43 protein-coding genes and 4 tRNA genes (1 of these 47 running past the window's edge) are annotated in these 57,671 nt (G+C 43.3%); 22 read left to right on the plus strand and 25 right to left on the minus strand.

The genetic code is table 11. The features are described 5' to 3' along the window. Window positions 1–129 precede the first annotated feature (129 nt). From AAEY72_RS10000 to hflX, 4 genes are all read right to left on the minus strand, one after another. On the minus strand, window positions 130–951 hold the full coding sequence (locus AAEY72_RS10000; protein ID WP_352310403.1) for a lytic transglycosylase domain-containing protein: 822 nt from the start codon (window positions 949–951) through the stop codon (window positions 130–132). A 407-nt stretch (window positions 952–1,358) separates the two neighbouring features. Beyond that, window positions 1,359–2,048 (minus strand): LrgB family protein, encoded by a 690-nt coding sequence (locus tag AAEY72_RS10005; RefSeq protein WP_352310404.1) that lies wholly within the window; start codon window positions 2,046–2,048, stop codon window positions 1,359–1,361. A gap of 22 nt (window positions 2,049–2,070) precedes the next feature. Beyond that, window positions 2,071–2,499, minus strand: coding sequence for a CidA/LrgA family protein (locus AAEY72_RS10010; RefSeq protein WP_189582666.1), 429 nt, complete (start codon window positions 2,497–2,499; stop codon window positions 2,071–2,073). 427 nt (window positions 2,500–2,926) lie between these two features. Continuing rightward, the gene (hflX, locus tag AAEY72_RS10015) at window positions 2,927–4,387 is read right to left on the minus strand and encodes a ribosome rescue GTPase HflX (RefSeq protein ID WP_352310405.1); all 1,461 of its coding nucleotides are present in this window, start codon (window positions 4,385–4,387) and stop codon (window positions 2,927–2,929) included. A 323-nt stretch (window positions 4,388–4,710) separates the two neighbouring features. Between hflX and AAEY72_RS10020 the strand changes: the two genes are divergently transcribed. Beyond that, a complete protein-coding gene (locus tag AAEY72_RS10020) occupies window positions 4,711–5,511 on the plus strand; it encodes a lysophospholipid acyltransferase family protein (RefSeq protein ID WP_352310406.1) in 801 nt (266 codons plus the stop codon). Between the two features lie 135 nt (window positions 5,512–5,646). Here the strand turns inward: AAEY72_RS10020 and AAEY72_RS10025 are convergent, their stop codons facing one another. Together AAEY72_RS10025 and AAEY72_RS10030 are read right to left on the minus strand one after the other, a co-directional pair. Then, the gene (locus AAEY72_RS10025; RefSeq protein ID WP_352310407.1) at window positions 5,647–6,687 is read right to left on the minus strand and encodes an aldo/keto reductase; all 1,041 of its coding nucleotides are present in this window, start codon (window positions 6,685–6,687) and stop codon (window positions 5,647–5,649) included. Between the two features lie 48 nt (window positions 6,688–6,735). Further along, window positions 6,736–7,233 (minus strand): FKBP-type peptidyl-prolyl cis-trans isomerase, encoded by a 498-nt coding sequence (locus AAEY72_RS10030; RefSeq protein WP_352310408.1) that lies wholly within the window; start codon window positions 7,231–7,233, stop codon window positions 6,736–6,738. Window positions 7,234–7,383: 150 nt separating this feature from the next. On the opposite strand from AAEY72_RS10030, the gene AAEY72_RS10035 reads away from it, so the two are divergent. After that, complete coding sequence (locus AAEY72_RS10035; protein WP_352310409.1) at window positions 7,384–8,055, plus strand: DUF1294 domain-containing protein; 672 nt, start codon at window positions 7,384–7,386, stop codon at window positions 8,053–8,055. 160 nt (window positions 8,056–8,215) lie between these two features. On the opposite strand, the gene AAEY72_RS10040 is transcribed toward AAEY72_RS10035, so the two are convergent. From AAEY72_RS10040 to AAEY72_RS10060, 5 genes are all read right to left on the minus strand, one after another. Beyond that, a complete protein-coding gene (locus AAEY72_RS10040; protein WP_352310410.1) occupies window positions 8,216–8,827 on the minus strand; it encodes a hypothetical protein in 612 nt (203 codons plus the stop codon). 396 nt (window positions 8,828–9,223) lie between these two features. Further along, window positions 9,224–9,874 (minus strand): signal peptidase II, encoded by a 651-nt coding sequence (gene lspA, locus AAEY72_RS10045; protein ID WP_352310411.1) that lies wholly within the window; start codon window positions 9,872–9,874, stop codon window positions 9,224–9,226. Further along, window positions 9,867–12,728 (minus strand): isoleucine--tRNA ligase, encoded by a 2,862-nt coding sequence (gene ileS / locus AAEY72_RS10050; protein ID WP_352310412.1) that lies wholly within the window; start codon window positions 12,726–12,728, stop codon window positions 9,867–9,869. The genes lspA and ileS overlap by 8 nt, the downstream gene beginning before the upstream one ends. 698 nt (window positions 12,729–13,426) lie before the next feature. Beyond that, the gene (locus AAEY72_RS10055) at window positions 13,427–13,978 is read right to left on the minus strand and encodes a protein disulfide oxidoreductase (protein ID WP_352310413.1); all 552 of its coding nucleotides are present in this window, start codon (window positions 13,976–13,978) and stop codon (window positions 13,427–13,429) included. A 120-nt stretch (window positions 13,979–14,098) separates the two neighbouring features. Further along, on the minus strand, window positions 14,099–15,736 hold the full coding sequence (locus AAEY72_RS10060) for a carbon-nitrogen hydrolase family protein (RefSeq protein ID WP_189582640.1): 1,638 nt from the start codon (window positions 15,734–15,736) through the stop codon (window positions 14,099–14,101). 468 nt (window positions 15,737–16,204) lie between these two features. Here AAEY72_RS10060 and AAEY72_RS10065 point away from each other — a divergent pair, with 468 nt between their 5' ends. Further along, window positions 16,205–16,834, plus strand: coding sequence for a BLUF domain-containing protein (locus AAEY72_RS10065; RefSeq protein ID WP_352310414.1), 630 nt, complete (start codon window positions 16,205–16,207; stop codon window positions 16,832–16,834). A gap of 147 nt (window positions 16,835–16,981) precedes the next feature. On the opposite strand, the gene AAEY72_RS10070 is transcribed toward AAEY72_RS10065, so the two are convergent. Then, window positions 16,982–18,424, minus strand: coding sequence for a D-2-hydroxyglutarate dehydrogenase (locus tag AAEY72_RS10070; protein WP_352310415.1), 1,443 nt, complete (start codon window positions 18,422–18,424; stop codon window positions 16,982–16,984). A 336-nt stretch (window positions 18,425–18,760) separates the two neighbouring features. Here AAEY72_RS10070 and serA point away from each other — a divergent pair, with 336 nt between their 5' ends. Beyond that, entirely contained in the window at window positions 18,761–19,987 is a 1,227-nt protein-coding gene (gene serA, locus AAEY72_RS10075) for a phosphoglycerate dehydrogenase (RefSeq protein ID WP_194621246.1), read from the plus strand. Window positions 19,988–20,197: 210 nt separating this feature from the next. On the opposite strand, the gene trhO is transcribed toward serA, so the two are convergent. Continuing rightward, window positions 20,198–21,283 carry an oxygen-dependent tRNA uridine(34) hydroxylase TrhO gene (gene trhO, locus AAEY72_RS10080; protein WP_352310416.1) on the minus strand — a complete coding sequence of 362 codons (1,086 nt, stop codon included), beginning with the start codon at window positions 21,281–21,283 and terminating at the stop codon, window positions 20,198–20,200. 399 nt (window positions 21,284–21,682) lie between these two features. Here trhO and AAEY72_RS10085 point away from each other — a divergent pair, with 399 nt between their 5' ends. After that, window positions 21,683–24,901 carry an Eco57I restriction-modification methylase domain-containing protein gene (locus tag AAEY72_RS10085; RefSeq protein WP_352310417.1) on the plus strand — a complete coding sequence of 1,073 codons (3,219 nt, stop codon included), beginning with the start codon at window positions 21,683–21,685 and terminating at the stop codon, window positions 24,899–24,901. 82 nt (window positions 24,902–24,983) lie between these two features. On the opposite strand, the gene AAEY72_RS10090 is transcribed toward AAEY72_RS10085, so the two are convergent. The 3 genes from AAEY72_RS10090 to metX form a co-directional block, all read right to left on the minus strand. Further along, on the minus strand, window positions 24,984–25,565 hold the full coding sequence (locus AAEY72_RS10090) for a tetratricopeptide repeat protein (RefSeq protein ID WP_010201739.1): 582 nt from the start codon (window positions 25,563–25,565) through the stop codon (window positions 24,984–24,986). 402 nt (window positions 25,566–25,967) lie between these two features. Further along, window positions 25,968–26,585 (minus strand): methionine biosynthesis protein MetW, encoded by a 618-nt coding sequence (metW, locus tag AAEY72_RS10095; protein WP_010201738.1) that lies wholly within the window; start codon window positions 26,583–26,585, stop codon window positions 25,968–25,970. After that, window positions 26,582–28,120 (minus strand): homoserine O-acetyltransferase MetX, encoded by a 1,539-nt coding sequence (gene metX / locus AAEY72_RS10100; RefSeq protein ID WP_352310466.1) that lies wholly within the window; start codon window positions 28,118–28,120, stop codon window positions 26,582–26,584. The genes metW and metX overlap by 4 nt, the downstream gene beginning before the upstream one ends. A gap of 300 nt (window positions 28,121–28,420) precedes the next feature. Between metX and hemH the strand changes: the two genes are divergently transcribed. From hemH to AAEY72_RS10115, 3 genes are all read left to right on the plus strand, one after another. Beyond that, on the plus strand, window positions 28,421–29,440 hold the full coding sequence (hemH, locus tag AAEY72_RS10105; RefSeq protein ID WP_352310418.1) for a ferrochelatase: 1,020 nt from the start codon (window positions 28,421–28,423) through the stop codon (window positions 29,438–29,440). A gap of 191 nt (window positions 29,441–29,631) precedes the next feature. Further along, the gene (locus AAEY72_RS10110) at window positions 29,632–30,261 is read left to right on the plus strand and encodes a hypothetical protein (protein ID WP_352310419.1); all 630 of its coding nucleotides are present in this window, start codon (window positions 29,632–29,634) and stop codon (window positions 30,259–30,261) included. Next, window positions 30,221–30,478, plus strand: coding sequence for a hypothetical protein (locus tag AAEY72_RS10115; protein WP_352310420.1), 258 nt, complete (start codon window positions 30,221–30,223; stop codon window positions 30,476–30,478). The genes AAEY72_RS10110 and AAEY72_RS10115 overlap by 41 nt, the downstream gene beginning before the upstream one ends. 101 nt (window positions 30,479–30,579) lie before the next feature. Here the strand turns inward: AAEY72_RS10115 and AAEY72_RS10120 are convergent, their stop codons facing one another. Continuing rightward, window positions 30,580–30,912 carry a hypothetical protein gene (locus AAEY72_RS10120; RefSeq protein ID WP_352310421.1) on the minus strand — a complete coding sequence of 111 codons (333 nt, stop codon included), beginning with the start codon at window positions 30,910–30,912 and terminating at the stop codon, window positions 30,580–30,582. A 178-nt stretch (window positions 30,913–31,090) separates the two neighbouring features. Here AAEY72_RS10120 and AAEY72_RS10125 point away from each other — a divergent pair, with 178 nt between their 5' ends. Beyond that, on the plus strand, window positions 31,091–32,395 hold the full coding sequence (locus AAEY72_RS10125; protein WP_352310422.1) for a right-handed parallel beta-helix repeat-containing protein: 1,305 nt from the start codon (window positions 31,091–31,093) through the stop codon (window positions 32,393–32,395). 51 nt (window positions 32,396–32,446) lie between these two features. Here the strand turns inward: AAEY72_RS10125 and AAEY72_RS10130 are convergent, their stop codons facing one another. The 3 genes from AAEY72_RS10130 to AAEY72_RS10140 all read right to left on the minus strand — a co-directional run bounded on the left by AAEY72_RS10130 (window position 32,447) and on the right by AAEY72_RS10140 (window position 37,141). Beyond that, a complete protein-coding gene (locus tag AAEY72_RS10130) occupies window positions 32,447–32,869 on the minus strand; it encodes a hypothetical protein (RefSeq protein WP_502945364.1) in 423 nt (140 codons plus the stop codon). Between the two features lie 562 nt (window positions 32,870–33,431). Continuing rightward, window positions 33,432–36,410: a DNA polymerase I gene (polA, locus tag AAEY72_RS10135; protein WP_502945365.1), complete on the minus strand. Its 2,979-nt coding sequence runs from the start codon at window positions 36,408–36,410 to the stop codon at window positions 33,432–33,434. A 317-nt stretch (window positions 36,411–36,727) separates the two neighbouring features. Continuing rightward, window positions 36,728–37,141, minus strand: coding sequence for an Ohr family peroxiredoxin (locus tag AAEY72_RS10140; protein ID WP_352310423.1), 414 nt, complete (start codon window positions 37,139–37,141; stop codon window positions 36,728–36,730). Window positions 37,142–37,450: 309 nt separating this feature from the next. Here AAEY72_RS10140 and AAEY72_RS10145 point away from each other — a divergent pair, with 309 nt between their 5' ends. The 11 genes from AAEY72_RS10145 (at window position 37,451) to rimI (ending at window position 47,919) form a co-directional block, all read left to right on the plus strand. Continuing rightward, a complete protein-coding gene (locus AAEY72_RS10145) occupies window positions 37,451–38,356 on the plus strand; it encodes a hypothetical protein (protein WP_352310424.1) in 906 nt (301 codons plus the stop codon). Window positions 38,357–38,546: 190 nt separating this feature from the next. After that, on the plus strand, window positions 38,547–40,142 hold the full coding sequence (locus tag AAEY72_RS10150) for a peptide chain release factor 3 (RefSeq protein WP_352310425.1): 1,596 nt from the start codon (window positions 38,547–38,549) through the stop codon (window positions 40,140–40,142). Between the two features lie 764 nt (window positions 40,143–40,906). Then, window positions 40,907–41,761, plus strand: coding sequence for an RsiV family protein (locus AAEY72_RS10155; protein WP_352310426.1), 855 nt, complete (start codon window positions 40,907–40,909; stop codon window positions 41,759–41,761). Window positions 41,762–41,840: 79 nt separating this feature from the next. Further along, window positions 41,841–43,163 (plus strand): FHA domain-containing protein, encoded by a 1,323-nt coding sequence (locus AAEY72_RS10160; protein WP_352310427.1) that lies wholly within the window; start codon window positions 41,841–41,843, stop codon window positions 43,161–43,163. 195 nt (window positions 43,164–43,358) lie between these two features. Continuing rightward, a complete protein-coding gene (locus AAEY72_RS10165; protein WP_352310428.1) occupies window positions 43,359–44,855 on the plus strand; it encodes an anthranilate synthase component I family protein in 1,497 nt (498 codons plus the stop codon). A gap of 193 nt (window positions 44,856–45,048) precedes the next feature. Further along, window positions 45,049–45,124, plus strand: a tRNA-Thr gene (locus AAEY72_RS10170). A gap of 67 nt (window positions 45,125–45,191) precedes the next feature. Further along, window positions 45,192–45,275, plus strand: a tRNA-Tyr gene (locus AAEY72_RS10175). An 82-nt stretch (window positions 45,276–45,357) separates the two neighbouring features. Then, window positions 45,358–45,431, plus strand: a tRNA-Gly gene (locus AAEY72_RS10180). Between the two features lie 119 nt (window positions 45,432–45,550). After that, a tRNA-Thr gene (locus tag AAEY72_RS10185) sits at window positions 45,551–45,625 on the plus strand. Between the two features lie 436 nt (window positions 45,626–46,061). Then, window positions 46,062–47,252, plus strand: a complete 1,191-nt coding sequence (gene tuf / locus AAEY72_RS10190) for an elongation factor Tu (RefSeq protein ID WP_352310429.1) — start codon at window positions 46,062–46,064, stop codon at window positions 47,250–47,252. Between the two features lie 175 nt (window positions 47,253–47,427). Further along, complete coding sequence (rimI, locus tag AAEY72_RS10195; RefSeq protein WP_352310430.1) at window positions 47,428–47,919, plus strand: ribosomal protein S18-alanine N-acetyltransferase; 492 nt, start codon at window positions 47,428–47,430, stop codon at window positions 47,917–47,919. Between the two features lie 53 nt (window positions 47,920–47,972). Here the strand turns inward: rimI and AAEY72_RS10200 are convergent, their stop codons facing one another. The 3 genes from AAEY72_RS10200 to trxB are packed head-to-tail and all read right to left on the minus strand — an operon-like array spanning window position 47,973 to window position 50,279. Further along, a complete protein-coding gene (locus AAEY72_RS10200; protein ID WP_352310431.1) occupies window positions 47,973–48,404 on the minus strand; it encodes a MerR family transcriptional regulator in 432 nt (143 codons plus the stop codon). A 33-nt stretch (window positions 48,405–48,437) separates the two neighbouring features. Further along, window positions 48,438–49,256 (minus strand): leucyl/phenylalanyl-tRNA--protein transferase, encoded by an 819-nt coding sequence (gene aat, locus AAEY72_RS10205; protein ID WP_352310432.1) that lies wholly within the window; start codon window positions 49,254–49,256, stop codon window positions 48,438–48,440. Then, complete coding sequence (trxB, locus tag AAEY72_RS10210; protein WP_010197136.1) at window positions 49,257–50,279, minus strand: thioredoxin-disulfide reductase; 1,023 nt, start codon at window positions 50,277–50,279, stop codon at window positions 49,257–49,259. It lies immediately after the preceding gene. A gap of 549 nt (window positions 50,280–50,828) precedes the next feature. On the opposite strand from trxB, the gene AAEY72_RS10215 reads away from it, so the two are divergent. Next, window positions 50,829–54,194, plus strand: a complete 3,366-nt coding sequence (locus AAEY72_RS10215; protein ID WP_352310433.1) for a DNA translocase FtsK 4TM domain-containing protein — start codon at window positions 50,829–50,831, stop codon at window positions 54,192–54,194. A gap of 876 nt (window positions 54,195–55,070) precedes the next feature. Here AAEY72_RS10215 and AAEY72_RS10220 read toward each other — a convergent pair. Together AAEY72_RS10220 and AAEY72_RS10225 are read right to left on the minus strand one after the other, a co-directional pair. After that, the gene (locus tag AAEY72_RS10220) at window positions 55,071–55,613 is read right to left on the minus strand and encodes an IS630 family transposase (protein WP_352310434.1); all 543 of its coding nucleotides are present in this window, start codon (window positions 55,611–55,613) and stop codon (window positions 55,071–55,073) included. Then, window positions 55,564–55,917 carry an IS630 transposase-related protein gene (locus tag AAEY72_RS10225; RefSeq protein WP_352310435.1) on the minus strand — a complete coding sequence of 118 codons (354 nt, stop codon included), beginning with the start codon at window positions 55,915–55,917 and terminating at the stop codon, window positions 55,564–55,566. The genes AAEY72_RS10220 and AAEY72_RS10225 overlap by 50 nt, the downstream gene beginning before the upstream one ends. 309 nt (window positions 55,918–56,226) lie before the next feature. On the opposite strand from AAEY72_RS10225, the gene AAEY72_RS10230 reads away from it, so the two are divergent. Beyond that, on the plus strand, window positions 56,227–57,671 hold the 5' portion of the coding sequence (locus AAEY72_RS10230; RefSeq protein WP_352310436.1) for an amidase. 49 nt of this gene lie beyond the right edge of the window; only the first 1,445 of its 1,494 coding nucleotides appear in the window; its start codon is at window positions 56,227–56,229; the stop codon falls past the right edge of the window.

Genomic DNA, 57,671 nt, shown 5'->3' on the forward strand with positions numbered 1-57,671 from the left:
AGGACTGAGCCCTGTACAATACAGAGCTCAGTCCTATCTTTAATTAAACCGTCCAAGTTTCGGGGGTCAGTTCATTTATTAACGGGCTTTTTTGTGTCTGCTGATTTAGTTATATCATTAACAGTTATATTAACGTAATGCCGCATACGCTGAATTGGCATAACTGGCGCTATTGGTATTGCTGCTAGTGCCATAACTGACTTTTTGTAGGCCATTACTAGCAGTGGTATTGCTGTTGCTGGCGCTCATGCTACTACCAGACAGACCTGAGTCATTTTTATATAAGCTGTGATAGCGGCTCATGACATTTTTGACATAGTTACGGGTTTCTTTAAAAGGCGGGATGCCGTTATATTTATCAACGTTACCTTCACCCGCATTATAGCCAGCAACCGCAAATTCTACGTTGTTATTAAAACGCTTCATCAGCCATGCAATATATTTAGCAGAGCCTTCGATATTATCTGCAGGGTTCCAAGGATTGCTGACTTTAAAGCGTCGCGCAGTCGCTGGCATTAGCTGCATGAGACCTTGGGCCCCAACAGGTGAGCGCGCGTTGGGATTGAATGCGGATTCGCTATGCATCATTGCTTTTATGAGCGCAGGATCTACGCCATGCCGCTGAGCTGAGGCGCGAATATAACTGTCATAAGCGTTGCGGCTGCCGCTACTACTTGCTGTGCTGCTACCATAATCACTACCGCTGCTATTACTGCCATCATACATCTTAGAGTCTTTGTAGTAAGTCACCTTTACTTTTTTGGTGAATTTATCAAAGTTGCCGCTAGGATTGACGTTGGTGAGCAGTACTTGCCCACCTTTGTCTTTATAGATATACATATTGCCTGCGTGAGCAGTCATCGAAAGCGTGGAGAGGGCAAGTGTACTAGCAATGGTGCTGAGTAAAAGCGGAGACAAACAGCGAGTAATCAAAGGGGAGATACTTATCATATAGATATCACTTTTTATCGAATAATAGCAAATTGTTTTGCCTATAGGCGCGTCATGTTGCGCGTTAAAGCGGTTACCGTGTTTGCTGGATTTTACAGCTACATTGAAGATAGCTACCTAGCAATGGCCACGCTTAACAAGAAACCACTTGCGATAGATACAAAAAATAATAGTTGCTTACTATAACATATAATAACTTTTTAGCGCATAGGATTAGTAGAACAAAGCACAAAAGCCGCCTTTAATTTGTAAAAAAATCAACAGGCTAAGGCTTTTAAGCGCATCGATTGCATGTCTACTTCAGTGTTTTTCAGCTGATACAAACGCCTCAATATGCTCACTGCGATGGTAAGTTATCAATAAAGACAAAAAGTTATTCAAGATAATGATAGATTCTTTAAACGCTATTAAATGGAAAACGCACTGATAAAAATAGGCACCCACACGGCAGTGACCAAACCATTGACCGCCAGACCAAAGGCAGCATAACGACCAGCAGTGTGACTGATTTGCCAAGCTTCTACTGTGCCGAAAGCATGGGCTGCCAAGCCAAGTGCCAAACCTTTAGCACGATCATCATCGATACCGCGAAACAAAAATCGCGCTAAAGTGCCACCGATTATACCTGAGACAATAATAATCAAGTTGGCCATGGCCAGTGGCGCTTTAATCAAATCGGCGATGCTCAAGCCAATGGGTGTGGTCACTGAACGGGTGGCAAAGGCGAGTATCGTGTCGTGACTTAAGGAAAATAGATAAGCCAATGACATAGGTAGTAATGCACCAATGACGCTGGCCATGGCTACGATCAAAGTCAGCTTTTTAACTGGCAAACCCTTGAAGTTCATTGCCGCGAGTGGCACGGCTAAAAGGACAGTGACATAGCCTAATAGATGGTCAAATACGGGTTTGGCAACGCTATAATAATTATTGTAATCCCATTGCAGTATAAACAAGAACAAAAGAACAAGGATCAACGCGGTAATCACCATTGGTAACCACGATAGCTTACGAGCCAAGATGCGGGCAATGACATGTGCTGTCAAGGTTAATAATATCGCTGCGAGGGTCGCCATCAATACGCTGTCAAAAGTCATTACATTTCCTTGGTCATACAGCTCAAGGCTGCTGTTTTTGCTTATGAGTAGTATTGGTATTTGCGCTATCGCTTAGCCAGTGGTTAGCAAGAATAGCCAGTCCCCATAATGGTATGAGCGTACTGATTAGCATGGTCAGCATCACGCCCCACAGCTCATCACCTAAGGCGAATAATAGCAAGCCTGCACCGGCTGACACGGGCAAAAAAGCAAAGCCACTATCGACCAATAAGACATTACTGGCTTGGGTAAGCCAACTGGGCAGGCCTTTAAGTAAACGCCATGCCATCAAGATAAAGAACATCGCGATTAAACCGACGATATTAGCGGCTTTTTCGATACCCGCCCACTGACAGATAATAACGGCAGATTCACGGACAAAAATGATCATGACCAACGTTAGGATGACGGCCATCCATAGGGGCATACGCGAGGAATGAGTGGAGTTCATAAGCAGTGCTGGCCAAGTCAGAGATAGAGAGTATGTTCATAAAATCGGGTAGGCAGTAGCGCCAAGAGCATAGCAAAGAGGGATGCTTTTGCTCGGTTATGTTTCAATGTAATCGACAACGTCTAAATGGGTTAAATATATAAAAGTTGATTATATAGAGAGCAAACCAACTAATAAAGCCTCTAAAACGCTAGGGCTGGTTATTGATCTTCTAAGTTTTTAGTCGAAAAATCTAGTCACATATAATGGTGAAAAAATGACGGTCAAAAAAATAGACGATATCGTTGATACCGTCCATTTATCATTTAACACTCTATGTTAAGAAACCACTGATGAAAAGGCCTATTAATTAAGAAGCCAAGCGTTTTGGGAAGACGCTATTTGAATCTGTAAATCCAAATCAAATCTATACACCCAAATTTTACGCTTATTTTTCTTCTGATGTTTCTGAGTGCAATGTCTCAGAGCTCAACGTCTCAGAGTTAAGGGCATCAAATTTATCAAAAGCTTGTTCTTCTGCTTTCGTCATAAGTTGGTTTTCGTCTTCATCTTCATCAGGCTGCTCGAACTCTTCAAGGACTGGCATCAGTAGCGTGGCTTGTGCTAATGGCAATACATCTAGAGGGTTCAAGTCGGCTTGACCAAGGAGCTGTCTGAGTCTGTCACTTGGCAAACGAATGGTCAAACATTCATGACCTGTATCATCGTAGCTTTCTTCTAAAATGACGCCCAGCTCATACAAGGTGCTTTTGAATTGACCTGCATTATAAGGAAGGGTTAAATCAAATGTTGTTAAAGCACCAGTTAGCAGCTGTTGCACAGCAAGTGACAACCCTTCCATGCCTAGGTTCTCTCTAGAGGAAACATAGACACGGTTAGGTTGACCTTCACTAGCATAACCAATATGAGCGGGCTCATCCGTCAAATCAATCTTATTGTAGACATTGAGTACCGGCACATCATTGTCAATCTCTGCCAGTACATCTTTGACTGCTTGAATTTGCTCGTGCATATCTTCACTAGAAGAGTCGATGACGTGTAGCAATAAATCGGCCTCTAATGTCTCTTCTAATGTTGCATGAAAAGACTCGACTAGCTCATGCGGTAGGTGACGGACGAAACCAACCGTGTCGACCAAGACCACGCGCCCAACACCCTGCCAGTCTAAACGGCGCAAAGTCGGATCGAGCGTGGCAAATAATTTGTCCGCTGCATAGATATTTTCATCGACTAAGCGGTTAAACAATGTGGATTTACCCGCATTGGTATAACCGACGAGTGAAATAGTCGGCACGTCTGATTTTTGCCGACGTGCTCGACCTTGAGCGCGTGTTTGGCGCACTTTTTCCAGTTTGCTTTTTAGCTGATTCACACGGGTCTGTAATAAACGACGATCGGTCTCAAGTTGGGTTTCACCGGGTCCGCGCAGACCGATACCGCCTTTTTGACGTTCCAAATGCGTCCAACCACGTACCAAACGTGTCGATAAATGGTTCAGCTGCGCCAGTTCTACTTGTAGCTTACCTTCATAGGTACGCGCACGCTGTGCGAAAATGTCCAAAATCAGACCAGTACGATCCAGTACGCGACATTGCACCAAGGCTTCGATATTACGCTCTTGTGATGGCGATAAGCTGTGGTTAAAAAGGACGATATCAGCGTCATGCTCGCGCACCAATTCTGCTATTTCTGCTGCTTTGCCGCTACCGACGAAGTATTTGGCATCGGGTCTTTGGCGTGAGCCTGTGACCAACGCCAAACGATCAGCCCCTGCTGAGTCTGCTAATAGCTCAAATTCACCTAGATCGTCAGGATCTTGAATTTGGCGGATGTCTAAATGTACTATAATGGCGCGTTCGCCACCTTCATGTCTTTCAAAATAATCCAAAGAGTATCACCTATTAATAAAGTAAATAAATCGCTATTATCAATTTAGTAAGCTTTGATTCAGTAAGCTTTGATATAACGTTCAGATGGTTGTCTATATGTGGTCTTATCACTTGATATTAAAGCGTATTGGCATAATTAGCGATGATTTTATGTTACAGCATTTATGGTGGCTGATTTTCTATAAATCTGCTTCATTACCCATTTGTATAAAAGTAAACACTCACTGAGTGAACAAGCTATCACTGAGTGACAGAACTTTGTTATACTTAGCTCGTTTTTTTAACTATCTAAAAACCAAACATTCAATCATGAGGGACGAAGATGAGCCAAGCTAAGTCAGGCTTTTCACTCAAACAACAATGGGGTCGCGGTAAACAAATCGCGGGAATGACCACGACGATCGCTGGTGGTCTTAGGGCTGCTCAGCGTATTGGCGCATTTAAGCAGCCACCACGCGAAAAACTGCCACGCTACATTCAAGCGTTTTGTCGTAAGATGGCAGGCTCCTTTGGGGTCAAGGTCGTTGAAGTTGAGCCAGTGCAACAGCATCATGGTCTATGGGTATCCAATCATGTGTCATGGATGGATATTCCGGTCGTGGGCACGGTGAGTCCTGCCTTTTTCTTATCCAAAGCAGAAATCGGTGAGTGGCCAGTATTTGGCAAGTTGGCTCATGCGGCAGGCACGGTATTTATTGAGCGTGGTTCCGGTGATGCAGGCTCGGTGGCAGCGCAGATTGCTAGCTTTTTAGCGAAAGGATTTTCGGTGATATTCTTCCCAGAAGCAACGACTACCGATGGTAAAAAAATCAAACGCATTCATGGAACACTGCTACAAGCAGCGATAGAGGCAGACGTTCCAGTTCGCCCCATCGTTATCGCTTATGTCAATAAAGACGGCACATTAAGCGAAGCACTGCCATATTATGGCAAGCTGACGATGAAGGACAGTATGAAAAAAGTGCTTGATAGCAAAGACGTAACCGCTTATGTATTGCCATTAGCGCCGATAGATCCAGCAGGCTTTAGCAAAAGCGAGCTGACCAATGTATTGCAGTCACGTATGCAAGAGGGGTTGGCTGAACTACATTCAAGAGTACTTAACGTACCAGCTAAAGACTAAATATTTGCAATTGAAGTAATAGTCAAAAAAAGGGCGCAAATCGCAGTGATAATGCTAGCGATTTGCGCCCTTTTTGGTGGAACTCTTCAATAAAGCGTACTTAATTTAATCCACTACGCTCTGATAGATGGCGGATTATGGTGATGGATTAGGCTGTTGTGTATGTACGGCTTCTATCGCCTCTAATACGTCTGCTGTCAGCTCTACATTAACACTATCAATGTTGGATTTGAGCTGCTCGGTGGTCGTTGCCCCAATGATATTGCTGGTGACAAAGTGACGAGAGTTGACGAAAGCCAATGACATCTGTGCCATGTCCAGACCTGCATCAGCGGCTATCTTGGCATATTGCTCAGTGGCTGATTTGGCTTGTTCGTTTACGTAGCGCCCAAAACGGTCGTACATGGTCAGACGTGCGCCAGTCGGACGTTTGCCATCGAGATATTTACCAGATAACACACCAAAGCCAAGCGGCGAATAAGCAAGTAGACCTACATTTTCACGATGTGCAATCTCTGCCATATTGACTTCATACAAGCGGTTCAGCAGGCTATAGGGATTTTGCACAGTGATGGGGGCAATCAAGCCGTTTTTATCTGCTTCCCATAGGTAGCGCATCAGACCCCACGCAGTATCATTCGATAGCCCATAAGCACGAATACGGCCTTTTTTGATCTCATCATTTAACGCTTGAATGGTCTCTAAAAAAGGCGTTAAATCGTCTAGTGACTGCTCTGACATCGCTTCAGTATAACCGCGCTGACCGAAGAAATTCGCTTGGCGTTCAGGCCAGTGCAGTTGATAAATATCAATATAGTCGGTTTGCAAACGCTCAAGATTGCCATCAATGGTGCTGCTGATTTGCTCAGCATTAAAGCGCGTTTGCCCGTCGCGTAAAAAATCCATCGGTGACATTTTGCTGGCAAGAATCACTTTGTCACGCTGTTTGGTTTTGTTAAACCATGTGCCCATAAAGCGTTCGGTATCACCTTGTTTGTCTTTGTCCGGCGGCGATGGGTACATCTCTGCCGTGTCCCAAAAATTGACCCCTTCGCTTAGCGCCATGTCCATCTGCTCATGCGCTTGGGTCTCATCATTCTGTTGTCCCCACGTCATCGTACCTAGACAGATTTTGGAAACGTCTTCATTAATTTGTGGCAGTTTTTGATATTGCATTTTTTATCCTTATCGTTCATTCAACAGAGTATTTTTAAATGAATTGTTTTACATGAGCTTTATGCCCGTTACACCGGGCGGTGTTACTTTAAAGATTTTTACTTTAAACAATACGGCTTGCCCAGCGAGTGGATGATTGAAGTCTACTTCGACTTGGTCATTATCGATGGCACTGATGGTACCGGGTAGGGTGTTTTTGCCTTTATCTTCAAATTCTACCATCATACCAATTTCAGGGTTATCGGCGACCAGTGCGAATTGAGGGCGGCTAAAATGCTGAATATTGTCAGGATTCCAATCACCAAATGCTTGCTCTGGATCAAGGTGGGCTGAGCGCGTATCACCCGCACGCAGGTTCATTAACACTTGCTCAAAACCCGGTAGTAAGCTCTCGTCACCAATGGTCAGCGTCACAGGCGCATCGCGGCTAAAGGTAGAGTCAATCATCGTGCCGTTCTCTAATGATACTTCAAAATGCAGTTTTACAAGACTGCCAAAAGTGATGCGTGTGTCTTCATTGGGATTGATAAATTGTGAGTCGGTCATAGTCAAAAGCCATCTGTTGCGGGATTAGAAGTTCAGGTCAAAAAATTAATATAAGAAATGATAAGCCATCTGTGAAAGGTTGTAAGCGTAAATAGTGTAACGCAAATAGTGTACTATATTTGGCAAGTCTAAATGAGGTTTGGAGGAACCATGGCAAATAAGCAACAAGGCCACATTAAGAAGTGGCAAGATGATAAAGGCTTTGGCTTTATCGACACTGAGCAGGGTGCCTCAGTATTTTTTCATATCAATGAATTTAAAGCACGCCGTCGCCCTGAAGTGGGTGAGCAAGTCGTCTTTACGCTGGGGCAAGATAGCCAAGGGCGAATGCAGGCAAAAGATGTGCAAGAGCTGAGCTTTGTGCAACAGAAAATGGCGCAAAAAAACAGCCAAATCCGTCATCGTAATGCCAAACGTGGTCATCAAGCGGAGTTTGAAGCAGGACAGAAAAAACGCTTGTTCCTTGGTGTGGGATTTTATGGTGTCTTAATCTTATTAGCAGTGACAGATAAGCTAAGCTGGCTGGTCTTCGGTTGGTATGTAGCTTTGGGTTTGATTACTTATATGATGTATGCCAAAGACAAAACCGCTGCGCAAAGTGGTGATTGGCGCACGCCTGAGTCAACGTTGCATCTACTCAGTGCGTTGGGTGGTTGGGTAGGAGCAATGGTCGCACAGACTTACTTACGCCACAAGTCACAAAAGCCTGAGTTTCGAGCGGCGTATTATTTGACCGTGGTGATTAACATGGCGGGGTTGTTGTTTATATTGGCAGGTGGCGGTTTAGAAAATTTGAAAGAATTGCTTGATTATTTGGTATAAAAGAGTTTTTTAATTCATGCATAGTCAGTGGTACAGTTTTAATTTTTGACTTTCAGGCCTAAACTAACAAAAATAATAATGTCCCAAATCAATATTTTTGAAAGGTATGTCGTTGTTTTCTGGATATCGCAAGCGCCAGCCAGCCTAGGATATAAGATTTTTATGGACGATTTTTAACGGCTTTGTTAGCTGATTTTTCTATTGCAGAAGGTAACTCTAAATAAGTAGCAGTGATTGGGTTAAGTCGAAGTAGACTAGAAAGTACAATAGTCTTTTGTGCACCAACAGACTGATTTAGTTCATCTGAGGATAAAATATAAAATAGCCATTGGTTTACATTAAGTGGATCGATGGTGTCTTGTTCTTTGTGTGTTAATAAACAAAATACATAAACGTCAGCTTGTCGTACTATTTTAGTTGAACGGCTATTTGTTTGAGCACCCCAGCTTATAGTAGGACGAATACTAAATTGAATAGAAGACAAACTCTTTTGGTGCCATGTTTGAATAAAAGCACTAGATTTTACTTCAATTTTTATTCCTTCTTTAGTTTCAATATCATAGGCATCCCACTCTGATCTATGACTATAGTTTTCACCGAGAGCAGAAGCGACAATGTATTCCGCCAAAATACCTCTCATAGCGTTACTGATAAGATCAGAGCTAGACCACTGCCAAAACGATAACAAGTTCTGATCAAGAGGTTTTCCTTCAATATGGAAAACCTCTTTCCCTGATTTACGTTTAACTTCCAGTGCTGGGTATTTAGTCATAACTCTTTCACAGTTTTTGTAGAGTGCGCCCAGCGCACCGATAAGGACCAATGATGTAAATATAGCTGAGCTGCAGCTTACAAACAATCTTTGTAATGACAAATGTGCAAAACTTAACCACGACGTTTATCCGCAAGCATACAGTCTCACCGCTAGCCCTGATAGTAGCGGTTATCCTTATTTAAGACAGGCTAATGAGACTCAGCTGTTGGAAGTATCGCTGGTCAGTAATCCCAGTAGCATTTTAGTCGAATAGCCTGTCTTAGGTAAGATAATAGCGTATAGCAGGATCAGCTCCAACATGTTAACTCATTAAACATAACAAACAACAAAAAAGGTGGGTTACTTATTCGTAACCCACCTTTTAAACCTAAAAACTATGTACGATTATAAGCGCTAAACCTCACGCTTCTTTTCTAAAAATAGCATATCGATGACAATCATCGCGACACCGATACTGATGCCCATATCCGCGATGTTAAAGATCGGATAATGCCAAACGTCAGCATTGTGGACATGAATGAAATCGATCACGTGACCATGTAGCAGACGATCTATTAAGTTACCAACTGCACCGCCAAGCACTAAAGCCAGTCCGAGCGATAATAGCGTGGCTTTACGAGGTGCTTTAATCAGATAAATGATTAAAAACAGCGACATAATTAGAGCAAGTCCCGAGAAAAACCACTTCTGCCAACCGCCCGCATCCGCCAAAAAGCTAAAGGCCGCGCCGTAGTTATAAGCCAACGTCCAATTAAGGAAGGGCTCAATCACTGGCACTGGCTCATGGAAAGTCAGATTGGTTTCAGCCAGCCACTTCGTCCACTGATCGATGATAAGTACAACTAGTGACACCAGATACCACATAAAAGCACGACTGCCATTAGCAATCATCTTTGGCGCTTTAGTCAAGCGACTTCTCGGTGTCGTTGAACTGCCCGTTGTTGCATGGGCAGGGGTTGGCGAGTGGTCGACCTTAGACTGCGGCTGCTTGTCTTCAGGTGACTCTGTTGGGTTGGGCGCTGAGTTAGGTGTCGTGTTAGGCATAGTGGCGCACCTCGCCGTTACCCGTGACATTAGTGACGCAGCGAGCACATAGTTCAGGGTGTGCGCTATCGGTACCGATGTCATTACGGATATGCCAGCAGCGCACGCATTTGGTACCCGTCGCGGCACTAACATTGACTACTAAGTCTGATACTTCCTTAGTGTTGCTTTCAGCTTGCTCTGTGGCGCCATTCTTAGCAGCAGGAGGAGCATTACTCATCGGCTTTAAGGTTGCGCTACTGGTAATCAGCACAAAACGCAGCTCTTCGCCAAGCTTGGCTAAGCTTTCATGCATCGCACCGTCAGCATACAAGTCAACGTCAGCAGATAAGTTAGCATTGATGATTTTTTCACCGCGTGCGGTTTCGATATGCTTATTCACCATATCTTTGGCTAGCATGATACGTTGCCAATCATCAGTACTGATCGCACTTAGCTCAAACTCTGGGAAGGTATACCATTCTTCGGTAAACACATAGCCTGCTTCATTGCCGTTTTTACCTTCTAACACTTCCCACGCTTCTTGGGCGGTGAACGACAAAATCGGCGTAATCCAGCGAATTAATGCTTGGGCGATATGATAAATAGCCGTCTGTGCAGAGCGACGCGGCTGTCCATCAGTCTGGGTGGTGTACTGACGGTCTTTAATAATATCTAAGTAGAAGCTGCCCAAGTCTTGCGAGCAAAACGCGGCAATAAGTTGCGTGACTTGGTGGAAGTCCATCGCATCATAGGCATCGATGATTTGTGCTTGCACGGTTTGCGTACGCTCAATGATGAATTTATCAAGGCTGACCAGCTCATTGATATCAATGCTATTGGTCGCTGGATCGAAATCATCAGTATTGGCAAGCAAGAAGCGCAGAGTATTACGGATACGGCGATACATATCAATCGCACCTTTAAATACTGTTTTGCCCGCGCTCATCTCATAACGATAATCGCTCGACGCAATCCACAAACGCAGCATATCCGCGCCTGTTTTATTAATCTCTTCTTGCGGTGTGATGATATTGCCAAGCGACTTACTCATCTTGCGACCGTTTTCATCGACCACAAAACCATGGGTCAATACTTGCTTAAACGGTGGACGCTCATACATGGCCTCTGAAGTCAGCAGTGACGTCTGGAACCAACCACGATGTTGGTCAGAGCCTTCTAAGTACAGATCAGCAGGATTGGTCAAGTCATCGCGTTGCTCAAGGACAGCAAAATGCGTCGTGCCCGAATCAAACCAAACGTCTAAGGTGTCGGTGGATTTATCATAATCAGCCGCTTCTGCGCCTAAGTAATCTTCACAGCTGGCATCAAACCAAGCTTCAACGCCACCAGCATCGATGTTTTTCGCGGCGACTTCCATCAGCGCGGGCGTGTTTGGATGCAGCTCACCCGTTTCTTTATGAGTGAAAAAGGCAATCGGCACGCCCCAAGTACGCTGGCGTGAGATACACCAATCTGGGCGACCGGTCATCATCGATTCAATACGGTTTTGACCCCATGCTGGCGTCCAATTAACCGCTGGGATATCCGCAAGCGCACGTTCACGCAGATCTTTGGTTTCCATATTGATAAACCACTGCGGCGTGGCACGGAAGATAATCGGCGACTTATGACGCCAGCAATGCGGATAGCTGTGCTCAATCTTGGTATGGCTAACGAGATGACCATTGTCATGTAGGGCAGCGATAATTTTTGGATTGGCTTTGTAGATATGCTCGCCCGCAAATACCGCTGCGCTGTCTAAATAGACACCCGTACCACTCACCGGGTTTTCAACGGGTAAGTCATATTTGAGACCAACGATATAATCGTCGAGACCGTGACCCGGTGCGGTATGGACGAGGCCCGTACCACTATCGGTGGTCACATGATCGCCCAAGATAAGCGGCACTTGGCGCGCCTCAATCAATGGATGTTGGGCGCGTAAACCTTCAAGCTCGCGTCCGGATACGGTCGCCAATACACCTTCATTGCTAAGTTTAAACTCAGTCAATGCGCTTTCAACCAAATCAGTCGCTAATAAGAAGTTGCCTTTTTCAGTCGCCACCACACTATAGTCATGCTCAGGATGTACGGCGATGGCTTGGTTGGCAGGTAGCGTCCAAGGCGTCGTGGTCCAAATAACGGCTGCAATATTACCGTCGATCGCGCTCAATGCAGCAATCTTTTGGGTATCCAAAACATCAAAACTAACGTAGATAGCATCTGAGACTTTGTCTTGATATTCAACTTCAGCCTCAGCCAGCGCAGAGCTACAGTCTAAGCACCAATTGACCGGTTTCATACCGCGAGTCACATGACCGTTGTCATAAATCTTGGCAAGCGCCCGCACGATGTTGGCTTCTTGATGGAAGTTCATCGTCAGATAAGGATTGTCCCAATCACCGAATACACCTAGACGCTTAAAGTCTGCCTTTTGCAGCTCAATCTGCGTACTTGCATACTCACGGCATAGACCACGGAATTCAGTCGCAGAGACTTTTTGACCGACTTTGCCGACCTTGGCTTCGACCTTTTGCTCGATAGGCAGACCATGACAGTCCCAACCGGGCACATAAGGCGCATCAAATCCTGATAGGGTTTTTGACTTCACGATAATGTCTTTGAGCACTTTATTGACCGCGTGACCTAAGTGAATCTGACCGTTGGCGTATGGAGGGCCGTCGTGCAAAATGTATTTGGTCGCACCTGTACGCGCCTTGCGAATTTTGCCGTACACGTCATCCGCTTCCCATGCAGCAAGCCAATCCGGCTCACGTTTGGCAAGGTTTGCACGCATTGCAAAAGGCGTATCGGCAAGGTTTAGCGTGTCTTTATAATCTTGGCTCGGTGTATCAGTGCTTTTATCAGTCATAGAAGGCGTCTTTTTAAAAAGTAGGTTAAAAGATAGGTTGAAAAGTGACTAAAAAATTGATGTAAAGTCAGGTGTGAAATTTAAGCTTAACGTTAAATATAATATGGGGTCAAATATTTGATAATCGATACTCGTTTTTTGTCTTAGACAACGTTGCTTACAATAGGTTGCTTGTGAATAGTTACGTCCATAATAAATACTAACGGGACGATTGCAACAAAAAATGCATTTATCAGAATAATTAGGGTCTGTTGAACATTCAAATGTGGAACTGGCAGTGGCTATTTTTTAGACAATACGCCGTGAAATTTTTGACGCCTAGTCGTTCTAGGTTAGACAATTTCGCCATGTATTGGCAAAAAATAGCCCTGCCCTGAAAGGCTGATGCTAAAATCACCCCAAACGTTGTTGTAAACCTAGCTAAGGTCTCGACATTATCATCGGTTTACGCCTAGTTTGATGCGATTTTAGCAATCAGCAGTCCTAATATTTGAATGTTCAACAGACCCTAGTCTAGCACCGATGATAACGGCAGCTATTATATGACAAAACGGGAAGGGTAAAAAGAGCTGGTCAGTATCGTCCTGTTTTTAGCCAAAACCAAATTTACGTCAGCATAAATACTTTGCTCATTCAATCATAGGTCTGGCAAGCTTGATTGGTCAACAGACCCTAGATGATACCTAATTGGCGTAGGTCTAAAAAACGGAGGATAACCACAAGCGCAATTTAAGCGACCAGAGTGGTTGAATACCTGTCAGCCCTTGCGTCATCTCGCCATCTTTTAAGATGACATAAGAAGGCGTGACTTGCCCTTGCCAATCAGCAAAGATATGACCCTCTTGGTCGTTTACCGTCGTAAAGCGATAACTGTTTTCATTAAGGTAGCGGTGTAGCTCTTGATCAGTGCCTGATTTAATGGCAACTGTAACGACTGGATAATCATTTGCAGCGGCAAGTTTGTTTATGGTTGGCGAGGTGAAACTACAGACTGAACACCACGTACCCCAAAAATATACCAGTGTCGGCTTCTCCTGACTCAGTGCTGCTAAATCAACTGTTTGTTCTTGGTAGTCTATTAATTGCAATTGTGGGTTGGCTGGCATGACGGGTTGTCGCCACCAATTGATGGCAGTATAAATAACGGCAAACATCAAACCATATATCAGCAGGGTTTTAACTATAGAAAGCACTTTTTGCTTTGGTGTCTTCTTGAGAGTATCTTTTTTATTTGTGAGATCAATCGTCATAATGGCTGCATTTTTACTCTAAATGTGTTTGATAGATAAAAATAAACGGCTGAAATGTCAGCCGTATTACTCATCAATTTTATGTAACTGTTTTTAGTGGTTACTTTTTAAGATAACCGATTAAGGCTTTTGTGCACGATTTTGCAATGGATCACCAATGAGCACACTGCCTGAGTTTTCACGGCGCTCTTCGTCGGTTAATTTGCTCGCTGGAATTTTTGCTTTTCGTTTCCATTTTAAGCTAAACAAATCATCACGGCGGTCAATCAGGTTATGTACCGAGCCTTCGTTACGGACGTGAGTCAGCTTATCTAAGTTCACATCTGAGAAAAAGATCATCTCAGTGTTTGCTGTGGTTTCGGCCATAATCGCATCATGCGGAAAAGCAAAGTCTGACGGTGAAAAAATCGACGACTGCGCGTATTGAATATCTAGGCTTTCAACTTGCGGTAAGTTGCCTACTGAACCACAAATCATGACATAGCATTCGTTTTCAATGGCTCGCGCTTGGGCACAGTGGCGCACGCGTAGATAGCCGTTTTTGGTATCTGTCCAGAAAGGCACAAACAAAATATCCATATCGTCAAGCGCCAGTAAGCGGGCAAGCTCAGGAAACTCAACATCATAACAGACCAAGATACCAATACGACCGGCATCCGTGTCAAATACTTTGACTTCGTCACCACCTTCGATGACCCAAGCGCTACGCTCATGCGGCGTAATATGGATTTTGCGCTGCTCTTCCACCGTACCATCGCGGCGACACAAATAACTGACATTGTATAATGTATCGTTTTCGTCTATTAATGGCATGGAGCCGACAATAACGTTGACGTTATAACTGACTGCCAGATGCGAGACTTCGTTTTTGAACCACTCGGTATAACCGGCCAAAAAGCGAATGGCGATGTTTTGATCGGTGGATTCACACAGACCCATTAATGGCGCGTTAAAGAACTCTGGTAAGCAAGCAAAATCTGAGTTGTAATCGGCCATGACATCGACAAAGAATTCTACTTGTTGCAAGAGCTCCTCAGGCGATTCAACTTCACGCATTTGCCACTGGATACCACCGATACGCACTTCTGACTTACGGGTATTCGGCTTATAATCTTGCGGCTCATAATAAATATTGGCCCACTCAAGTAGAGTAGCGAAGCCTTTAGACTGAGCGTCATCTGGCAGATAAGCGGTCAAAATACGCTTAACGATAAAACCGTTGGATAGCTGAAAGGAAAGGGCAGAGTCATGGATTTCACGCGATTCGACCGCATCGATGTACTCACCAGGGGTCAAATCTTTGTGATTGTAGTAATTAGGAATGCGACCTCCAGCCAAGATAGCTCGGAAGTTCAGCTGGCGGCACAGCTCTTTACGCGCATCATAAAGACGACGACCCAAACGGTAGCCACGATATTCAGGGTCAATCAGCGCATCCAAGCCATAAATAGCATCACCTTCTGGATTGTCTCTAATGATTTCTTTGTGCCCAATCAAATCATCATAGGTATGCGGATTCGAGAACTTGGCATAGTCCACGCGCATAGAGAGAACGATACCGATCAGCTGGTCATGATCAAACATTGCAATCTGCCCTTCAGGAAAGGCATCAATCAAGGTATGAATAGTGGTCTTTGACCATGCACCGCCCAAATTCACATAAACACGGTCCATCAAGGCTTTTAACTGCGGATAATCTTTTTTCTTGATCTCAGCAATCGTGAGGTGAAAGTCGTCTATTTTTTCGATTTTACTCATAGTCTTCCTGCTTCTCGTGTTGGTCTTGTCCGTGACACGGACGTTAATTCTTAAAATTTCTACTGGTTTTATGGGGACTTATTTATACAACAGTAAGGGCTTTAAATATTTGTGTAACAAAAGTCATAAAGATATACCAATAAAAGTCTATTGTAGTTACAATAAATTATCTTGTTATTTACAATAAGTTATAAACACAGCACTAGATTTTAAGGTGGCTTCTTAAGTTGCCTATTAATTAGCTACGTTAAAACTGGCTTGAATATTGCGCAGAATTTTAAGTGTTGCATGAGCTGTTAGCGATCCTCACTGCGCCCGCTATGATAACAAGCTAAAAGGGTAATGACAGTTTAACGTGGTAAATATTTGCTACGATTTTTTGAGTCAGTGTTTATGGCTGTTGTTATTTTTTTGCGTTTGCTCAGTGTTATTTATTACATCATCATTGTTTTTTAGGATTACTTATTTATGTCCTTACAATATATTAATATGGTCAAAATCTTAGAAGAAATAGAAGAGTCAGCGCTGATTCAGTTGGTCTACACTAGTAGCCTGACTGTAATATCGCGCTTCAATAACTCGCTATTCAATGAGGTAAAAAGTCATGCGCGTGTTTATAATGCACAGCACGGTATTACTGGTATTCTGTGTTACGGTAATGGTCATTTTTTACAATGTATTGAAGGTGAAAAGGCAAATGTATTGGCGCTACACCAGCGCATTTCTTCTGACAAGCGTCATAAAAATGTCAAGGTCTTACTACTAAGGGAGATTGATCAGCGCAATTTCGTTGATTGGCGTATGCGCTTACTGTTTTTAGAGCGTTGGCTGTGGTCACCAGCTACCAAAGAGCAAGCAACCCAATTATCATCGTTTTTGCCCTTTGTTCCGCATGCTTGGGAGCCTGAGCATACCGAAAAATTTTTACAAACTATAAAGACCTTTGAAACTGCGCCACACATTAAGGCGGCTGGAATTACTTATAGTGCATTTGCTAACATGTTTCGTCATATCATCGGCCCACATCAAGCGTTTTTGGTCGTTCAAGGGATTTTAAGCCTACTTATTCTCGTTGCTATCCTACTGTTATTTTTATAAATCACTCCTAATAAATCACTCCTAACTGGTATTTTTAACGTCTGTATGTTTCTATAAAAACAGTTTAATCAGAATAACACCCTAAAAAAGGACGCTAAGTATCGATACTTAGCGTCCTTTTTTATGTAATGTTTTCTAAAAACTTGTCTAAGCATCAAAAATCTTACCACGGTTCATAATGTTATTGGGATCAAAGACTTTTTTGACCTCTCGTAAGTAATCAATCTCCGTCTCGCTGCGGCTGTAGTGTAAATAAGGCTTTTTGGTCATACCCACGCCATGCTCAGCAGAGACTGAGCCGCCATACTTCTGTACCGTCTCAAACACGTGTTTGTTGACCACCTGACACTCGGCAAAGAAATCATCTTTGCTCATACTCTCAGGCTTTAAGATATTGAGATGCAAATTGCCATCGCCGATATGACCGAACCAGCACACTTCAAAGTCAGGATAGTTACTGCTGACAATGTGATCAATCTTGGTGATAAATTCAGGCACATGGCTAATTAATACAGAGACATCATTTTTATAAGGGGTAAATACTGAGATAGTCTCAGAGATGTACTCACGCAATTTCCATAGCTCTTCAGCTTGTGCCAAGCTTTGACTCATCACTCCATCGACGACCCAACCTTGCTCCATACAATGCTCAAATATCGCCATCGCCTTATCCATGATAGGCTCGTACGGTGCTTCAAACTCTAATAGCGTATAAAACTTGGTACGCGACTCAAACGGCTCTTGTACTTGACCATGTGCCATTAACTTATCAATCGCTACATCGTCAAAGAACTCAAATGCCGTTAAATCAATCTGCGCTTGAAAGGCAGATAGCACATTCATCACATCATTAAAGCTGTCCATACCGAGCACCATGACATTTAAGTCTTGCGGCTGACGCTCAAGCTTGATTTGTGCATGGGTGACAAGGCCAAGCGTACCTTCGCTACCAATAAACAATTGACGTAAGTCATAACCGGTGGCGTTCTTTACCATACCGCGATTCAGCTGCAAGATATCACCTTTACCAGTGACCACAGTCAGTCCCATAATCCATTGACGGGTCATGCCATAACGAATCACTTTGATACCGCCAGCATTGGTGCCGATATTGCCACCGATTTGACTTGAGCCTGCTGAGGCAAAGTCGACAGGGTAGTAGAGGTCTTTTGATTCAGCGAACTGTTGCAACTGCTGAGTGACCACACCTGCTTCAATCTCGACCATGCGATCCGCCGGATAAAACTGTCCGATATGGTTCATTTTATCCATACTGACGACGATTTCGCCATTGGCAGCGACCGCACCAGCAGACAGTCCAGTACGACCACCACTTGGGGTTAAAACAACGTTGTGCTCATTGGCAAGGAGCACGATAGATTGCACTTGCTCAGTGGTTTTCGGAAAAACAATGGCAGCAGCAGCTGGAGCAAAGTGCTTGGTCCAGTCTTTGCCCCAAGGCTCTAAGCTCTCAGCGTCGGTTTTGATTTGGCTGGCATCAAACTCATGAGTATCAATTAAAGTACTCAAAATAGCTTGGATGGCAGCTGTATTGGTTTCGGGTGTAGGCTGAGCGGTAGTTGGCGTCATGATAAAATCTCAATATTAGCGTAAACACGATGCTGGGGTTGACTATTATATAACGAAATATCTCTAAATTCAGTGATCAGTCAGCTCGTGATGGCAATAAATAGGTGATAATCTGTCTATATGGCAGGCTGTAAATTACAAAAAAATGGTCTGGTCAGTTTCAAACAGAATGATTCACTATAGCATAAAAATTTTTCAGGCTTGATAACCAATAATTCATCTAATCTCCTAACATCGACGTCGAATTTTGTGTAAGATATCGGGACTGTTTTCGTTTCATCCCTCAGACTTATCCCACTGATGATTTTTATAAGACAATTATAGGACAGTTCTCATATGGCGTTATCACTACAGAAAGACAAAATACGTTTTTTATTGCTTGAAGGTCTACATGCCAATGCTCTAAAAGTATTGGAAGGTGCTGGCTATCATAACATCGAAAATATCAGTCACGCGCTGGATCAAGATGAGCTGATCGAAAAGATTAAAGACGCTCACTTTATCGGTATTCGCTCGCGCACGCAGCTGACTCGTGAAGTACTTGAGCATGCGCACAAGCTGATCGGTATTGGTTGCTTCTGTATCGGTACCAACCAAGTAGACTTAGAAGCCGCTCGTGAACTGGGTATTCCAGTCTTTAACGCCCCATACTCAAATACCCGCTCGGTGGCTGAACTGGTATTGGCCGAAGCTATCATGCTGTATCGTGGCATTCCTGAAAAGAACGCGACCGTGCATCGCGGCGGTTGGGGTAAGTCTGCCACCAACTCGCATGAAGTGCGTGGTAAGACCATCGGTATCGTCGGTTACGGCTCTATCGGCTCACAACTGTCAGTATTGGCAGAAAGCTTCGGTATGAAAGTCATTTATCATGATGCTGTCACCAAGTTGCCACTAGGCAATGCCGTGCAAGTAAGTAACTTAGAAGAGTTATTATCAACTGCCGACATCGTGACCTTGCATGTACCTGATGTCCCAAGCACGCGCTATATGATGAAAGCTGAACAGTTCGCTCAAATGAAAGAAGGCAGTTACTTTATCAATGCTGCACGCGGTACGTGCGTCGAAATTGACGACCTAGCTGCTGTGCTTGAGTCTGGTAAAATCTTGGGCGCGGCGATTGACGTGTTTCCGAAAGAGCCAAAATCTGCTGACCAAGAGTTTGAGTCACCACTACGTAAATTTGACAATGTTATCTTGACCCCGCATATCGGTGGTTCAACCCAAGAAGCGCAGGCTAATATTGGTTTGGAAGTGGCGGACAAATTCGTTAGATACTCTGATCAAGGTGATACGGCGACCGCTGTTAACTTCCCAGAAGTGTCTGTGCCATTCAAAGAAAACTCGCATCGTCTGCTGCACATTCACAAAAACGTACCGGGCGTACTGTCACAGATTAACCGCTTGTTTGCTGAAGCGCATATCAACATCTTGGCACAGAGCTTAATGACGGAAGGCGATGTCGGCTATCTGGTCATGGATGTCGATTACAATGATTCGACCGCTGCGTTAGATCAGCTGAAAGACGTAGAAGAGACTATCCGCGTACGTATCTTATTCTAATATAGTCAATCCACTATAAAAGAGTTACAGCGTTAACCTCGCTTGAAGTATTACATATACATCTGCACTCGGTTGCCTTGTACCACTTTCAAATTGGATCAACTATATCAGCGTTGATTGTTTTGATAAGCACTGACAATTTGTCATAAAAAAAGAGAGTGCTCAATTAAATGAGCACTCTCTTTTTTGTTTAGCTTGAAGTAAGACTGTTTATCTATTTTTGGCTTGATTTGCTGCATCGGCTAATCGTTGTGCTTCAACCTTAGCGGCTTTGCGTTTCTCTATCACATCTATCACGCCACTACCGATATGCGCTTCGCCACGTTTTTGTGCCAGCTGCATTTGATGCTCACGCTCACGGAATCGGGCTTTTTGCTCATCGGTTGCCTTCTCAATACAATGCGGGCATGACTCACCTTTGATATAGGCGGAGCTTCGCATATCATCTTGAGTAATGGGCATACGGCAAGCGAAGCATTGCTCATAGCTGCCTTTTTCTAAATTGTGATTGACCGACACGCGATTGTCAAAGACGAAGCAATCGCCTTGCCACATAGAGTCGCTGGCAGGCACTTCTTCTAGATATTTTAGGATGCCGCCTTCTAGATGATAAACCTCTTCAAATCCTTGCTCTCGTAAGTAGGCAGTAGATTTCTCACAGCGGATACCACCCGTACAGAACATCGCGACTTTTTTATGCTTAGCCGGATCCATTTCTTTTGCCACGTATTCTGGGAACTCGCGGAACGTTTCCGTATTCGGGTTGACCGCATTTTGAAACGTACCGATTTTTACCTCATAATCGTTACGCGTATCGATGAGCATAACCTCAGGATCAGAGATTAGCGCATTCCACTCGCTTGGTTTTACATAGCGGCCGACCGATTGCAAAGGATCGATATTTTCGACACCCATCGTGACGATTTCTTTTTTGAGCTTCACCTTAGTACGATAAAAAGGCTGAGCATCAGTATAAGATTCTTTAAAGGTAAAACTGCCAATCGCTTCGATACTACGCAGGTAGTCAAGAACGGTGTCAATACTTTGGCGCGTACCAGAAATCGTCCCGTTAATGCCTTCAGCGGCAATCAACAAAGTGCCTTTGACGTCATTACCGAGCATGGTATTTAAGATTGGCTCACGATATTGCTCAAAGTCAGCGAAGCGCGTGAACTTATAAAGAGCGGCAACGACGATATTATTGGTGACGCTATCGTAAATGGGGGCTGACTTGTTATCAGTTACCGTGTTGTCTTGGATATTGCCATCTATATTTTTGTCTTGAGTGATGCTCATGTGTTTCTCCTGCTGGCTAGGTCGTAAACCTAGTGCGTTGGGTTAACAGTCTTATTCTAATAAACACGCTATGGTGTCATCCTCGCTTGATGTACTTTGGGTACAATCTGTGCTCGGCTTCCATATATCGCATTCATTTAAAATAGACTTGGTTGGTTTAGAATTAGGTATAACACTAGCCCGATTGTGGGATTAGCTAATGCGCGGGTAGTGTAGCAAATTTTGGTAAGATTTTGAATACTTTAATAGCGAATGGTATCGCTAAAGCAATGCCGACTCACTAAAGAAATCTTATCTGAGCAATTATCAATTTTAGGCGTTTATCCGATGAGTAGAGCTTGCTATAGTAGACGTTTGCTCATCGTTTGGTTCTATTTATTTCATTATTAAGGCGCTCGTATGTCTCTGTTTCAATCTATCGTCATCGAAAAGTATGTCCGCGAACTTGATAGCACTCAGCTAGAGACGGCTTGGCAGACTTATAGCCATTGTTTTTTAGACCTATCAAAGCAGGACAACATCCGCCTAAGTAAAGAAGAGCAATACCAAGAAGGATTCTTAAGAGATTTATTCGTCGATGTTTTTGGTTATACACTCAATCCCAATCCTAATTATAATATAACGACAGAATTCAAAAACCAAACGGGCAGCAAAAAAGCTGATGGTGCGATACTCAAAGACGGTCATGCTATTGGCGTGATTGAGCTAAAAGGTATGAATACCACAGACCTTAGTAAAATTGAGCAGCAAGCCTTTGGTTATAAAAATAATCAGCCAAAGTGCCGCTATGTCATTACGTCTAACTTTCAAAAGCTGCGCTTATATATCGATAATGCGGTCGAGTTCATTGAGTTCAATCTGTTCACCTTGACCCAAGACGATTTCGCATTACTATATTTGCTACTGCATCGTGATGGCATCATGGATGATTTGCCTGCTAAGCTAAAGTCGGCATCTCTATCGCAAGAAGAGGCGATAACGAAGCAGCTCTATAAAGATTACTCAGTATTCAAACGTGAGCTATTCAATGATTTGACCATCAATAACCCAAGCGTAGACAATTTAGTATTATTTCAAAAGTCACAAAAATTACTCGATCGGCTACTGTTTATTTTCTTCGCTGAGGACAGTCATCTGTTGCCTGCCAACTTTGCAAAGGGAATCATCAGCGAATGGGAGAAGTGGAAATCGCTAAAAATGACTGTGCCTTTGTACGATAGGGTCAAAGCGTACTTTGGTTATTTGGATACAGGTCATAAGGATGAGTATAGCGAGATATTCGCCTATAACGGTGGACTGTTCAGCACTGACGAGCTGCTGGACAGCGTCATCATCAGCGATGATATTCTACAGACCCATATCAAGATACTCTCCGAATACGACTTTGACAGTGAGGTAGACGTCAATATCTTAGGTCATATCTTTGAAAACTCATTATCAGAGCTTGATGAGGTAAAGGCGCAGCTGACAGGTGAGGTGGTCGATAAATCGCAGACCAAGCGTAAAAAAGACGGGGTATTTTATACGCCCAAATATATCACCAAATATATCGTCGAAAACACGGTCGGCAAGCTTTGTGAGGACAAAAAGTCAGCGTTAGCATTGAATGAAGAAGATTATGAGCAAGATATTACTATTAATAAAAGTGGTAAAAAACGAAAAAAAACGGATAAGAGAATTGAAGAAGAAAAGGTAGCTCTGGATAGATTAAATGCGTATCGAGATTGGTTATTACAAATAACTATTTGTGACCCTGCGGTAGGGAGTGGTGCATTCTTGAATGAGGCGCTAAACTTCTTAATCGCTGAGCATGAGTATATCGTTGAGCTAGAGACCAAGTTATTCGGTAGTGGTCTGGCTTACCCTGATATCGAAAACAGTATTTTAGAAAACAACTTGTTCGGGGTCGATATCAACGAAGAAAGCGTCGAGATTGCCAAGCTGTCACTGTGGCTACGGACAGCGCAGCCACGACGTAAGCTGAATAATCTGAATGATAATATCCAATGCGGTAACTCACTGATTGATGATCCCGCAGTCGCAGGGGACAAAGCCTTTAACTGGCAAGCAGCGTTCCCACAAGTCTTTGCAAAAGGTGGCTTTGATGTGGTGATTGGTAATCCGCCTTATTTACGCATTCAAGGACTTCAAAGTGCTTATCCTGAAATGGTTAGCTATTATGAAAAGCAATTTGAATCTGCGATGGGGAATTATGATATTTATGTTTTATTTATTGAACGCTCTTTAGATTTAATTAAAGAGACTGGACAAGTTTCACTTATTTTACCGCATAAGTTCCTTATTTCTGAGTTTGGAGAAGGCGTCCGTAGATTACTGGCAGAAAACAAGCTTGTTGCAAGTTTATTACATTTTGAGGAACATCTAGTCTTTGAAGTAACGACTTATACTTGCATTTTAACGCTTAATAAAATGTCAAAAAATGAGCTACAATTTAGCTTTATCAACCCACAAAAAATCCAAGAAATAATTGAGTGGACAAGTTTGTCTTATGACGAATTGACTCATGAGAAATGGAATTTATTATCTGATACTGAAATTAATTTATTTGAAAAATTACATAAACAACCCTTAACCGCAAAAGATGTATTTTCCAAAATATTTGTTGGATTACAAACCAGTGCAGATAAGATTTTTCTGATTGATGGTCATATTGAAGGTAATTTAGTTAAAGGCTATTCAAAATCTTTAGGCTGTGAGGTTGAGATTGAAGCAGGTCTCATGAAACCTTTGTTAAAAGGACAGGACGTAGCAAGATATAAATCTCTAATAAATGAAAACTTTGTCTTATTTCCATATAGTATTGACTCTGATGGTAAAGCAAAATCAATGACTGAAAATGAAGTAGCCCAAAACTTCCCTTTGGGCTATCAATATCTTAAAGCCAATGAAGTAGAGTTAAGAGGACGCGAAAAAGGTCGTTTTAATGAACCAAATCAATGGTACTTATTTGGTAGAAAGCAAGGTATAAACGAGGTGGAACAGTCTAAAATTATTACTCCAGAGATATCTTTGGGTTGTAATATGAGTTTTGATGTTGGGTCTATGTATCATAATACTAAGTGCTATTCTTTTATTTTAGATAAGCCGTCTGATTTGGCATATAAGTTTTATCTCTCAGTTTTAAATTCAAAAATATTATGGTTTTTTCTGTCTAATACTGGCTATGTTTTACGTGGGGGTTACTTCACTTTTAAAACAAATTATTTATATCCTTTTCCATTACCTAAACTGCCTGATAATGCTAAATATTTTTCTCAAAAAGCCGATCTAATGTTATCGTTAAACGAGCAGTTGCAGAACTCAACTGGTAAGTTTGTTCGCACCTTGCAGCGCAAATTTGATATCGACAAACTCAGTAAAAAGCTAGAAAATTGGCATGAGCTGAATTATGCAGAGTTCATCAAAGAGCTAGGCAAAAAGAAAATTAAAATGAGCTTAGGCGATGAAGCTGAGTGGGAAGAGTATTTTTTAGCTGAGCAAACCAAAGCAAAGCAGTTGATAGCAGAAATCGAACGTACCGACCGTGAGATAGATCAAATGGTCTATAAGCTTTACGACTTAACCGATGGTGAAATTGCCATTATCGAAGCCAGTTAATGTAAGTATTTATCATTATCTAAACACAAAAAATCCAGCTCAAAGGCTGGATTTTTATTCGCTAAAATAAATAGCGTTAGACTTATTTACTCTGAAACCAAGTATCCGCTTTGCTACGGGCACTAGCGATATCTGAGCTTGATAAGTTCAATGCCAACTGACCGATTTTACCGCGTGCTTTGTTACGGACTTTTTCATCTAGCATGCCATCACGGGCAGCCAAGTCGTACCATTTATAAGCATCGACCAAATTCTTTTGCTTCTCATCTAACAAAGCAAGCGTATAGCTGGCACGGTTATCGCCACGCATGGCGGCTTTTTCTAGCCAAACTTTCGCTTGTTGTAGGTTAGGCTGTACGCCTTCACCGCGCAAGTACATGATGGCAAGATTCAACTGAGCAGGGGCAACGCCTTGCTGAGCCGCTTTGGTATACCATTGGATGGCTTGCTGGGTGTTTTGGGCAATGCCTTCACCTTTTTGCAAACGTTTGGCTAAGTAAAACTGAGCGTGATCGTTGCCTTGGGCAGCACGATTAGACAATTCACTGACAGGCATTAGCTCAAAACGTGAGGTATCAAGTGGCACGTTTGATATTAACTCAGCGTTGGCAAGGCCGGCACAAGAAAACAAGGCAGTGAACAACGCAGCTTTTAATAATTTCATAGCAGCTCCAAAATTAGGCAGTTAATAAGCAAAAAGAGTTGTACCGCTAAACATTGTCTCGCTAAAGACAGTTAGACGGTGATAACAATTAGGTGAAATCTTGCGATATAAACCTACCTAATTATTAGCAATATAATTAATCGTTGAGTGTCGCAATCACCGTTAGTCGGACCGATAAACGGTCGAAATCAGGGTGCGGTTGACACTATTTTGCTAGCTTAACACCCAAACTTACGAAACTCAAATACTAATTACATGATTTAATCCTCAACGCTACCTTAGCGTCCTCAACAAAATCATAGAGTTACTAAGAGGTAATAAAGAATTAACAATGTATTAAGGTTAAAAAGGTGTTTATTAGCCATCATTAGATAGCTTAAAAGGAAGTAGAATTGCCTATGACTATACGGGTTTTTGTTTGGTCACGCGGTAAATAGCGACGTCTGCCAGCAGATTTGGCGCTTGGCGTATCAATGCTTTCATGAGCGGTGTGTGACCTTTTTCCGAATCACTAACGGCGAAGCGGTTAATAATATGAATGTCATGCTTGGCACAAAGCTGCTCAAAGTCTTTAAAGGTACATAGATGAATATTTGGTGTGTTATACCATTCGTAAGGCAGCGCTTCTGAAACGGGCATCATGCCTTTAAGCCCTAAATGCAGACGGTTTTGCCAATGGGCAAAGTTAGGGAAGGTGATAACTGCTTCGCGGGCAACTCGCAGCATATCGAGCAAGAGCACATCTGGTGACTTGACTGCTTGCAGGGCACGCGCCATGACGACGGTATCGAAGCTATCATCAGCGAAACGCGCGAGACCATCGTTCAGATCTTGCTCGATAATGGACAACCCTTTGGCGATACCATCATTGATTTTTTCTTCGTCGATCTCAAGCCCATATCCCGTTACGCCGCGATTTTGTTGCAAATGCGCGAGCAATTCGCCATTGCCACAGCCTAAGTCTAGTACATGGGACTGCGGGGCAATCCAACGCTCAGCCAATTGATGATCCATTCTCATGAGTGCTCTCCAGTTTTCTGATGGCTGTTTTTCGACTGACTGTTTTTTGACTGGCTGTCCGTGATAAATGGCGCAGTCAAAAACCCTCTGACGGCACCCATATAACGGGGGATATCGAATAAGAAGGAATCATGACCATGCGGTGCATCGACATTGATATAGTTGACGGGTTTTCCAGTCGCCATTAAGGCATCGACAATCTCTTGCGAGCGCTCAGGGGCAAAGCGCCAATCGGTGGTAAACGAGACCACTAAGTACTGACACTGAGTATGGGCAAAGGCCGCTTTGAGCGCCGCTAATTCTTGCTGACGATCAATTTCATTGTCAGTTTGAGCGTCATTGTCATTGTCGGTTTCATTATCAGTTTTTAAGTTTTCAGTGGCGACATTGTCAGTAGCTAGGTCATCTGCAAGCTCATATTTAGCGGATTTTTCGGTCGCATTTTTGGTCGTTTCGACAGACGCCGCGATTGATTCCTCAAGTAGCGCTCCAGACTCCACCGGATTTGTAGAGTCTACTGATGGTGTTGATGGCTGTACGGATGATTGTACTGACAGATAGCCACGCGTTGGGTCAAAGTAGTCTAACGCTTTGGTCATAAGCAAATAAGTATTGGCATCGAAGTTTTCGCTAAAGCGCTCGCCTTGGTAGCGTAGATAGCTCTCAACCTGAAACTCGACATCATAGCCATACATAAATTTGCCAGATTTTAAATCACGACCAAACTTGGCTTTCATCGCATCATCGGTCAAATAGGTGATATGACCAACCATACGAGCCAATATCAGTCCGCGACGAGGGTAGGTGCCAGCTTGTAAATAACGCCCGTCTTTAAAGTCCGGATCGGAGAGAATAGACTGCCGCGCCACTTCATTAAAGGCAATGTTTTGTGCGGAGAGCTTCGGTGTGCTGGCGATGACCACACAGCGTTTCAGCCTCTCAGGGTAATCGACCGACCATTGCAGCGCTTGCATACCGCCCATAGAGCCACCGACGATAGCATGCCAAACATTGATACCGAGACGGTCTGAGAGCATGGCTTGGGTTTTGACCCAGTCTTTGATGGTGACTAACGGAAAGTCAGGACCATAAACTTCTGATGCGCTAGCGCTGTCTGCTTTTTCTGAATCGACGCTGTTTGAATCGATACTGTTTGGCTTGACACTATTTGAATTAATATTGTCTGGATTAATCGTCGTTGGACCCGTCGAGCCAAAACAGCTACCGATATTATTGAGGCACACCACATAAAATTGATTGGTATCGATGGCTTTATTGGGGCCAATCATATTGTCCCACCAGCCTGCCTTTTTATCATCAGCACTGTACCTGCCTGCCGCATGATGGTTACCAGATAAGGCGTGACAAATTAATATCGCATTTGATTTATCGCTATTGAGGGTGCCATAAGTCTCTACCATCAAGTCAAACGAGGGCAAGGTTCGATTGCACTCCAAGGTCAAGGGTTCAGCGAAATGGAAGTTCTGTGGTGTGACGATTCCAACTGAGCCAACTGTATCGACTGAGCTATCCACATGAGCGTGATCTTTTGGGGAGTGGTCACTGGTAGTACTATCAGGACGTGCGTTCAAAGCTACCTCGCAAGACGACAATTATCAATAAAAAATAGGACGGCAATATGCTTGCCTATTGTATGGCGATGCGTGGATGAGCACAACCTTCGAGTTGAGTCTTTCGCGCACAGTAAAAACTCAGTGCGTATCAAATTGTAGGGTTGCTACTTTTACCATGCGTTATCGCACTATAAAATGCTACACTAATAATCGTTTATCCTATATTCTTTTTTAATCAACCTAATAATAAAATAGTACTTTATGAAACCAAAACTGTCCCCACGTATTGCTGTTCTATTGGTCAACCTTGGTACGCCTGATGAGCCGACAGCGCCTGCGGTACGTCGCTACCTAAAGCAGTTTTTATCAGACCCGCGTGTGATTGAAATCCCAAAATTCCTGTGGGCGATTATCCTGAATCTGTTTGTGTTGCCAAGCCGTCCTAAACGCGTGGCAGAAGCTTATGCCAGTATTTGGGATGGTGACTCGCCAATGCGCAATATCCTGAACCAACAAGTAGCGATGTTAGATACGCGTTTGGCTGAGCAGGCTGCACCATTTCGCGTTTCTGTCCATTCTGCAATGAGCTATGGTAATCCAGGTTTGCCCGATGTGATGGACAAACTGCGTAGCGAAGGCGTTGACCACTTTGTGATGTTACCCGTATTTCCACAGTATTCAGCGACTTCAACGGGCGCAGTGTACGATGCCATTACTAAATGGTCTCTAAAGCAGCGTAACTTGCCTAATATTACGATAGTTAAAGACTACTTCGCGCATCCTTTATATATCAAAGCATTAGCGGATAGTATTCGTCGCTTTCAAGCGGTACATGGCAAACCTGACAAGCTTATGTTTAGCTTCCACGGTATTCCGCAGCCGTATATGGATAAAGGCGATCCTTATCCTAGACGTTGTAAATGTACCGCAGCGCAAGTGGCACAAGCGCTTGGCCTAAAAGATGATGAATGGATTATCAGCTTTCAGTCACGCTTTGGTAAGCAAGAATGGGTTAAGCCTTATACCGACGTCATACTCGATGAATGGGCTAAATCAGGTGTAAAATCAGTACAAATTCTCAGTCCAGCGTTCTCAGCGGATTGTCTAGAAACATTAGAAGAATTGGCGATTGAGAACCGGGAGAACTTTCTTCATGCTGGCGGGCAAGAGTATCACTATATCCCAGCGCTGAATGCCGATGAGGCACATATTGATTTATTAGAAGCCATGAGTGCGCCATTAGTCAAAGGCTGGGCAGGCACGCTAGATGGTTGGGCTTAATTGATTAAATTTGCAAATCAAAAAATACCGGACATAGCATCCGGTATTTTTTTGTCTAAATGGTTTTAATTGAATTGACTGGAATGAAATAAAGTTGGGGTATTCGTTATCAATGTGTGAGAATATGCCAAACAACTATTTAAAACCTTTGCTAGCTTTATATTTGCTTAACTTTATCTTTAAGGATGACTATGTCCAGCTCTAACCATTCACAATCCAATGTGTCTCTACAAAAACCAAATGGACAACCACCGAACTTACCGCCAACTGATGAGTATGGCAGCCCATTACCGCAGTTATTGGCAAGTCCAAGAAAATGTGATGCAGCGGCTGGCATGAGCTGGATTGTTAAAGCGTTTGGACTGTTTAAAGATCAATCATTATTATGGTTTGGCATGAGTGTGACATTTCTAGTGATCGTTGGCATTGCTTCTTCAATACCTTTATTAAATATCCTGATCATACCGACCCTGTTTATGTTTCTTGGGGGCTTTATTAAAGGTGCAGCAGCTCAATCGGCAGGGGCAGAGCTGCGTTTTGATCATTTATTTTCAGCATTTAAAAGTCATTGGCAGCCCTTGCTAACCCTTGGCTTATTATATTTAGTAGGTATTATTATTTGTATGATTCCGCTGTTTATCGCTATGGGTAGTATGATGTTTTCTATGATGACAGGCGGTATGGGTAGTAGTTACGGAATGATGAATGATATCTCTTTAGGAAGTATTTTCCTTGGTTATCTGTTATCTGTTGTCTATGCTACTGATAATCCCACTTTATATGGCACTGTGGTTTGCGCCAGCGTTAGTGGTACTACATAACCTCGAACCCATTACCGCCATGAAAAAAAGCTTTGAAGCAGGCAAAGTTAATGTCGTGCCTATTTTAGTGTATGGTTTAATATCTGTGTTGTTGTTACCCATCCTGACCATGCTGACCTTGGGACTGGGTGTATTTTTAATACTGCCAATCATGTTGCTCACTTACTACACCAGTTACCGAGATGTTTGGACCGATCAGCCAGTGTCAGCAGTGTAGTTTTTGAATTTGATAAAACCTTAAAATTTAAGCACCTTCTAAGAAACAAAAAATCCCGCTCAATGCTATCGAGCGGGATTTTTTATGACTGAATAGTTATCCTAAAAAGCATCATCGTTACTACGTTCTGCTGCCTCTCTATCAGCGATATCCATCGCATCTGGATAATTATTGTCATCTAAATTGTCTTGAACCAAGACTTCATCGACACGTGATTCGTCGATATTTTGGTGATGCATGGGCGTTAGTCCTTGCGTGGCATCTGTACCGACTTCTGAATTATCAAACCCAGCACTATTGTCAATCACATCATCATTATCAATCGTGTGCAGCATAGGATTGTCTAGATTCACTTCTTGATTATTATCATTGATGTTTGTATCACCTTCAATGTGATCCATATTTTCTGGTAGTGGACTCTTTGAATTGTCCATAGTGGTTTCCTTGTTATTGGCGGTTATTATTAGATAATTATCAGCTGTTATTGTTGATTTTGTTTATCAAGATTCATTTATCAAAGTTAGTGTGACGCGTTATGATAGCTACTGATAGTAGTAAGGTGTCACAGGATGTTCAAAAAATGTAAGACGGACAATAAATAAGAGGTGCTTAATGGTCGCCAGCAAGAAGGGTTTACTCACATTCTCGTTAATAACAGCCTCGTTGATGGGTGTCACGGTAGGCATGACAGCTTGCGAACGTTTGCCTTTTATTAATCCTGAGGGTATGAGAGAAACGAGTCATGTACAGCCGCCGCTTATAATCGATGCCAAGCTACCAAAAGCTACAACGATAATAAATTGTGCACCATTGAAACCTAAGCAGACATTGACGGTAAAAGGTCATAGCGCACTCAGTAACGGCTGTGATTTGACAGGCAAGTCGATACGCTTTGAGCTGAACCACTCAAACAGCTCACTCGACTGTCGAGGCGCACGGCTTAGTACCACGGCTGATGACCCATCAAAAGCTAGTGCTATTACCATTAAGCCTAAAGCGGATGTGGCTATCGACAATATTGCCGTTGCTAATTGTCATGTGGAGGGCTACGGTCATGCGCTGCACATTCGCCAATATAGCAATCCCAATCAGCGTTACGCGCGTGGCTTTATTAATCCTGCTGCCAACCGTGCTCTTGCGCCAAGCAATATCCGAGTCATTAATGCCAGCAGTCGTAATAGTATCAATAGTGGGATGTTCGTCGGCGATCATGTGCATGACATCACTTTTGATAAAGTGCATATCCAAAACGCAGGCACCGTTGGGCTCTATTTAGAGTTTGGTAGTCGCGATAACGTGATTAAAAACTCTGTGTTCGTCGGGAATGGTTTTCGTACGTTTAAACCCAATCGTGAAGCTATCGCCGTCGATTCATCGAGCAACAATCGTATCGAAAACAATCAATTTATCCATAATGGCGCAGGCAGTATATTGTTATATCGCAATTGCTTTGAGCACGCCGATGACCCGACACGGGGCAACCATTTTAAACGTACTGAATCGAGCCGTGACAATATTATCGCCAACAATATTTTTGAAGATGAGCCAGTTGGTGTATGGGTGGCATCCAGACAGTCACGCAATCTGAAAGGTTTTGAATGCGGTGCTTATTTGGTTAAGCAAACGCCATTTGCCAGCTATCATTTAGACAGTGCTAAAGACAATCAGATCATTAATAACCGTTTTGAGCAAGTCGAGCAGGGGATTATCGTAGAGGATGACGGCACGCTGATTAAGGGCAATAAGTTCGCAGCAAACGTCCGCTTACCTATCAGTGTTGGTTCTGAGATTCGTGAACAAAGCACAGTCGGAGCAATAATGAATACGCAGATTAAAAACAATACCTTTATCGATAAATCTATCGAACAAGCCATTGAGATTAGCGCTGCAAGCAAAACGGCTACCCATGTTGAGTAGCCGTAGATATTTAAGCAATATTGATAGACCATAAACACTGCACTGACGGTTTTAGTGATTGGCGTGGCTCAATCCATCATTTAACTTGTGCAAGAGGCAGGATTCAAAGTCGCTTAATGTAAACTTCCATAAATACAGCAAGGCAATCAAATAAATAAGGGTTTCAGCCAGCTCTTCAACTATCCCACCAAAAGCGTGAGGGAAGACAATAGCGTTCTCTCCCATATACTGTATCACAGCCAATACAGTGACACTGAGATAGAGTGAGACATGAACGTTCTTCAACACTGCCCAAAGGTAACGCCTCGAGTAAGCCAATAAGCCAAGCGCAACGAGGTAAATAAGGGTCAGTACACTGTCTTCCCACCAGTCATAAGACTGATTGAGAAATGAAAAATCACTGGGAACCAGTAAATCTGGTAGATAGTTCAACTCTCGACGAATAACAGCGACAAAAACCAGCACTGTTGCCAACCAAAAAGCCTTAATTTGTCTGACATGACTCTGTATAACATATTGCGAGCTGCGCAATAAACATGCTATCAACAGTATAATGCCAGGGGCTTCAATGATGCCATCTGAACTCAAAATAAATGACTCCCGATTTTTTAAAAACAAAAAAGTGAGCGCAAAGGCTCACTTCAAAGCAAAAAATAATGAATGAATAATTATGATTTAATGTGCCACCATTATAACGCCTATACTGAGATATTACCGTTATAAAATATAACCAACTGGTCATAAGTGATTGTTAATATGAATAATAGTTAGGGCGTGTCTTCAATTCACTCGATAGTCATCTGAATGGGCTAAAAATTGCTAAATCTTGCCAAACATCGTCAAATAGCTGGTTAATATCCCGATATTATCTGCACTATTTTTCTTGTTTGACGGCAATTTATCTCATTTTTATCACCATTTTTGAAATGAAGACACGCCCTAATCATTCATTGTAGTCTTGGTTATTAGAAATTTTTACTTTTTCTAAGCATCTAAAGACCACTTATCTCAGGTCTAAGCGAGTGACAGTCTGTAATTAATGCGCCTCATCCCAGTTTTGACCACTATCAGTCTCGACCAATAATGGCACTGCAAAATTGACGTTCCAGCCTTTTTCCACGGCTGTCGTCCTTAAGACATCTTGCATTGCATCGGTAATCAACTGGCTAATCTCATCGACCTTATCGGCATCGACTTCGAACACCAGTTCATCATGGACTTGTAGCAGCATTTTAGCTTGCTCTTTTGGCAATACCTTATCGACGGCAATCATAGCAAGCTTAATCAAATCTGCCGCTGAGCCTTGTAGTGGTGCGTTAATCGCAGCACGTTCAGCGCCTTGCTTGACCATGCGGTTGCTATGGGTGATATCAGGGGTATAGAGTTTACGACCTAATATCGTCTCGACATAGCCTTGCTCATGGGCACTGGCACGAGTATTGATCATGTAGTTTTTGACGCCCGGATAGCGATCAAAGTACATGTCGATATAGTCTTGCGCCTCATTGCGGCTCATCTGTAATTGCTTGGCAAGTCCAAAGGCACTCATGCCATACAGTAGTCCAAAGTTAATGGCTTTGGCATTACGGCGCTCGGTCGAGGTAACGTCTGCGACATCCTTACCCAGTACTTCAGCAGCGGTGGCAGCGTGAATATCTAACCCTTCGTTAAAGGCGTCAGTTAAGTTCTTATCACCTGAAAAATGTGCCATGAGACGCAATTCAATTTGTGAATAATCCGCTGCGAGAATCACACGACCTGCTGGTGCGATAAAGGCTTGGCGAATTAGGCGACCAGTTGCAGTACGAATCGGAATGTTTTGTAAATTGGGATCAGTCGAAGATAAACGACCCGTGCTGGTCAATGCTTGGTGATAGCTGGTATGCACACGATCAGTCTCAGCATCAGCCACATTATCAAGCGCATCGGTATAAGTGCTTTTGAGCTTAGATAGTCCGCGATATTCTAAGGTGATATCGACCAATGGGTGATCAATTTTCGATAGTATGGCTTCACCAGTAGAGTATTGACCGGATTTGGTCTTTTTGCCACCCGGAACACCGAGTTTCTCAAATAACATTTCGCCGAGCTGCTTAGGTGAGCCTAAGTTAAATTCTTCGCCAGCGATTTCATAAGCCTGTTTTTCAAGCACGATAATTTCTTCATCGAAGCGCTTAGATAATTCGTTTAAGAATGGGCGTTTAATTAAAATGCCATTTGCTTCCATTTGACAAAGTATCTCTGCCGTTGGAATCTCTAACTCATGTAGCAGCTTGGTATTATTGGCATCGTTCGCCAGCTCAACGCTAAACACCTCAAATAATTGATAGGTAATGTCAGCATCTTCACAAGCATAGTCACTGGCGATATCGATGGCGACTTGGTCGAACGTAACTTGCTTAGCGCCTTTACCCGCGACCTCCTCAAAGCTAATAGTCTGCGTTTGTAGATAATGACGCGCCAAATCATCCATACCGTGGCGAGTGGCCGCTGCATTAATCACATAGCTGGCAAGCATGGTATCCATGGCCCAATTATTGGGTTGTTCATGAATGGCACCGACCAAATCGATATCATAATGACTGAGAATATGCGCATCGTATTTTAGGTGTTGACCGATTTTACCGATATTTGGATTTTCTAAAATTGGCTTTAGGCGTGTCAAAACGGTATCACGGTCGAGCTGTTTAGCCGTTAGCTCGTCACCCTCTAGACTATGCGTCAGCGGAATGTAGTACGCTTCATGTGCTTGCACAGCAAAGGACAAACCGACGATTTCCGCCTGACGCCAATAAACGCTAGTGGTCTCAGTATCTATAACGAAATGTGGCGTAGATTCTAGTAGTTGGATCAGACTCTCAAAAGCAGGCTCGTCTAAAATCGTGTGCCATGCTCTATCAGGATTTTGGCTGTCTTTGAGATTATCCATCTTGCTTGATTGTAGCGACTTAGCGATTTGTGCTTGTGATTCAGCATCTGCTTGACTGTCAGCGACACTCTGCGAGCCATTGGCAGGATGGTTTGGGTGGTCAAGAGACGCTAGCTCGTTTCTAAACTCAAGCTCATTATACAATTCGCGTAATTCGTCTATATGAGCACAAGGATCGGTATTGATTTTCAGATCGTTCCAATCTTGACCGATAGCTAAGTCTGTCACGATGGTGGCCAGCTTCCTATTAAACGGAATGTCATCAGCGTGTTCAATCAAACCTTTAGCACCGCGACCTTTGATAAAGCCAATATGCTTTAACATATTGCCGATGTCGCCATACTCAACGAGTAGGTCTTTTGCCGTTTTTTTACCGATACCAGGCACGCCTTTGATACCGTCTGAGGCATCACCCATCAAGGTCAAAAAATCAATCATTTGGTTTGGCATGATACCAAGTTTGTCTACGACCGCTTGAGTGTCCGTGACTTTGCCAGTAAAGCTGTCTTCCAATATGACGCAGTCATTAACCAGTTGCACCATGTCTTTATCGCCGGTGGAGATGACGACGTGATGGCCTTGTTCGACTGCACGATGCGCCAATGTCCCGATGATATCATCGGCTTCTGCGCCCTCGATGCGCAACAGCGGAATACCTAATGCGGTCACCAAGCGATGGATATAAGGAATCTGCTCTACCAGCTCTATGTCGATGGGCGGACGAGCGGCTTTATAATCAGCAGACATATGATGGCGAAAAGTGGGTGACTTGGTATCAAAACAAACTGCCATATGAGTGGGGTGATAGCGTCGCATCAGTTTAAGCAAGGCATTGAGCGTGCCACGGATGGCATTGGTTATTAGACCTTGCGAGTTTTGCATGGTTTTTGGCAAGGCATGATAAGTGCGAAACAGATAGTAAGAGCCATCAACCAAGATAAAAGGGGGCTGATTGCTGTCCACATGACTAGTGTCCATGGTCGCCACATTGGGCATGGTATCAAAGTTTGGCAAAGCGGCAGGATCAATCGCTTGATGGGAGTTGTGGTCACTGTCGGTAATGGAGTCGGTCATAGGATCAGTCATAAAGGTCACTTATCAGCTATTAGATAGAAATATGTGCTTATTATAACGATAAAAATGACGTGTGCCGAACTGCTTAAAAGTTATGATAGGTTCTATAGTTAAAATATTATAAAAACGCGACGGTATGGCTGATATCAATTTTCCTTGCTTGCTGCTATCACAGAGGCTACGAAAAATTCATCCCAGTCGCACTGTATCTGTTTTAAAGTGAATCCACTATAACGTTATTATTTTTTGACCAAAATTTAAGAAAAAAAAGAACCCAGCGTTAACTGAGCTCTTTTATGTCTATTACTGATACTGTCATTGATCAGAGATTATTTTACTTCTGACGTCACTTCGCTGTCGATATTACCGTGTGTGGCTTTCGAGTATGGGCAAACTTTATTGGCTTTCTCGACCAGCTGTTGAAATTCATCAGCAGATAGCTCTGTATTTTCAGCAGCCACATGAATTTTCACCGCCAATTGAAAGTCTAGACCTTCACCTTTACGTAAATCTACCGATACTTGAGTGGTCGAGTCAAATTTTGCTTTTTCTTCGCCTTTGACTGCCGCAAGTGCGCCATCGAAGCAAGCCGCATAACCCATCGCAAATAATTGCTCTGGATTATTACCATCTTTACCTGAACCCGGTGCGACCATGTTAATGGTCAAATCACTATCTTGCAGACTAGCCTTACCAGAACGACCGCCAGTGACGGTTGCTTGAGTAGAATATAGAGTTTTCATAACACATCCTTTGTAATTGGTTTATTTATATAATTATTAAATTCAATCAGCCATTAAGCATAACAAACTATGCACCTAGCTCCATAGGTCCGTCGTAACTATATGCTACGACTTTGTAAGTGAGCATTTGCATGGATAATGAGAATATTTTTAACATTCACCAATAAGCCCTGCTACACAATTAATAGCTTTAGATATATAAGTCATGGCGACATTGATGTAAACTAGTAACATGGTTTTCATACCAATTTCATACCAACATTATCAGCAAAGATGTGCAAAACATCTTAACCGTAAGGACACCTTATTATGAAAGCAACAGTATTTTTGCCTATGACCTTATCCTTGCTCGCAATGGCACTCGTGGGATGTGGCGAAGACGATGACGGTGTCTACGTTTCAGGCGGCAATAAAATTACGCTGACGAGCTTTTCTAATAGCTATGACAACCAAGCCAACGCGAGCGCCATTGCGCGAATCGAACAGACCTACCGTACTGGTGGACGTGAAATAAAAATAAAAAATCTGGTCAACAGTTACAACAACCAAAGTCTTAATAACTTAGACAGAACCGTGCTGGCAGATGATTTTGAAGGCAGACTGGAAAATAACGATATTGAAGTCAATGGTCGCACGGTTAAACGTCCTATTTATGAGACAAACAGCAACAATAAATTGAACTATGAGACCACCTATAAAACCCTTGATTTAGCAGGTTTGAACGCTGGTAGTTATAGTTCTGGCACCAATATAGACAACAGCCGCGGCATCATTACTGATTTGAACAACTATCCTGATATTCCAGCCAATGTGACGTTCCCAGCTGGCTCGGTTTGTTATATTCCAGTTGTCACTAGCGAGCGCTCGTTTTTGGCCTTTAGTGACAGTAATAAAACGGGCTATAGTACGCTAAACAGATGGATTGACGCGGCCGAAGAACGTTTTAACGACGATAGAGACTTTAGCACCTCGCGCTTTGGGGTGGGTTTTGACAACGACCAAAAAGCGGCGCAAGTGACGTTTTTTGAGTTTAACAACCAGCCCACTTATCGATACAATGGTGTTGAATATGATAATGATATTTATGAAGCCGATTATGTGGCGCAAGGCCGCATTGACCCGAATACCAACAGTGTGCGCGGTGTCGTTGACTGTACGCTAGTCAATGAGGTGGCAGGGGACTTCTTGGCAGCGCAAATCACGCGCTATTATTAAATTCCAAAAAATGACTGACACTCTCTATTTAACGATCTAGAGAGTGTTTTTTTATGCGCTAATTCTGCACCCTCACGCTAAATCCGCTACAATACGCCCATTATTTATTTTATTTATTGAAATTAATACCCAAAAGAAAGTTACTGTCTGAGAGACAGCCTTTTTGAAGTTAAGGTTGAAGCCAAAAATTATGAGCGTAGATCCAAAGAAATTGAACAAAGAAGTGGCCAAACGCCGCACCTTTGCCATTATCTCTCATCCCGATGCAGGTAAGACCACCATGACCGAAAAGCTGCTGCTATGGGGTCAAGCGATTCAGGTGGTTGGCGAAGTAAAAGGCCGCAAAACTGACCGTCATGCCACGTCCGATTGGATGAGTATGGAGCAGGAGCGTGGTATTTCTATCACCACTTCAGTCATGCAGTTCCCTTATCAAGACCATATGGTCAATCTACTAGACACCCCGGGTCACGCCGACTTTAGTGAAGATACCTATCGTACGTTGACTGCTGTCGATAGCGCGCTAATGATGGTTGATGGTGCGAAAGGCGTTGAGGAACGAACCATCAAATTGATGGAAGTTTGCCGCATGCGTGACACACCGATTATCTCGTTTGTGAACAAGCTAGATCGTCAGATTCGTGAGCCGCTTGAGCTGCTGAGTGAAATTGAAACGGTGCTTAAGATTAAATGTATTCCGTTGACGTGGCCGATTGGTATGGGGCAGGATTTCGTTGGCGTCTATCATTTGACCGAAAATAAGACTTACCTTTACGAAAAAGGTAATGGCGGCAAGATGACGGTCTCTGAGACCCGTGAAGGTTATGATTATCCGGATATACGCGAGCGTCTTGGGAAGCTGATGTTTGATGCTTTTGAAGAGTCGCTTGAACTGGTACAAATGGCGCTAGAAGACTTTAGCGAAGAGGCATTTTTAGCGGGCGAGATGACGCCAGTATTGTTCGGTACGGCACTGGGTAACTTTGGTGTCAATATGGTACTCGATACCCTTGTGAAATATGCACCGCCCCCAAAAGCCCATCCGACTACTGAGCGTGAAGTCTCAGCATCTGAGACAGATTTTACAGGTTTTGTCTTTAAGATTCAGGCCAATATGGATCCGCGTCATCGTGACCGCATTGCGTTCTTACGCGTGTGCTCAGGTAAGTACGAGAAGGGCATGAAGCTGAAGCATGTACGCTTGGGTAAAGACGTGCGTATTGCGGATGCACTGACCTTTCTCGCCGGTGACCGTGAAGCGCTAGAAGAAGCTTATCCGGGTGATATTATTGGTCTGCATAATCATGGGACAATTTCTATCGGTGATAGCTTTACCGAAGGTGAGGAGCTGAACTTTACCGGTATCCCTCATTTTGCCCCTGAATTGTTTCGCCGTGTCGTTCTAAAAGATCCTCTGAAGTCCAAGGCTCTACAAAAAGGTTTACAGCAGCTAAGTGAAGAGGGCGCTACACAGGTCTTTATGCCGCAGATTAACAACGATTTAATCTTGGGCGCGGTGGGTGTACTACAGTTTGAAGTGGTCGCGCATCGTCTCAAAGAAGAATACAAGGTTCAATGTATTTTTGAGCCAGTATCGATTGCAACGGTACGTTGGATCCATTGCGATGATGATGTGGCCTTGGCTAAGTTTAAGAAAAAAGCCCACGACCAGTTATCAATCGATGGCGGTGGTTATCTGACCTATCTTGCGCCATCGCGAGTCAACTTGCAGCTGATGCAAGATCGTTATCCAGAAGTGACTTTTAGCAATACTCGCGAGCATTAATATCTGTTATTTAAGTATGAGTAAATGGTTGAAACCTATTTTTTATTTTTTAAAAGACACGCTAGCCGTGTCTTTTTTATTGCCTGTCGTTTAGGGTCTGTTGAACATTCAAATATTAGGACTGCTGATCGCTAAAATCGCTCCAAACGTTTTATCAAATCAGGCGTAAACCGACGATAATGTCTATACCTTAGCTAGGTTTACAACAACGTTTGGGACGATTTTAGCATCAGCCTTTCAGGGCAAGGCTATTTTTTGCCAATACATGGCGAAATTGTCTAACCTAGAACGACTAGGCGTCAAAAATTTCACTGCGTATTGTCTAAAAAATAGCCACTGCCAGTTCCACATTTGAATGTTCAACATACCCTAGTCCGTTATTAAATCGCTATTTCTCATAAACATCGATACATCAATACTTTAGAAATGGCACTTTGATACGGGTACTCTGAAACCAGTCTTTTGAAACTGGCACTTCAAAAGATTAGGGCGTGTCTTCATTTCAAAAATGGTGATAAAAATGAGATAAATTGCCGTCAAACAAGAAAAATAGCGCAGATAATATCGGGATATTAACCAGCTATTTGACGATGTTTGGCAAGATTTAGCCATTTTTAGCCCATTTAGATGACTATCGAGTGAATTGAAGACAAGCCCTAATACCTCAAAAACACAAACAGTGTTTCAACAATACATCACAGTAGTTACGGTAGAATATCATTAACCATTATATTATTAGCCATTGTTTTTTTATGGAAAAAATTATGACAGTCACACCTCAATCTAGTAGCGCCACACCAAAAGCCAACCAATCGTTAGTAATGAGAACGACCAGTCTACGCCGAGTTGGTACGTTAGTGACTGGCCTACTGTTTGGGGTAATGGCGATGTCTGCTAATGCGGGTAATCTCATTAGCAGTACCGATTATTTGGATTATGAGTTGCCCAACGATGTGCAAGAGAAATGTGCCGAACGACAAAATTGTCCAGAGATTGAGATTAAGTATCTCAAAACCAATCATGATTGGATAAACGATATTACCAATGCCCATATCAATCATTTCGTCGTCAATAGTAAACCGACTGAGTCAGCATCCATTAACACCAGAGCGACGCCAGCCATTGTCAAGGCAGCTATCGATGACTTTGCGAGCTCACAATTTATAGATATGCCAAACGACAGTTCAGGGTCGTATAATTTGATGGTCACGCCTGATTATTTGGGGCATGTGAGTGATTTTGAATTGTTTGAAATCAACTCGTATGTGTTTACAGGTGGCGCGCATGGCATGCCCTATAGTGAGTATTTAATATTCGATGCCAGCAGCAAAAAACAAATCCAACTGGCAGATATGTTACAGATAGGCAAAAAATCACGTTTTGAGGCGCAAGCTTACGCTGCTTATAAAACATGGGTAAAAACGGTCGACAATGACCTAAGCAGCTATGAGAAGAACTGGCCATTTACCCTGAGTGATAACGTCACACTGACGGATAAAGGCGTCGATATTCGCTATCAACATTATTCTATTGGGCCTTATGCTTATGGGATGCCAGTCTTAAATATCCCTTACAGTAAGCTTGGTGGTGTGATCAAGCCGCGTTTTATGCCCAAATAACCGTTTTATTCCGAAATAATATGAGTCATAAATTTTAGAGAACCATTGAACATTTAATAATAAATTAAGGAGCGATGTTATGACGAGCGATATAGAAAATACAGCAGCGACAACAGTTACAGATACTTGGCGTCTTAACGCTTTAACAGAAGCCCTTGGAGAACTGACCCTGACGGTCGATGACAGCCTATCTATCGGACGTGGCAGTGATAATGATGTGGTACTTGGCAGCAAGGAAGTATCACGCAATCACGCGGTGCTGAGCGTACTAAACGGTAAGCTGTACGTCAAAGATTTGGACTCCTCTAACGGTACGTTTATTAATGAACAACGTATTGATAGCAATAAGTCTAAGCATCTTGAGGCCAATGATACGCTTGGCTTTGCCAGTTTTGCCTTCACAGTAACACCGTTGAGTGTCGTAAATGAAGCTGTAGTGGATGAAGCTGTAGAGCAGCCAGTCATCGCTGAAGAACCGATAGTCGACCACGAACCTATCGTTGATGTTACTGCTGCGCCAGTTCTCGCATCAGATTCTACTAATGCCCATGATGCTGAGTCTAGCGTTGCCGATTCGAGCAGTGTTGATTCTGAAACTGTTGCTTCCAAAACCATTGACTCTGAGATTAGTCCATCTCCTATCGTAGAAGAGCAGCTAGCACCGACTGTTGCTGACAAACCAGAGATGGCTACTGATACACCAGAAGTGAATCCTGAGCCGCCTGTAGAGGTTGAGCCTATCGTGAAAGAAACCATCATTGCAGATGTGTTGTCATCAGTGAATAGCTCGGATAGCACTCCTGTTCAACCAGCGGATATTACGGAAAGCAAGGTTGATAAGGCTAATGAGACAGCTACTCCAGTCGTTAAAGAAACGATGATTGAAGAAGTCTTGACCGCCAAAGATACTGTGGATACCACACCTGTGCAAGCGACTCCAGTTGCCGCCGCCGCAGTAGACGAGCCGACGCCCATTACTGAGCAAGAGAATGCCATGTCTAAAGAGGTCGTGCCTAAAGAAACAATAACTGAGACGCCTGTTACTGAAGAGCCAGTAGCTACTGAAAAGCAGCCACTAACTAAACAGCCTACTGTCGAGCAACAGTCCTTAGACAGTGCAGCACACGACAAAACCACCAAAACTGAACTACAGGAAGAAGCTGATCCGGATGTATTGCGTGCCAAGCAAGCAGCAACTGCTCAGTTTTCGGGTACGGCCAATTTAGGGCAGGCTCGTGACCTTGGTACCGAAGGCAACAATGCCATGGACCAAGCTATCGATAACCCCGCTAATGCTGGATACGTAGAGAAAAAGCCTAGTGGTGGTTGGTTTATATGGGTATTTGCCGTCATTCTTATCATTGGCTTAGCGCTATGGCTGTTTAATATGGGCGGTGTATAAGCCAAGCTTTGTCATGTCCACCATGTCATGCTGAGATGAATTAAGGCTAACGTCCTTATACTTATAACTAGCGTTCTATAGCGTCAACGTTCATGAGAGTGTTGACGCTATATTTTAATTGTACTTTTACTCTCTTTTTAAGATTGCTTTTAAGTTTATGGCCTTTTGCCAATATTGTGTTAAGAGACAGCTACTATGATGACCTTTGTAGAATATCAAGCTTTCAAAAATCAAGGCTTTAGTCATGCCCCTTTGGTAAAAAAGCGTTTGATGGATGCGCAAACGCCCGTGTCGGTATTCTCTAAAGTACGTGATTTGAATGGTTCTGCTTATCTGTTTGAGTCCGTGGTAGGTGGTGAGCGCTGGGCACGATACTCTATGATAGGCTTGGGCAGTGATCTGATAGTACAGTATGCTGACGGTAGTATGACGACCAAAAAAAACGATCATACGGACACCGAGTCAGTAGAAAATCCATTTGAATATATTCGTCAGTTAATGGCTCAGTACCAGATGCCAACAGTTAAAGATATTCCCACATTACCGAGCTTCAGTGGCGGTTTGGTGGGTTACTTTGGCTATGACATGGTGCGGGTCATTGAGCCTAGTGTAGGCCTGTCTGATGCGCCTAATCCGATGTTAATGCCAGATATGTGGCTGATGCTCTCGATGAGCGTCATTGTCTTTGATAATTTAGAAAATACTTTATCAATTATTGTTTATGCTGATTGTCAGGCTGAGGATGGTTATAGCATGGCCATACGTGAGCTAGAAAAAATCGAAGAGAAGTTGGCAGAGCCGTCAAATTTATCTGCGCCAGTTATGCCGACTCCAGCTTTTACCTCGCAGACAAGTGTAGAAAAGTATGTTGGCGACGTCAAAAAGATGAAAGCTCATATCGAAGAAGGCGCTGTGACGCAAGTGGTCGCATCACAGCGTTTGACGGCAGATTATACAGGTGACTCACTGGCTGTTTATCGTGCGCTACGATACCTTAATCCATCACCTTATTTATTTTTGGTACATGGCTATACGCTTGATGATCACAAGCGTTTTGATATCATTGGCGCTTCTCCTGAAAGCCTGTCACGTATCGAAAACGGCAAAGTGACGGTGCGTCCACTGGCTGGTACCCGTAAGCGTGGCCGAGATGAAGCAGAAGACCTAGCACTCGAGCAAGAGCTACTCAACGATGAAAAAGAGACTGCCGAGCATTTAAGGTTTATTGATTTAAGCTGCGAGGATATTGGCCGTGTCTGTACAGATGGCAGTGTGAAAATCACTGAAAAGATGTCTATCGAGCGTTATTCACAAGTCATGCATATTGTGTCCAATGTTGAGGGCAAGGTGCTGCCTGATAAAGATACGCTAGATGTGTTTTGCGCTACCTTTCCTGCTGGTACATTATCAGGCGCACCTAAAATTCGTGCCATGCAAATCATTGACAAAATAGAGCCAGTGCGTCGAACAGTGTTTGGGGGCTCAGTAGGATATCTGGGCTGGAATGGGAATATGGATACAGCTATCGCTATCCGAACAGCAGTGATGCGCCGTGGCCAAATACATATCCAAGCAGGGGCAGGGATCAATGCCGACTCTGTGCCAGAGGCGAAGTGGGATGAAACCAATAAAAAAGCACTTATATTGGTAAAAGCGGTAAAAATGGCCTGTAATGGATTGTATATTCGTTAGCGATATTGTCAGTCGTATCGCAAAAATAAGAGTCGCAAGCATAAAGAGCCATCAAGCTTGAATTTTTATCTGAAAAAAATAGCAATATAATCAATGTCTTGAATATTATTATTAAAATAATTGGAAAAAACATGAAAAAGAGCTTGCGTCTGTCCAAATATTTGATAGAATAGCCACCACTTTGAGAGAACAAGCCGACTTAGCTCAGTTGGTAGAGCAACTGACTTGTAATCAGTAGGTCGCCAGTTCGATCCCGGCAGTCGGCACCATCTCTCTCAAAGTAGCTTTTTATGAATATGTCTTGAATTAAAGCCATTTTTATTCAAAGCAACCTAAGGTGGGATTGGGGAGCGGTCAAACCCAACAGACTGTAAATCTGTCGCGAAAGCTTCGAAGGTTCGAATCCTTCTCCCACCACCATATTTTCTAAGTTTGTCATAGCGCCAAGCATACTCGATATATAATCCACTCTTTATTAGAGTGAGCTTACAGAAGAGTAAATGCGGGTGTGGTATAATGGTAACACCTTAGCCTTCCAAGCTAATGACGCGGGTTCGATTCCCGCCACCCGCTCCATATAGGCACAATCGCAAAAACTATTAAACATTCATCACGACAGTCAGTATATTATTGCTGTATCGTGATATTTTTTTTAGTGCAACCCACTGGTTGGCTACTGTAGTTGTTAAAAGCACGCTCATATAGCTCAGCGGTAGAGCACTCCCTTGGTAAGGGAGAGGTCTCGAGTTCAATTCTCGATATGAGCTCCATTTATTATTTAGCCTTTTATGTTTGCTTTGCTACTTTAACACACCGCTTTATGTCGATATCGAAATTATAGAATATTGAAAACAATAAAAAATTGGTACGGTAAATAAAAATTTAAGGGTGACACTGAGGTGTTGCCTTTTAGTGCTGTCAATTTCTAAATCAATTGCATTCACGAAAAAATACTGTAATGACAATGTTGTATAATACAGTGTAATGCTTGAAAAGTTAGTGATTGAAAAGTAGGTATAATGCCTGCATATAAAAGTACGGTGTTTATATTGTACTAAAGCATTTAATAGCAACACGATAAAGTAATTTTTAGTAGATAAGCCGTAGCGTCAACGGTTTGATGGTTTTGTACGCATCATAAGCCGTCAAACAGCTATTCATCGATCTTTGACTGATAAAGATTCACCAAAAAAAGAGGAAATACCCATGGCAAAGGCCAAGTTTGAACGCAGCAAGCCACACGTCAACGTCGGTACCATCGGACACGTTGACCATGGTAAAACAACCCTAACAGCCGCTATCGCAACCGTAGCAGCAATCACCTCAGGTGGCGAAGCCAAAGACTACGCGTCTATTGACTCAGCCCCAGAAGAAAAAGCACGTGGCATCACCATCAACACCTCACACGTAGAATATGACACTCCAGCACGTCACTACGCTCACGTTGATTGCCCAGGTCACGCCGATTATGTCAAAAACATGATCACCGGTGCAGCCCAGATGGACGGCGCAATCCTAGTCGTATCTGCAACTGACGGCCCTATGCCACAAACGCGTGAGCACATCCTGCTTTCACGTCAGGTTGGCGTACCGTACATCGTCGTATTCATGAATAAATGTGACGTTGTTGATGACGAAGAATTGCTTGAACTCGTAGAAATGGAAGTTCGTGAATTACTAAGCGACTATGACTTCCCAGGTGATGACACCCCAATCATCCATGGTTCAGCTACTGAAGCCCTAAAAGGCTCACAAGAAAAATATGGCCAACCAGCTGTCGTAGAACTACTAAACGTTCTTGACACCTACATCCCAGAGCCAGAGCGTGACGTCGACAAAGCATTCCTAATGCCAATCGAAGACGTATTCTCAATCTCAGGTCGTGGTACTGTTGTAACGGGCCGTGTTGAATCTGGTATCGTTAAAGTTGGTGACGAAATCGAAATCGTCGGTATCCGTGACACTCAAAAAACCACCTGTACTGGTGTAGAGATGTTCCGTAAACTGCTTGACGAAGGTCGTGCAGGCGAAAACTGTGGCGTACTACTACGTGGTACTAAGCGTGAAGACGTACAACGTGGCCAAGTACTTGCTAAGCCAGGTTCAATCACGCCTCACACCAAGTTTGACGCTGAAGTATATGTGCTTAGCAAAGAAGAGGGTGGTCGTCACACACCATTCCTAAACGGCTATCGTCCACAGTTCTACTTCCGTACTACTGACGTAACTGGCGCAATCCAATTACAAGACGGTACTGAAATGGTAATGCCTGGTGATAACGTTGAGATGGGCGTAGAGCTTATCCACCCAATCGCTATGGACAAAGGTCTTCGCTTCGCTATTCGTGAAGGCGGCCGTACGGTAGGCGCTGGTGTTGTTGCTAACGTATTGAACTAAGCATTAACCTGTCAGAGTAATCTGATAGTCGTTAAGCAGTTCGTGAAAAGCCGCTCTCTTTATTGAGGGTGGCTTTTTTTTGGGTGAAATAAGTTGATTGAGTGATATGAGCAAATAAAAATCAGTATTTACGATAAAATAAACGCTATTGTTTAATAAGAATAAAGGATAGGCCATGTTCACTATAGAAAATATAGAAGAGCTGCTAATTGATGCAATAGAGTTTGAACAAGTTATTCAAGCAGTAGCAAATATTGAAACTATGGTACAGCCGCAAGATGCTTGGGGTTATCAGACAATAATAAAGTTATTGGTACAGGATAGTATTAATTTATCAGTCGTTTATAAAATTGATAAAATCGTTGGTTATTGCCTATATCAAGTGGTTTTCGAGCAAGCAGAGATCCTGCGCATTGGTACGCATCCTGATTACCAACGCCAAGGTATCGCCTCGCAACTTTTTGCTAAATTGAATACTGAATTGATGAATAATAAGGTGGAAAATTTACTATTAGAAGTACGCGCAGATAATTTTTCAGCGATTTCTTTGTACGAGCAGCAAGGGTTGGCAGTGATTCATCGGCGTAAAGGCTACTACCAAATGCCTCATCGCCCAGCCATTGATGCATTGATTATGCAGCATGTGTATATCTTTAATAGTCATTAGCAGTACAGATGCTATTGGGTTGATAAACGTTAGGAATGAAGACAGGCTCTAGATTACTCGGGGATGGTCTTTTTACAGACTTCAATATCGAGCTCATAGTCACTATCTACTTGCATACGTTCTAATATTTCGATGCGCTCGCTTAAGAGCTCTACCATGACGTTGATATTGGCTTGTTGTTTTTTGACTTGAGCCAGTTTTTGCTGAGTGAGACTTAGCTGTAAATCAATATCGAGCTGCCCATCATAATAGTCATTAAGACTGTCTTTGATTTCAGTGAGTGTAAAGCCAATAGCTTGTGCGCTCTTAATCAATTCAATGCGCTCAATGCATTCAGGATGAAACTCAGTATAGAGCCGTGAGCCTGCTTGTCGCTTACGCGACTTGAGTAGCCCTAGCTCATCATAATGACGCACGGTGTCTTTGGTGGTATTGGCTTCGCTCGCCAGCTTTCCAATTAATAAAAATGATGTATCAGGTGCCATAATAACCTCGTTGTTTTGTCGCTGTCACCACCATCATGAGTTGAGCTGCCAAGATTCCTTGCAATCAAGGAGCGATACACTTAGGGACTTGTGAGAGTTCTTTTGCCATTTGACTGAATGAGTGGCTATTAGCGTATCCAATTGGGAAAGAAATTCAGCACGTGGTAGGGTGGTTGCGCCTAAGCTCATGAGATGCTCATTGGGTAATTGGCAGTCTACGAGTGCCACGTTGCTCTGCTCACATAAGCGCATTAAACCCCAAAATGCTAACTTAGAGGCGTTGGATGCACGGTGAAACATCGACTCGCCAAAATAGATATTGCCTATTTTTAATCCGTACAATCCGCCAATGAGTGTGCCTGCGTCATCCCAAACTTCGATACTATGTGCAAATCCATGAGCATGTAGTTTGGTATAAGCCTCGATCATCTCATCATGAATCCACGTGTGCTCACCTTCAGGCAGCTCAGTATTGAGACCATCACTGCGCGGTAAACTACAGGCATGAATAACGTCATCAAAAGCTTGATTGAGTGTCACTTGCCAACGCGCGCGGCTTGCTTGCTTGCGTAGAGATTTGCTGGGTTGATAGTCGGTTGGCACAATCACGCAGCGCGGTTCAGGGCACCACCAAGCGATAGGCTCATCTTCATTAAACCAAGGAAACAAGCCTTGCGCATAAGCAGAAATGAGCGTCTCGGGCGCTAAGTCGCCGCCCATGGCGACGATACCTACTCCATCAGGATCAATAGAAATAGGATCAGGAAAGTCATAACGCCCAAGACTTTTTAAGGTCTCAGGCGTGATAAGCTGCTCGTTGTTATTGGCGTTATATTGTGAGAAGCTGTTCATTTAGTCTTCTTGATCAGCAGTCAGCGTTGACGCATAAGTATGGTCTAACGCAGTGGCTTCGCCAATTGCATCCAAGTATTTTTCAGCATCAAGCGCGGCCATACAGCCAGTGCCAGCAGAAGTGATGGCTTGACGATAGACGTGATCAGCCACGTCGCCTGCTGCAAACACACCCTCGATACTGGTTTGTGTGGCGTTACCATTTAGGCCGCTGTTAACGATAAGATAGCCATCTTTCATGTCGAGCTGACCTTTGAATAGATCGGTATTAGGCTTGTGACCAATGGCGACAAACATACCAAATACATCTAGTTGCTTGGTACTGCCATCAATCATAGATTCAATAACGACGCCATTGACGCCCATGTCATCACCGACGACTTCTTTTACTTGATGGTTCCATTCGATTTTGACGTTGCCATTCTTGGCTTTTTCGAACAATTTATCTTGTAAGATTTTTTCAGAGCGTAAACCATCACGGCGATGCACTAACGTGACTTCAGAGGCAATGTTAGATAAATATAGTGCTTCTTCGACTGCTGTATTACCACCGCCAATCACCGCGACTTTTTGGTCTTTATAAAAGAACCCGTCGCAAGTGGCACAAGCTGACACGCCCAAACCTTTAAATTTGGTTTCTGACTCTAGCCCCAAATACTGTGCAGATGCACCCGTTGAGATAATCAAGGCATCACAAGTATAAGTGCCATTGTTACCTGTCAATTGAAAAGGACGCTCGCTTAAATTGACATCATTGATATGGTCATAAACCAATTCTGTACCAAAACGTTCAGCATGAGCTTTCATGCGTTCCATCAGTGCAGGGCCTGTCAAATCATGAGCATCGCCTGGCCAGTTGTCGACTTCGGTGGTGGTGGTTAATTGTCCACCCACTTCCATACCAGTGACCATAACGGGCTTGAGGTTAGCGCGCGCAGCATAGACCGCGGCAGAGTAACCCGCAGGGCCTGAGCCTAAAATAATGAGCTTTTCGTGACGTGGAGCGGTAGTATCAGTTGCCATGAGTGGTTCCTTGCAAAATATACGAATTAAAAATGTGAGTGATAAATATAATGAAAAGACAAATATCAAAAGATGCGACTAATATAGTTTTTCTAATTGCTATGAGATAATAACATAAGGGCACAGCGCACAAAGTGCAAGTTTGCTAAAACAAATACAGGTATCATTAGAATCAAAGAATAAATAGCTTTGGAATATAAGTGCGAAAAACAGAGGCTATTTTATAGAATTTAGGCAATACAGTGAGCAATATTTTGCCACTAGTGTTTCGCTAACCAGCTGTTTTCTTGCGCAAAGTATCTATTGATTTACTTTCTTACACGCTTTCTTTATAAGACTGTCGCCACTACACCTATGTATTTGTTATTATAAGAAGTTATGCCAAGTGTAGTAGGAGCCAAGCGATAACGGTTGTTTAAAGGCTCTATAATCGGCACCTGCCAAACAAACACTTCGCTCGGTACATTTATGTCAACACTTTATGTCAGCATGATTAGGCTTAGTCATGCACTGGCGACCATTTAGTATTAATAACAAGGCAGATTTTACGTGATATCAGCACCGCTTATTGAGTATTTAAAAAAGGGAATATTTACCCTCCTTGGGTTAATACTGGCCGTTTATCTGTTTGTCATTTTGATGACGTATACAGGCAACGATCCTAGTTGGTCGCACATCAGTAGTGACATGACCACCATTAACAATATGGGTGGCGAGATGGGGGCGTGGTTGTCTGACCTGCTTTATAGCTTTTTTGGTTTTGGCGCATGGTGGTTGTTGGCGTTTGTGGTCTATGAGTCTATTCTTATTTGGTGGGACAATAAGCCGACGTTTTGGTTACTACGCGTAGTTGCTTACGTATTTTTGATTCTAAGTGCCAGCGCCTTATTTGCGCAGTTGGTCGCTTTAGTGCAGCAAATAGCAGACCCAGTTACCACAGGTCTGACAGGGGTCGCAGGTGGTATCATCGGTCTCGAACTGCAAGCGCGTTTGGCTCAATTATTGTCGCAGTGGGGGAGTGTGGTTTTTTTAACGGTATTCGTAATTATTACGGCGACCTTTGCTTTTAATATTCATTGGCTCGCGATATACCGAAAAATCATGACCCTGTCATGGCTTGGTTCTGGTGTAAAAAACCAAGATGGTCAGTATGAGAGTGTGCAGGCCGCTGAAAATAGTCGTCAGCAGCATAATGAAGCCCTAACCGACGAAAAGGTATCGCACGCTGTTCCAGAGTATGACCAGCTGCCCCTTGAGCTGCAAGCAACTGAGCATGAGGCTAATACGCAACAATCCGATAGCAGTGGTCGCTTTAATCATGTACTCACCGAATTTTTAGCGAGTTCTGGCTTGGGTGCCAGTGTAAAAGCTTCTATGGCAGCAGCCACGCAAGGATCCGCAATGGGTGAGAGCGAGCATTTACAAAGCGTACCTGCCACGCCTAGTAACGCTGGCGTAAGCAACTTTAGTGATAATAAGGTATCTGCTACCCCAAGCCCTGTCACGACTCCTAGCCGTAAAGTAGAGCCGAGTTTTGCTTGGAATGATGCCAATACTGTTGATGATTTATTGGCAAGTGATATGGCTATTTACGACCAAAGCATTCATAGCGCTACTCATGATGCTGATTCTGCTACTCCTGCTTATATCAATAATGCTGAGTCGCCAAAAGAGACAACAGTGTCTACAAACACGGTAACAGATACGTCAACAGACATGGCAACGCTAGAGCTGGAGACGCCAAGCGCGAGCTCTACTGTTAGTCCTAATAAAGAAGATGTCGAGCAAGCAATTACAGAGACAGCAAGCAAGCAAATCGCGCCTAATTTTGCCGATGCGCCTCAGACTGTGGCATCAGATGACAGCCACGCAACAGATGAAACGAACGAAACGGTTGATACATTGGCAGAATCTTGGTTGTCAGAACATGCGCCTGTTTCACCTTCTCAAAAAACAGAAGAAGATACTAGTGAATCCGAACAGCCAGCACTAAAGACGGCAGCAGATAATACTTATGACGCCTCTGCTGGGTCGTCAGACAAGTTAGCAGACAAGTTATCAAATGAAGAGCAATGGGAAAGCCCATTGTCAATACAAAGTCCTGCTCCAGAAGAGGATGATGTAAGTATCGTCGCACCCGTCGCACCCGTCGCTGATATGACGCCGACCAATACGCCACCGACCAACCCAACATTACCTCCTAAGGTAGAAACTAACGTTTCAGCGCCAGCTGCTGAACCGATAGCCGCATCTAAGCCAACGGTCAGCTTTGCGGTGCCAGAAGGTGATAGCGGCAACCACATTACGGATATGATGCCTGAGGATGACAGCCGCGATGATAATAGCGATACGCCCGTCATGCCGCATATCAGTGACGATGGCGCTTTTAGTCAAAAATCTCGCTCGATGCAAACCGCCGCCTATCGCAGTAGCTTAACGCCTATCCCAGAGATCTCTATTTTAGATAAGCCAGATCCTGATCGTAAGCCAAGCTATACCATCGCTGAGCTTGATAAGTTGTCTGAGCTCTTAGAGATTAAATTACAAGAATTCAATGTTAAGGCCGCAGTGGTCAATGCCATTCCGGGACCAGTCGTTACACGCTTTGAAGTAGAGCTTGCTGCTGGGGTAAAAGCCAGTAAAGTTACGGGTATTTCACGTGATTTGGCACGGTCATTATCAATGGCATCTTTGCGTGTGGTCGAAGTCATCCCGGGCAAGCCTTATATCGGTATCGAAGTGCCGAACAAACAACGCGAAATGGTGCGTTTAATTGAGCTGTTGAATACCGAAAAATTCCAAGATCCTAAAGCCCAAATCAGCATGGCGATGGGTAAAGATATCGGTGGTAATGCTATTATTACTGACCTTGCGCGCGCGCCACATATGTTGGTTGCTGGTACCACAGGCTCTGGTAAATCCGTATTGGTCAACTCAATGCTACTCTCTATGCTACTCAAATATACACCGAACGAGCTGCGCCTGATTTTGATTGATCCAAAGCAGCTCGAGCTGGCAAACTATAATGACATTCCGCATTTACTGACGCCAGTCGTCACAGATATGACTGAAGCCGCCAGTGCTTTGTCATGGTGTGTGGCAGAAATGGAGCGCCGCTATCAGTTGATGAGCTTATTAAAGGTACGTAAGCTTAACGAGTTCAATAAAAAGGTCATCGCTGCTGAAAAATCGGGCAATCCAATGCTCGATCCATTGTGGCGACCTAATGATAGCGTGAGCATCAGCCAAGCACCAAAGCTCAAAACCTTGCCGATGATTGTCATTGTCGCGGATGAGTTTGCCGATATGATTATGCAAGTCGGTAAACAAGCTGAAGAACTGATCACGCGCTTGGCACAAAAATCACGCGCGGCAGGCATCCATTTAATGCTTGCCACTCAGCGTCCATCAGTCGATGTCATTACCGGTCTAATTAAAGCCAATATCCCTGTTCGTGCAGCGTTACGAGTGAACTCAAAAGTAGATTCACGGACGATTCTAGACAGTGGCGGTGCAGAAGACATGCTGGGTAATGGTGATATGCTGTTTTTAGGCCCAGGGCAAATTGAGCCAGACCGTGTACATGGGGCGTATGTCAGCGATGAAGAGGTCAATCGTGTCTGTGATGCTTGGCGTGAGCGCGGTGCGCCTGATTATATTGATAACATGGCAGGCAACTTTGAATTGTCTAGTCCTGGCGGTGGTGGTAGTGGCGGCAACGCTTCTGGTGAGGATGACGACCTGTATAACGATGCAGTGGCATTTATCATGGAGACGCGAAAGGTCTCTGCCTCTAGTATCCAGCGTAAATTTAGTATCGGCTACAACCGTGCCGCTCGTATCGTTGATTCAATGGAAGAGGCTGGATTGGTCAGCTCGATGGGTAAAAGCGGCAAACGTGAGTTGTTGATGTAAAAGATGATGAGTTTGATTAATTATAAAAAGCGAGTCACGAGAGTGGCTCGTTTTTTTTTGATTCTCAGGTCTGACATTGAAAATCACATAGTGAACGTTAAAATATTTCATTGAAACTTAAAGGTTACTCCTGTATAAAATAGTGAACATTAGTTTTTTGTAGCCAAATTGAGTGTGTCGTCATGGAGGACGCTGATAGTGCATATGCGAAGTATAAAAGGTATTAAGAATATAACGAGATACTATGAAAAGTATAGACTTGGTGTTTTTAGTATAATTTTACTAGTAGTATTAGTGTTTAACATAGGGTTTTTGCCCTATTGGCTCTATAGTTTAGGACACAAATATATCGTTAGTCTGACTCCGATAAATACTCTATTTGGTGTCGTTATATTAGGTTTGATTCCTACGCTTATCGTTAGCATGATTTTCGGTATCTATTTCGCTAAAAGGTATGATAAAAAATTGATGGCTAAATATCTATATTTTTTAGAAGATGTTGCTTCGGGTATTTATAGTATTATTCTATTTTTATTAGCTGCGATCATATTAATTGATATGTTGAGCGTACCATTTTCAGATGCTTTTTATATTAGTATTTTTATTATGGGTTTAGGTCTTACGTTTTTTGAATCTTATTATAAATACTATTATAAATAACTGAGTATGTCATTTATGAGTACATATGTATTGGAGTAGAACAATGGAAAATAAAATACATCTTGATAGTATTGCTAATAAGAAAATTGAATTTACTGGTTACCGACTTATCATCCTTAGTTTGATCGTCATATTAGCTATTTTTTTAATGTTCGCTCTTCTTGTCTTTCCAGTTTTTAGTATATTAACTCTACTGTGGAGTATCATTGACTATAGTCAATCCAGAATAAAAGAGATACAGCCCATATCATGAAACAGTTTAGGCAAATTATTCTCCATCCATCCTTGGCGTAGAAACTTAGCTTGTGCCCATTTCTTTTCAATGGGATTAAGATCAGGGCTATAGGGTGGTAGCCAAAGGATACGATGACCATGCCTGTTCAGTAATTTTTGGATACGTCTGCTTTTATGAAACCGAGCGTTATCCATGATAATCACGCATTTAGTTTTAAGACTTGGAATTAGAGTGAACTTGCACCAGTCATAAAATATATGGCTGTTGATATTCTGTTCAAAGTAATCAAGCGCAAATAGCATTTTTTCATAAAGCGCACCGATGACATTGGTACGTTTTTTAGCTTGCCAATTGTAGCTATCAATACAAGGTTTACCTATCGGTGCATAGCCGTAAGGACGAATGGTTTCTGCCTCAAAGCCACTCTCATCCATATAAACAATGGGATAGCCTTGTTGTGTAAACCTATTAAGCTTACTCTGATACGCCGCTCTTTTTATCGGACAGGCTTTTGGATGCCCCAAGGTCTTTTTTTTGACTGATACTCAAACGCTTTAAGGCAACCTCAATACCCGATTTGCTGCAGTCTAGACGCCGTGCTCGCTCGTACAAATAGTCATCTGGGTATTGATTAACGTCTTTTAGAAGGGCTTCATTAGGTATACTGCTTGGCGTTTTAACTCTAGTCGTTTGGATGCTCGGGTCTATAAGCCAGCGCTGTAGGGTACTCTTGCTAATATTGTAAAAAGTACAGGCCTGACGGATGCTCATGTCTTTTTGCTTAATGTTTTTGATAACTTGTGCTCGAAAATCTGCTGAGTAGGTCATCTTTTATATTTCACTTTGCTTGGTTTAAAAGTATTGTACCTTTTTTATTTTGGACTGACTATATTGGTTAGTCCTCATTTTGAATTTTATTTTTACTATTATTATTTTGATTACGGCATTTCATAATATAGGTATTAGTGTATTTATTGATTAGGAAAGGTCAGCGAATTATTAAATTATATAGCTACAGTATGCATTCAAAGACAATCACAATATTTTCTTTAATTACCAAGAAGTAGTAGGTTTGCACTGGCTACCTGTATTGTTTACGCGATACAATCAAGTAATCCATCCAGCAAGGGCGCTACTATGTTTAAAGAATACACCCAATACGATGCCCTAGGTTTAGCCAAGCTCGTCAATTTAGGTGAGGTCAGTGCCAAAGAGCTATTAGACGCTGCGACTCATCAGGCCAACACACTGAATCCTAAGTTAAACGCCATCATTCATCGCTTTGATGAGCGTGCTTATGATGCCGCGCAAGCAGGATTGCCAGCAGGTGCATTTAATGGTGTGCCGTACTTACTCAAAGACCTATCATTTTATTTTGCTGATGAGCCGATTACGATGGGTAGCCGTAGTGTGAATGTCGTGCCAGAAAACGACAGCGAAATCGTTAAACGTATGAAAGCGACAGGCGTCAATACTTTTGGTAAGACCAATACGCCAGAGTTTGGTTTAATCATCACGACTGAGCCAAAAGCACATGGTGCTACCCATAACCCATTCAAAAAAGGCTATAGCTCTGGTGGCTCATCGGGTGGTAGCGCGGCGGCGGTGGCGAGCGGTATCGTACCGATGGCAGGTGCTGGCGATGGTGGCGGTTCAATACGTTTTCCGGCAGCGTGGTGCGGGGCATTTGGATTCAAACCCAGTCGTGGACGTAACCCCATAGGCCCCTCATTCGGGGAAGGTTGGGAAGGGGCAGTTGCCGATCACGTGATTACTCGTAGCGTACGTGACAGTGCCGCCATGCTCGACGCCACAAGTGGTGCTGAGATTGGCGCGCCTTATGTGATTACGCCACCTGATGGGACATTTTTGCAAGCAGCGATGCGCGCCCCTCGACAACTAACGATAGCTTTGCATCAGCAGCCACTAGTTGCCAATACCGTAGTAGACAAAGAAGTACTGGCCGTACTGGAGCAGACGGCAAAGCAATTAGAATCTATGGGACATCGAGTGGTACCAGCCGAGCCAAATATTAATATTGAACAATTTTGGCATGATTTCTTAGTAGTGGTTTGTACCCATACTGCCTTTACCATTGATAATATCGAACGCAAATTTGGTGCGGAACACATAAAGAATCTAGAGCCGCAAACGTATAATATGGCAATGCTAGGCCGCTCGCTCTCTGCCGTTGACTTGGCACACGCTAAGCATGGCTGGCATGATAGCCAATATCAAACGGGTCTATTATTAGAGACCTACGATATGATTCTGTGCCCGACCATACCGACGCCTGCGGTCAAGCATGGCGTGCTACCACCAAGTCGTATGGATGAAATGCTCATGCGCAGCGCAGGTCTACTAAATAAAGGCATTGATATGGGGAAATATGCCTTTAGCTCAGGCATGATCGAAAAGCTTAGTCAGCCGGTGCTGGGTAAAATGGCTTTTACCTTGCTGGGTAATGTCACTGGGCTGCCTGCCATGTCATTGCCCGTAGGCATGAGCAAAAAGGGTTTGCCGATTGGCATGCAGCTGATTGGACGTATGAATGACGAGGCGACGCTATTTAGTATCGCTGG

This window comes from Psychrobacter sp. W2-37-MNA-CIBAN-0211 (assembly GCF_040309405.1).
Classification (GTDB): Bacteria; Pseudomonadota; Gammaproteobacteria; order Pseudomonadales; family Moraxellaceae; genus Psychrobacter; species Psychrobacter glaciei.

Excerpts from the sequence above, each read along its gene's own strand:
- AAEY72_RS10000 (WP_352310403.1), bottom strand. The coding sequence starts at position 951 with ATGATAAGTATCTCCCCTTTGATTACTCGCTGTTTGTCTCCGCTTTTA.
- AAEY72_RS10005 (WP_352310404.1), bottom strand. The coding sequence starts at position 2,048 with ATGACTTTTGACAGCGTATTGATGGCGACCCTCGCAGCGATATTATTA.
- AAEY72_RS10010 (WP_189582666.1), bottom strand. The coding sequence starts at position 2,499 with ATGAACTCCACTCATTCCTCGCGTATGCCCCTATGGATGGCCGTCATC.
- AAEY72_RS10020 (WP_352310406.1), top strand. The coding sequence starts at position 4,711 with ATGAGCCAAGCTAAGTCAGGCTTTTCACTCAAACAACAATGGGGTCGC.
- AAEY72_RS10025 (WP_352310407.1), bottom strand. The coding sequence starts at position 6,687 with ATGCAATATCAAAAACTGCCACAAATTAATGAAGACGTTTCCAAAATC.
- AAEY72_RS10030 (WP_352310408.1), bottom strand. The coding sequence starts at position 7,233 with ATGACCGACTCACAATTTATCAATCCCAATGAAGACACACGCATCACT.
- AAEY72_RS10035 (WP_352310409.1), top strand. The coding sequence starts at position 7,384 with ATGGCAAATAAGCAACAAGGCCACATTAAGAAGTGGCAAGATGATAAA.
- AAEY72_RS10040 (WP_352310410.1), bottom strand. The coding sequence starts at position 8,827 with ATGACTAAATACCCAGCACTGGAAGTTAAACGTAAATCAGGGAAAGAG.
- lspA (WP_352310411.1), bottom strand. The coding sequence starts at position 9,874 with ATGCCTAACACGACACCTAACTCAGCGCCCAACCCAACAGAGTCACCT.
- ileS (WP_352310412.1), bottom strand. The coding sequence starts at position 12,728 with ATGACTGATAAAAGCACTGATACACCGAGCCAAGATTATAAAGACACG.
- AAEY72_RS10055 (WP_352310413.1), bottom strand. The coding sequence starts at position 13,978 with ATGACGATTGATCTCACAAATAAAAAAGATACTCTCAAGAAGACACCA.
- AAEY72_RS10060 (WP_189582640.1), bottom strand. The coding sequence starts at position 15,736 with ATGAGTAAAATCGAAAAAATAGACGACTTTCACCTCACGATTGCTGAG.
- AAEY72_RS10065 (WP_352310414.1), top strand. The coding sequence starts at position 16,205 with ATGTCCTTACAATATATTAATATGGTCAAAATCTTAGAAGAAATAGAA.
- AAEY72_RS10070 (WP_352310415.1), bottom strand. The coding sequence starts at position 18,424 with ATGACGCCAACTACCGCTCAGCCTACACCCGAAACCAATACAGCTGCC.
- serA (WP_194621246.1), top strand. The coding sequence starts at position 18,761 with ATGGCGTTATCACTACAGAAAGACAAAATACGTTTTTTATTGCTTGAA.
- trhO (WP_352310416.1), bottom strand. The coding sequence starts at position 21,283 with ATGAGCATCACTCAAGACAAAAATATAGATGGCAATATCCAAGACAAC.
- AAEY72_RS10085 (WP_352310417.1), top strand. The coding sequence starts at position 21,683 with ATGTCTCTGTTTCAATCTATCGTCATCGAAAAGTATGTCCGCGAACTT.
- AAEY72_RS10090 (WP_010201739.1), bottom strand. The coding sequence starts at position 25,565 with ATGAAATTATTAAAAGCTGCGTTGTTCACTGCCTTGTTTTCTTGTGCC.
- metW (WP_010201738.1), bottom strand. The coding sequence starts at position 26,585 with ATGAGAATGGATCATCAATTGGCTGAGCGTTGGATTGCCCCGCAGTCC.
- hemH (WP_352310418.1), top strand. The coding sequence starts at position 28,421 with ATGAAACCAAAACTGTCCCCACGTATTGCTGTTCTATTGGTCAACCTT.
- AAEY72_RS10110 (WP_352310419.1), top strand. The coding sequence starts at position 29,632 with ATGTCCAGCTCTAACCATTCACAATCCAATGTGTCTCTACAAAAACCA.
- AAEY72_RS10115 (WP_352310420.1), top strand. The coding sequence starts at position 30,221 with ATGGCACTGTGGTTTGCGCCAGCGTTAGTGGTACTACATAACCTCGAA.
- AAEY72_RS10120 (WP_352310421.1), bottom strand. The coding sequence starts at position 30,912 with ATGGACAATTCAAAGAGTCCACTACCAGAAAATATGGATCACATTGAA.
- AAEY72_RS10125 (WP_352310422.1), top strand. The coding sequence starts at position 31,091 with ATGGTCGCCAGCAAGAAGGGTTTACTCACATTCTCGTTAATAACAGCC.
- polA (WP_502945365.1), bottom strand. The coding sequence starts at position 36,410 with ATGACTGATCCTATGACCGACTCCATTACCGACAGTGACCACAACTCC.
- AAEY72_RS10140 (WP_352310423.1), bottom strand. The coding sequence starts at position 37,141 with ATGAAAACTCTATATTCTACTCAAGCAACCGTCACTGGCGGTCGTTCT.
- AAEY72_RS10145 (WP_352310424.1), top strand. The coding sequence starts at position 37,451 with ATGAAAGCAACAGTATTTTTGCCTATGACCTTATCCTTGCTCGCAATG.
- AAEY72_RS10150 (WP_352310425.1), top strand. The coding sequence starts at position 38,547 with ATGAGCGTAGATCCAAAGAAATTGAACAAAGAAGTGGCCAAACGCCGC.
- AAEY72_RS10155 (WP_352310426.1), top strand. The coding sequence starts at position 40,907 with ATGACAGTCACACCTCAATCTAGTAGCGCCACACCAAAAGCCAACCAA.
- AAEY72_RS10160 (WP_352310427.1), top strand. The coding sequence starts at position 41,841 with ATGACGAGCGATATAGAAAATACAGCAGCGACAACAGTTACAGATACT.
- AAEY72_RS10165 (WP_352310428.1), top strand. The coding sequence starts at position 43,359 with ATGATGACCTTTGTAGAATATCAAGCTTTCAAAAATCAAGGCTTTAGT.
- tuf (WP_352310429.1), top strand. The coding sequence starts at position 46,062 with ATGGCAAAGGCCAAGTTTGAACGCAGCAAGCCACACGTCAACGTCGGT.
- rimI (WP_352310430.1), top strand. The coding sequence starts at position 47,428 with ATGTTCACTATAGAAAATATAGAAGAGCTGCTAATTGATGCAATAGAG.
- AAEY72_RS10200 (WP_352310431.1), bottom strand. The coding sequence starts at position 48,404 with ATGGCACCTGATACATCATTTTTATTAATTGGAAAGCTGGCGAGCGAA.
- aat (WP_352310432.1), bottom strand. The coding sequence starts at position 49,256 with ATGAACAGCTTCTCACAATATAACGCCAATAACAACGAGCAGCTTATC.
- trxB (WP_010197136.1), bottom strand. The coding sequence starts at position 50,279 with ATGGCAACTGATACTACCGCTCCACGTCACGAAAAGCTCATTATTTTA.
- AAEY72_RS10225 (WP_352310435.1), bottom strand. The coding sequence starts at position 55,917 with ATGACCTACTCAGCAGATTTTCGAGCACAAGTTATCAAAAACATTAAG.